This window comes from Pseudoalteromonas byunsanensis (genome assembly GCF_001854475.1).
GTDB lineage: Bacteria > Pseudomonadota > Gammaproteobacteria > Enterobacterales > Alteromonadaceae > Pseudoalteromonas > Pseudoalteromonas byunsanensis.
In genome coordinates, this window is the sequence record NZ_MNAN01000037.1 from 115,343 (window position 1) to 173,013 (window position 57,671).

The 57,671-nt window shown below is 42.9% G+C and carries 49 protein-coding genes (2 of these 49 running past the window's edge); 19 read left to right on the plus strand and 30 right to left on the minus strand.

Going from position 1 to position 57,671, the window contains the following annotated elements:
* From ltaE to BIW53_RS19055, 3 genes are all read right to left on the minus strand, one after another.
* Nucleotides 1-453, minus strand: partial view of a low-specificity L-threonine aldolase gene (gene ltaE, locus BIW53_RS19045; protein WP_070993866.1) — the beginning only. The gene continues 561 nt to the left of window position 1, outside the view; only the first 453 of its 1,014 coding nucleotides appear in the window; it begins with the start codon at nt 451-453; its stop codon lies off the left edge, out of view.
* Between the two features lie 13 nt (nt 454-466).
* Nucleotides 467-1,777, minus strand: coding sequence for a metal-dependent hydrolase family protein (locus BIW53_RS19050; RefSeq protein WP_070993612.1), 1,311 nt, complete (start codon nt 1,775-1,777; stop codon nt 467-469).
* A 106-nt stretch (nt 1,778-1,883) separates the two neighbouring features.
* The gene (locus BIW53_RS19055; RefSeq protein WP_070993613.1) at nt 1,884-2,774 is read right to left on the minus strand and encodes a LysR family transcriptional regulator; all 891 of its coding nucleotides are present in this window, start codon (nt 2,772-2,774) and stop codon (nt 1,884-1,886) included.
* Nucleotides 2,775-2,960: 186 nt separating this feature from the next.
* On the opposite strand from BIW53_RS19055, the gene BIW53_RS19060 reads away from it, so the two are divergent.
* The 3 genes from BIW53_RS19060 (at nt 2,961) to BIW53_RS19070 (ending at nt 5,200) form a co-directional block, all read left to right on the plus strand.
* A complete protein-coding gene (locus BIW53_RS19060) occupies nt 2,961-3,524 on the plus strand; it encodes a flavodoxin family protein (protein ID WP_070993614.1) in 564 nt (187 codons plus the stop codon).
* The gene (locus BIW53_RS19065) at nt 3,521-4,504 is read left to right on the plus strand and encodes a questin oxidase family protein (RefSeq protein WP_070993615.1); all 984 of its coding nucleotides are present in this window, start codon (nt 3,521-3,523) and stop codon (nt 4,502-4,504) included. Before BIW53_RS19060 ends, BIW53_RS19065 begins: the two co-directional genes overlap by 4 nt.
* A gap of 114 nt (nt 4,505-4,618) precedes the next feature.
* A complete protein-coding gene (locus BIW53_RS19070) occupies nt 4,619-5,200 on the plus strand; it encodes a DUF6151 family protein (RefSeq protein WP_070993616.1) in 582 nt (193 codons plus the stop codon).
* On the opposite strand, the gene BIW53_RS19075 is transcribed toward BIW53_RS19070, so the two are convergent.
* Entirely contained in the window at nt 5,197-5,640 is a 444-nt protein-coding gene (locus BIW53_RS19075) for a cupin domain-containing protein (RefSeq protein WP_070993617.1), read from the minus strand. The two genes, BIW53_RS19070 and BIW53_RS19075, sit on opposite strands and share 4 nt — an antisense overlap.
* A gap of 315 nt (nt 5,641-5,955) precedes the next feature.
* Here BIW53_RS19075 and BIW53_RS19080 point away from each other — a divergent pair, with 315 nt between their 5' ends.
* Nucleotides 5,956-6,372 (plus strand): VOC family protein, encoded by a 417-nt coding sequence (locus BIW53_RS19080; protein ID WP_070993618.1) that lies wholly within the window; start codon nt 5,956-5,958, stop codon nt 6,370-6,372.
* Nucleotides 6,373-6,468: 96 nt separating this feature from the next.
* Here the strand turns inward: BIW53_RS19080 and BIW53_RS19085 are convergent, their stop codons facing one another.
* The 3 genes from BIW53_RS19085 to BIW53_RS19095 are packed head-to-tail and all read right to left on the minus strand — an operon-like array spanning nt 6,469 to nt 9,889.
* Nucleotides 6,469-7,878, minus strand: coding sequence for an alanine/glycine:cation symporter family protein (locus BIW53_RS19085; RefSeq protein WP_070993619.1), 1,410 nt, complete (start codon nt 7,876-7,878; stop codon nt 6,469-6,471).
* A 41-nt stretch (nt 7,879-7,919) separates the two neighbouring features.
* Nucleotides 7,920-8,828, minus strand: coding sequence for a citrulline utilization hydrolase CtlX (gene ctlX, locus BIW53_RS19090; protein ID WP_070993620.1), 909 nt, complete (start codon nt 8,826-8,828; stop codon nt 7,920-7,922).
* Nucleotides 8,825-9,889, minus strand: a complete 1,065-nt coding sequence (locus BIW53_RS19095; RefSeq protein WP_070993621.1) for an ornithine cyclodeaminase — start codon at nt 9,887-9,889, stop codon at nt 8,825-8,827. Before BIW53_RS19095 ends, ctlX begins: the two co-directional genes overlap by 4 nt.
* Nucleotides 9,890-10,064: 175 nt before the next feature.
* On the opposite strand from BIW53_RS19095, the gene BIW53_RS19100 reads away from it, so the two are divergent.
* Entirely contained in the window at nt 10,065-10,496 is a 432-nt protein-coding gene (locus BIW53_RS19100; RefSeq protein WP_070993867.1) for an Lrp/AsnC family transcriptional regulator, read from the plus strand.
* Between the two features lie 26 nt (nt 10,497-10,522).
* On the opposite strand, the gene BIW53_RS19105 is transcribed toward BIW53_RS19100, so the two are convergent.
* From BIW53_RS19105 to BIW53_RS19115, 3 genes are all read right to left on the minus strand, one after another.
* A complete protein-coding gene (locus BIW53_RS19105; protein ID WP_070993622.1) occupies nt 10,523-11,368 on the minus strand; it encodes a DUF417 family protein in 846 nt (281 codons plus the stop codon).
* 194 nt (nt 11,369-11,562) lie between these two features.
* Complete coding sequence (gene feoB / locus BIW53_RS19110) at nt 11,563-13,665, minus strand: ferrous iron transport protein B (RefSeq protein ID WP_070993623.1); 2,103 nt, start codon at nt 13,663-13,665, stop codon at nt 11,563-11,565.
* An 8-nt stretch (nt 13,666-13,673) separates the two neighbouring features.
* Nucleotides 13,674-13,904 (minus strand): FeoA family protein, encoded by a 231-nt coding sequence (locus BIW53_RS19115; protein ID WP_070993624.1) that lies wholly within the window; start codon nt 13,902-13,904, stop codon nt 13,674-13,676.
* A gap of 296 nt (nt 13,905-14,200) precedes the next feature.
* Here BIW53_RS19115 and BIW53_RS19120 point away from each other — a divergent pair, with 296 nt between their 5' ends.
* On the plus strand, nt 14,201-22,486 hold the full coding sequence (locus BIW53_RS19120) for an Ig-like domain-containing protein (protein WP_070993625.1): 8,286 nt from the start codon (nt 14,201-14,203) through the stop codon (nt 22,484-22,486).
* A 146-nt stretch (nt 22,487-22,632) separates the two neighbouring features.
* On the opposite strand, the gene BIW53_RS19125 is transcribed toward BIW53_RS19120, so the two are convergent.
* The 3 genes from BIW53_RS19125 to BIW53_RS19135 all read right to left on the minus strand — a co-directional run bounded on the left by BIW53_RS19125 (nt 22,633) and on the right by BIW53_RS19135 (nt 24,827).
* Complete coding sequence (locus BIW53_RS19125; protein ID WP_070993626.1) at nt 22,633-22,884, minus strand: DUF2999 domain-containing protein; 252 nt, start codon at nt 22,882-22,884, stop codon at nt 22,633-22,635.
* A 173-nt stretch (nt 22,885-23,057) separates the two neighbouring features.
* Nucleotides 23,058-24,134, minus strand: a complete 1,077-nt coding sequence (locus BIW53_RS19130; RefSeq protein ID WP_084228263.1) for a DUF418 domain-containing protein — start codon at nt 24,132-24,134, stop codon at nt 23,058-23,060.
* Between the two features lie 105 nt (nt 24,135-24,239).
* Nucleotides 24,240-24,827: a GNAT family N-acetyltransferase gene (locus BIW53_RS19135; protein ID WP_070993627.1), complete on the minus strand. Its 588-nt coding sequence runs from the start codon at nt 24,825-24,827 to the stop codon at nt 24,240-24,242.
* A gap of 123 nt (nt 24,828-24,950) precedes the next feature.
* Between BIW53_RS19135 and BIW53_RS19140 the strand changes: the two genes are divergently transcribed.
* Nucleotides 24,951-25,952 (plus strand): tetratricopeptide repeat protein, encoded by a 1,002-nt coding sequence (locus tag BIW53_RS19140; protein WP_070993628.1) that lies wholly within the window; start codon nt 24,951-24,953, stop codon nt 25,950-25,952.
* 32 nt (nt 25,953-25,984) lie between these two features.
* Here the strand turns inward: BIW53_RS19140 and BIW53_RS19145 are convergent, their stop codons facing one another.
* Together BIW53_RS19145 and BIW53_RS19150 are read right to left on the minus strand one after the other, a co-directional pair.
* Entirely contained in the window at nt 25,985-27,991 is a 2,007-nt protein-coding gene (locus BIW53_RS19145) for an alpha-amylase (RefSeq protein WP_070993629.1), read from the minus strand.
* Between the two features lie 189 nt (nt 27,992-28,180).
* Nucleotides 28,181-29,173: an L-threonylcarbamoyladenylate synthase gene (locus tag BIW53_RS19150; protein ID WP_070993630.1), complete on the minus strand. Its 993-nt coding sequence runs from the start codon at nt 29,171-29,173 to the stop codon at nt 28,181-28,183.
* A gap of 137 nt (nt 29,174-29,310) precedes the next feature.
* Between BIW53_RS19150 and BIW53_RS19155 the strand changes: the two genes are divergently transcribed.
* On the plus strand, nt 29,311-30,219 hold the full coding sequence (locus tag BIW53_RS19155; protein WP_070993631.1) for a histone deacetylase family protein: 909 nt from the start codon (nt 29,311-29,313) through the stop codon (nt 30,217-30,219).
* 7 nt (nt 30,220-30,226) lie between these two features.
* Here the strand turns inward: BIW53_RS19155 and BIW53_RS19160 are convergent, their stop codons facing one another.
* Entirely contained in the window at nt 30,227-30,946 is a 720-nt protein-coding gene (locus tag BIW53_RS19160; RefSeq protein WP_070993632.1) for a substrate-binding periplasmic protein, read from the minus strand.
* Nucleotides 30,947-31,103: 157 nt separating this feature from the next.
* Between BIW53_RS19160 and BIW53_RS19165 the strand changes: the two genes are divergently transcribed.
* A complete protein-coding gene (locus tag BIW53_RS19165; protein WP_070993633.1) occupies nt 31,104-31,973 on the plus strand; it encodes a TPR end-of-group domain-containing protein in 870 nt (289 codons plus the stop codon).
* On the opposite strand, the gene BIW53_RS19170 is transcribed toward BIW53_RS19165, so the two are convergent.
* The 6 genes from BIW53_RS19170 to BIW53_RS19195 form a co-directional block, all read right to left on the minus strand.
* Nucleotides 31,966-32,838, minus strand: coding sequence for a type 2 periplasmic-binding domain-containing protein (locus tag BIW53_RS19170; RefSeq protein ID WP_070993634.1), 873 nt, complete (start codon nt 32,836-32,838; stop codon nt 31,966-31,968). The genes BIW53_RS19165 and BIW53_RS19170 overlap by 8 nt on opposite strands.
* 19 nt (nt 32,839-32,857) lie before the next feature.
* Entirely contained in the window at nt 32,858-33,184 is a 327-nt protein-coding gene (locus tag BIW53_RS19175; RefSeq protein WP_070993635.1) for a hypothetical protein, read from the minus strand.
* A 73-nt stretch (nt 33,185-33,257) separates the two neighbouring features.
* A complete protein-coding gene (locus tag BIW53_RS19180; RefSeq protein WP_070993636.1) occupies nt 33,258-33,998 on the minus strand; it encodes a ferredoxin--NADP reductase in 741 nt (246 codons plus the stop codon).
* A gap of 74 nt (nt 33,999-34,072) precedes the next feature.
* Complete coding sequence (locus BIW53_RS19185) at nt 34,073-35,056, minus strand: hypothetical protein (protein WP_070993637.1); 984 nt, start codon at nt 35,054-35,056, stop codon at nt 34,073-34,075.
* Between the two features lie 226 nt (nt 35,057-35,282).
* Nucleotides 35,283-35,984 carry a purine-nucleoside phosphorylase gene (gene deoD / locus BIW53_RS19190; protein WP_070993638.1) on the minus strand — a complete coding sequence of 234 codons (702 nt, stop codon included), beginning with the start codon at nt 35,982-35,984 and terminating at the stop codon, nt 35,283-35,285.
* 15 nt (nt 35,985-35,999) lie between these two features.
* The gene (locus tag BIW53_RS19195) at nt 36,000-37,214 is read right to left on the minus strand and encodes a phosphopentomutase (protein ID WP_070993639.1); all 1,215 of its coding nucleotides are present in this window, start codon (nt 37,212-37,214) and stop codon (nt 36,000-36,002) included.
* 315 nt (nt 37,215-37,529) lie between these two features.
* On the opposite strand from BIW53_RS19195, the gene udk reads away from it, so the two are divergent.
* The 5 genes from udk to BIW53_RS19220 all read left to right on the plus strand — a co-directional run bounded on the left by udk (nt 37,530) and on the right by BIW53_RS19220 (nt 42,175).
* Nucleotides 37,530-38,159, plus strand: a complete 630-nt coding sequence (gene udk, locus BIW53_RS19200; RefSeq protein ID WP_070993640.1) for a uridine kinase — start codon at nt 37,530-37,532, stop codon at nt 38,157-38,159.
* A gap of 17 nt (nt 38,160-38,176) precedes the next feature.
* Nucleotides 38,177-39,400 carry a NupC/NupG family nucleoside CNT transporter gene (locus BIW53_RS19205; RefSeq protein WP_070993641.1) on the plus strand — a complete coding sequence of 408 codons (1,224 nt, stop codon included), beginning with the start codon at nt 38,177-38,179 and terminating at the stop codon, nt 39,398-39,400.
* A gap of 276 nt (nt 39,401-39,676) precedes the next feature.
* The gene (locus tag BIW53_RS19210; protein WP_070993642.1) at nt 39,677-40,531 is read left to right on the plus strand and encodes a hypothetical protein; all 855 of its coding nucleotides are present in this window, start codon (nt 39,677-39,679) and stop codon (nt 40,529-40,531) included.
* 96 nt (nt 40,532-40,627) lie between these two features.
* Entirely contained in the window at nt 40,628-41,110 is a 483-nt protein-coding gene (locus tag BIW53_RS19215) for a GNAT family N-acetyltransferase (protein ID WP_070993643.1), read from the plus strand.
* Nucleotides 41,111-41,263: 153 nt separating this feature from the next.
* Nucleotides 41,264-42,175: a glycoside hydrolase family 16 protein gene (locus tag BIW53_RS19220; protein ID WP_245699487.1), complete on the plus strand. Its 912-nt coding sequence runs from the start codon at nt 41,264-41,266 to the stop codon at nt 42,173-42,175.
* 5 nt (nt 42,176-42,180) lie between these two features.
* Here BIW53_RS19220 and BIW53_RS19225 read toward each other — a convergent pair whose 3' ends face one another.
* Nucleotides 42,181-43,806, minus strand: coding sequence for a winged helix-turn-helix domain-containing protein (locus BIW53_RS19225; RefSeq protein WP_070993645.1), 1,626 nt, complete (start codon nt 43,804-43,806; stop codon nt 42,181-42,183).
* A 390-nt stretch (nt 43,807-44,196) separates the two neighbouring features.
* Between BIW53_RS19225 and BIW53_RS19230 the strand changes: the two genes are divergently transcribed.
* Nucleotides 44,197-44,787, plus strand: a complete 591-nt coding sequence (locus tag BIW53_RS19230; RefSeq protein ID WP_070993646.1) for a LysE family translocator — start codon at nt 44,197-44,199, stop codon at nt 44,785-44,787.
* Here the strand turns inward: BIW53_RS19230 and BIW53_RS19235 are convergent.
* Together BIW53_RS19235 and BIW53_RS19240 are read right to left on the minus strand one after the other, a co-directional pair.
* Nucleotides 44,777-45,979, minus strand: a complete 1,203-nt coding sequence (locus BIW53_RS19235; RefSeq protein WP_245699488.1) for an RsmB/NOP family class I SAM-dependent RNA methyltransferase — start codon at nt 45,977-45,979, stop codon at nt 44,777-44,779. The two genes, BIW53_RS19230 and BIW53_RS19235, sit on opposite strands and share 11 nt — an antisense overlap.
* 432 nt (nt 45,980-46,411) lie before the next feature.
* Nucleotides 46,412-47,854, minus strand: a complete 1,443-nt coding sequence (locus tag BIW53_RS19240; protein WP_084228264.1) for a chitinase — start codon at nt 47,852-47,854, stop codon at nt 46,412-46,414.
* Between the two features lie 284 nt (nt 47,855-48,138).
* Between BIW53_RS19240 and BIW53_RS19245 the strand changes: the two genes are divergently transcribed.
* The 4 genes from BIW53_RS19245 to BIW53_RS19260 all read left to right on the plus strand — a co-directional run bounded on the left by BIW53_RS19245 (nt 48,139) and on the right by BIW53_RS19260 (nt 51,981).
* Nucleotides 48,139-48,696 carry a GNAT family N-acetyltransferase gene (locus BIW53_RS19245; RefSeq protein WP_070993647.1) on the plus strand — a complete coding sequence of 186 codons (558 nt, stop codon included), beginning with the start codon at nt 48,139-48,141 and terminating at the stop codon, nt 48,694-48,696.
* 20 nt (nt 48,697-48,716) lie between these two features.
* Entirely contained in the window at nt 48,717-50,054 is a 1,338-nt protein-coding gene (locus BIW53_RS19250) for an NAD(P)/FAD-dependent oxidoreductase (RefSeq protein ID WP_070993648.1), read from the plus strand.
* A 134-nt stretch (nt 50,055-50,188) separates the two neighbouring features.
* Nucleotides 50,189-50,608, plus strand: coding sequence for a hypothetical protein (locus BIW53_RS19255; RefSeq protein WP_070993649.1), 420 nt, complete (start codon nt 50,189-50,191; stop codon nt 50,606-50,608).
* A gap of 179 nt (nt 50,609-50,787) precedes the next feature.
* Nucleotides 50,788-51,981, plus strand: a complete 1,194-nt coding sequence (locus tag BIW53_RS19260) for a right-handed parallel beta-helix repeat-containing protein (protein ID WP_070993650.1) — start codon at nt 50,788-50,790, stop codon at nt 51,979-51,981.
* A 52-nt stretch (nt 51,982-52,033) separates the two neighbouring features.
* Here the strand turns inward: BIW53_RS19260 and BIW53_RS19265 are convergent, their stop codons facing one another.
* The 5 genes from BIW53_RS19265 to BIW53_RS19285 all read right to left on the minus strand — a co-directional run.
* Nucleotides 52,034-53,425 carry a S41 family peptidase gene (locus tag BIW53_RS19265; RefSeq protein WP_070993651.1) on the minus strand — a complete coding sequence of 464 codons (1,392 nt, stop codon included), beginning with the start codon at nt 53,423-53,425 and terminating at the stop codon, nt 52,034-52,036.
* A 162-nt stretch (nt 53,426-53,587) separates the two neighbouring features.
* Nucleotides 53,588-54,280, minus strand: coding sequence for a DUF4386 domain-containing protein (locus BIW53_RS19270; RefSeq protein WP_070993652.1), 693 nt, complete (start codon nt 54,278-54,280; stop codon nt 53,588-53,590).
* Nucleotides 54,281-54,369: 89 nt separating this feature from the next.
* On the minus strand, nt 54,370-55,527 hold the full coding sequence (locus tag BIW53_RS19275) for a helix-turn-helix domain-containing protein (protein WP_070993653.1): 1,158 nt from the start codon (nt 55,525-55,527) through the stop codon (nt 54,370-54,372).
* Between the two features lie 91 nt (nt 55,528-55,618).
* Nucleotides 55,619-56,479 (minus strand): helix-turn-helix domain-containing protein, encoded by an 861-nt coding sequence (locus tag BIW53_RS19280; protein WP_139158892.1) that lies wholly within the window; start codon nt 56,477-56,479, stop codon nt 55,619-55,621.
* Nucleotides 56,480-56,485: 6 nt separating this feature from the next.
* Nucleotides 56,486-57,671, minus strand: the 3' portion of a protein-coding gene (locus BIW53_RS19285; protein WP_070993655.1) for a DUF3612 domain-containing protein. 311 nt of this gene lie beyond the right edge of the window; the window shows 1,186 of its 1,497 coding nt (coding positions 312-1,497); the start codon falls outside the window, past its right edge; the stop codon is at nt 56,486-56,488.

The following is a 57,671-nucleotide window of genomic DNA, read 5'->3' on the forward strand; positions in this document are numbered from 1 at the left end:
TTGTGCCATATACTCAAGGCTTAGCACTTTTCCACCTATGGTATTTTCTAGGCTTAGCAAGCGAGTTCTAGCAAAGTGGCTGTCGTCTGGTTTGATTGCACTGGCGAGTTTACTAAAACACAAACTACCATCAGGCTCGTTCTCTATGGGTTGAGGTTGTACTGAGCCGAGTACCGCAGCCCCCCCGGCTTCATAGCGATAGTTATGAGCATTTTGACCACATAAATATTCATCACCGCGTTCACAATGACTCAAAATACCCAATAAATTAGCCTGAGTGCCTGAGCTGACAAATAAACTGGCCGCAAAGCCATGTCGCTTAGCAGCCCATTGCTCTAGTTCATTAACCGTTGGATCATCACCATAAACGTCATCCCCTACTTGTGCATTACACATCAGTAAGCGCATCTGCTGGCAAGGCTGGGTCACCGTGTCAGAACGAAAGTCTATCATGTTCTGGTTATCCTCAATTTTTGTGTTTATAAACAACGCCATTTTTCATCACAAAAGCAACCTTGCTTAATGCTTTAATATCTTTTTCAGGGCTTTCTTCAAGTGCAATAATATCTGCAAATTTCCCCACTTCAAGGCTGCCCAAGTTTGCTTCTTGACCTAGTAATTTTGCCGCTGAACGCGTTGCACTGACTAATACTTGTTTTGGAGTCATGCCATATTTGACCATGAGCTCAGCTTCTAGCGCGTTGTCACCATGGCGTGATACACCAGAGTCCGTACCAAATGCAATATTTATCTTATTTTTCAAAGCACTTCGAAACGCTTTCTCCATTTTTGGCGCGACTTCACGTACCTTATCGGCAACCGCTTTAGGCATATTCGGGTTGCTTAATACTTCTTTAGAAACCGTATGGCCTGCAAGCAGCGTGGGCACCAAATAAGCATTGTGTTTTTTAAACAACTTAATTGACTCACCGTCTAGGTATGAGCCATGTTCTATTGAATCTACACCAGCACGCAACGCAGCATTGATCCCCCCAGTACCATGGGCGTGCGCTGCGACTTTACGCCCTAAATTATGTGCGGTGTTAACTATGGCATTGAGCTCATCATCGGTCAGTTGTTGGCTTACCCCTGCTGCAGTATTACTCAGTACCCCACCTGTAGCGGTAATTTTTATCACATCTGCACCATGTTTTATTACATCACGCACCGCACGCTGACAGTCATCCGCCCCATCACACACACCCAGACTGTAGCTCATTGCCTCGGTTACATCATGACGATAGCCATGCATGTCAGCGTGCCCGCCAGTTGCGGTAACCGCATTACCTGCTGCAAAAATTCTCGGTCCAGCGATGGTTTGTGCTTCTACGGCACGCTTTAAAGGGAATATCACTTTGTAGTTCGATCCCAAATCACGAACCGATGTAAAACCCGCATCTAAGGTACGTTTTAAATAAGGAATTGAATGTAGCGCATAATCTGCGTCTTCATAAGTTAACCAGTTGTGTGGGTTAGCTTTTTTGTCACGTTCAAAGGTAACATGGACATGCATATCTATCATGCCTGGCATCACATAATGATTTTTCAAATCATAAACGGGCACGTCAGCCAAACCGAGTGATGCAAGCGAGCGATAGCCCTCATGAATAGCCGACACTTTGCCATTTTCAAGTACTAATGTTTGCTCATTTAATGCATCTTGTTCGGGTTTGATCAGCACCTTTGCAGCGTGGATCACACCATCAACCTGAGCAAAAGTAGTAAAACTCAGTGCTAGAGTCGTTACAAGTAAACCCATATTTGTTGTTGTTTTCATTACTTTCTCCCTAATTACTTACGCTACCAATAGCATATTGCCCAGTACAAATGATGGTATTTGCGGTTAGTGACCAAAAGCGCTGGATAAGCAACAGCACCTCGTTTCAAGCGCTTGCAGCTGAGCATAAACGTTTAAGCTCCTCAATAAACGTACGTGCAGCCAACCCTAAACGGTCACCATCGTGGAAAACCAAGTATAGTGAACTGCTACGGGTTGCGTTGTGTGTCAGCGGTAAACGCTGCAAAATCCCCTGTTCTAGTTCTGTTTCTATAGAGCTGACTGGTAACCAGGCAAATCCGAGTCCATTACAAATCATGTCAATTGAAGTTCGTAAATGACTGACTGTCCAGCGCTGATTAGCGCCAAGCCAACCTGAATCAGAACGTTTTGTATGTGCTGAATCTCGTAGCACAATTTGCCGAAAAGACTTCAAGTCTTCCAGTGTCAATTCTCGTTGTAACAGGTGCAATTGATGTGTGGGACTTGCAACCGCGGTAAACTCGACTTGACACAAATGTTCATTAAAACCATTAAGCAGATTGAACGGAGAAATAGCAATATCAGCTTGATTACTTTCAATGAGTTCATGGGCACCGGTAAGAATGGATTCGATAAGCTCAATACGTAATAAGGGGTACTTCTGTGATGTGGCTTCCAACGCTTGGTACAAAATATGCTGCGCAAATACTTCATCAACAGCAATGCGTAAAGACGCTTCGACTCCTTCTGCTAAGGTATACCCGACTGCTTCAACCTTTTCGGCTTCATCTAGTAGATAATTCGCCCGACGCAGCAGCATTTCTCCAGCTTCGGTCAACTTAGTTTTTCTGCCATCAACACTAAAAACTTTCACCCCCAACGATTGCTCAATTTTTGCCACTGCACTGTGAATACTCGACTGACTTTTATGAATATGCGCTGCGGCTTGATTAAAACCACCATGCTCAGCCACCATACGAAACATCCGCCATTGTTCGAGAGTGATTCTTAACATACTCTGTTGCTTTCCCATCGTTTATAATCAGGTCCCTCATAAGTAAAGCATATCACCTTGAAGGTAAAAACATTTTTCGCGTTCTACTCGTAAATATTAGGGAACTAAAAAATTTTAAAATAACACTTTACCTCAAGTTAAGTTGAGCTTTTAGACTACTCCAAGTTTCAAAAAGGAGTACATACTATGCGTAAAACTGTTATTTTATTCTCTAGTGCCAACCAAACAGGCAACACCTACCAACTGGTCAAACTCGTGCTGGCAAAACTCTCCAAAGAACAGGTGAAGTTTATCGAAGTAGACCAACTCACATATAGCGACTACAACTACGACAATCACTACCCTCAAGATGACTTTTACACTATTGCACAAGCACTTGAGTGGGCAGATAACATTGTTTTCGCCTCTCCCATCTACTGGCATGGAGTCACATCAAACATGAAGCGACTCATTGACCGTATGACTGAACTCACTGAAAATCTCGCCGTTAAGCACATTGGTAAAGGACTTAAAAACAAACACGGCTTTGTACTGACTACTTCAGCCCACACTCACCCTTGTGAGATTTTTGCGGGCTTTTTTGTACGATTATTTCGTTATTTTGATATTACACACTCAGGGCTGGTTCATGCGCCATGCAATGAAGGATTCAAGGTGGAGCAAAATGAAGTGGCTCATTTAATCGCGCAGCTCCAAGCGCAACATACTGTAGACAGCCTATCGCTTAATAAAAGGATGACAACGCCATGAATAATAAGGATACACTTAAACAATTGATGGCTCAGCTTGAAGACTATCAGCCGCTTTATTCAGACCGCATGGCCTCCCACTTGCCGATGGTGTTGTCTGCTCTCAGTTATCTGGGGGCAACAGCTGAGCACCTCGCTCGCTTCTATCACAGTGATATTCATTCGCTACGCAAAAGAACACAGCCAAAAGCAACCGTACATCTTACATATTTCCACCAACACTTGGGCAGCAGCGCTCACTATGAGCACTACTTAGCTTATTTTCAAACCCAAGTATCACAATTTGGCGTATCGCATACTTTGCGCCAAACGTTAGATACGCTCATCAAAGGCGTGAGTGCTTCTGCATTTCATGCTTTGATCCGTCTTGCCTATGCGCTGGAGTTTAACCACCAGCAAGAGATCGTCATCGCGCTGTCCTATTGGTGCTGTGAATACCAACCGTTTAGCGTGTCTGATGAGATGACGGAAGAGACTATGGATGAGACACTAAAAAGGCTCTCCAAAATAGGCGAACAACATGTATTTTCACCAGGGATCATTGTGGATCGTATGGATGAAATATCGCACCAAATTGCAGAGCTAACACTCGCTATTCAGCCAAAAGAGATTGATATTAATTCCCTGAGAAGGTTCTGCTTAAGGCATTTTTACCAGCACAATGATTTTACGCTGTTACACACAGTAACTGGCTGTCACGCGCTAGAACGTATACTACCGTATATCAGCGATAAAGATGCAGCACTAAGATATATGTGGCAAGCCGTCGTCATGGCTTGCTTAAGTACGGGCCTCAATTTCTCACAAAATGAAAAATATCCACTTAACACCGAGCACGGTGACTTCTCTCCTTTGGTAGCCGCCGCGCTTAAGTCAAATGATGACCATATGATTAAGCTGATATACACGTGTTTACGTGATTTCAAAAAGTACGGTGAACCCATCTATTACACATTGGCTAAACGAGCTGCGTATGACTAGTCGCCATAGCATGACTAAAATCCGAATATCTGCATATGTACGCTTTACTAAATTGACGTAACACAGTAATTTTATGACGGTAATTTTTCAATCAGCCAATATAAGGATAGCAACATGGTACATGCCCCTCTTTCGCTTGCCTGCCAATGTAAAAAGGTCAAAGCGAGCGTTGCACCGATATCACCTAAGGTCGCCAATCATCTGGTGTGTTATTGCCGAGATTGCCAGCAATTTGCCCATGCACTCGAGCGTACAGATGACGTCTTAAATGCCTATGGTGGCACTGAAATCGTGCAAGTACCGATCGCTGACTTTAATGTACTTGACGGAGAGGAGCACATTGCTTGTTTAAAACTGAGCAACAAGGGTTTACATCGTTGGTATGCCAAGTGCTGTAATACCCCCATTGGCAATACATTGTCCGCTAACTGGCCATTTATTGGCGTGATCCGCAGTTTCATTAATGACCGAGCGCTGGACGAAAAAGCGGGTGTCATTAAAGGCTCAGTGCATTTAAAAGATGCCACAGGACTCGTACCCGGTGAGTTGTTGGGGCCGCAAGGCCACAAACGTTTGATGCTCGCCACTTTGGTTAAATTAGCCTGTTGGAAGCTACAACAAAAGCACACACCGAATTGCTTGTTTAATAAAGATGGTACACCCATAGTGACGCCACACATTCATCAAGCACATTAATGAGTGTGCTTGATGCTTAGTGGCTGATCCTTCACTCCGGCATAGAAAACGAGAAGCTCCACGGGTTCATCACCGTCATTTTTACCCTTATGCCACTTATCAACCAGTTCCACAATTGCATCACCCGGCTCAAGTTTGAGTACCTCACCTTGTTCAGAGGTCACCGTTAACTTACCTTTGAGCATGACTCCAGCATTAATCATCGGGTGCTTGTGCGCAGCCACACTTGCTCCTGAGGGAATAACCACCTTTAAAATTGTCACTTCTGGCTGGCCCTCTGAATAACGGGGTAGTAGATCACCATTCCAACTCGTCGTGCTTTTAGTCACGACACTAAATGTCACCGAGTTATCTGTATCTGGCTGCTCTGGTGCGGCGCTAGCAACACCACCTATCATTAACGCACTTATTGCTATGGCCTCGATAATCACCTTAATCATGCTTTTATGCCTACTCATTTGAAATGATTTGTTATTTTTCCTTAGCATATCGCAATATAGCTGATTAAAACATATCCTTTTGAGTACCTTGAGAAACTACACAATGCTTCCAGAAACTCGCATTTCACTCCTGTCATTATTTTATCCAAATCATAAAAAAGCCCTTTACCTAAAGTTAACTTGAGGTTTTAAAGTTAACTTAAATCATTGCAGGAGGTGCTTATGAACACACTCAATCTACCAATAGATCAAACTTTGCTAAGCAAAATCATCGAGCTTTTGACCAATACAATGAAAAATAAGTAGGAGTGAATTATGCGTTTGGAACATGTGAATTTAGTGATTACGGATATGGAAAAGTCTCTTCATTTTTATCAAGCTGCGTTCCCCCACTGGCGCGTTCGCAGTGAAGGCCATGGAGAGTGGTATGGAAAAGCACGACACTGGTTGCACTTTGGCGATGACTACAACTACATTGCTTTTAGCGATCATGGCGAAGGCAAAAACCGCAAACTGGAAGGCCATCAAACAGGTCTCGGTCACTTTGCTTTTGTAGTCAACAACCTCAGCGCACTTGTCCAAAGAATGAAGCACGCAGGCTACTTCGTAGATAAGGGCAGTAACGACAATCCATTTCGCCACAATGTGTACTTTATCGACCCAGACGGTTTTGAAGTGGAGTTTGTAGAATACTTTAGCGATTTACCACACGAGCGTAATAATGATGATTAGCAAAACACTCAACCGCTGGAGCATCATCAAGTTAACCATGACTCGTTAGGTTAGTCTAAACCTAACGAGTACAAACGCGGGGCTCTTCAAACTCGGTTATTTATCCCACACGCCGGGCTCACATTGACCCTGAACTTTAACTAAAGCAGCATTAAACTCAGGTTCTTTTTGTTGTTTTCGCTGCGCATGGTAATCCTTGTTAAGTGCAACAACGGTCGGTGTCAATTGTATAATGGCAAATATGTTAACCAACGTCATAAGGCCCAAAGCCATATCAGCTAAGCTCCACACTTCTTTAAGCGTGGCGGTAGCCCCCCATAACATCATGCCTAAATAAAGCGCGGTGTAGACGCTACGCCCCAGCTTATTATCGAGCTTAAACAGGTGTAGATTACTTTCTGCATAAGCGAAGTTAGCCACCACGGAGGTAAAAGCAAATAAGGTGATCGCTGCGGCAACAAAGTACACCCCACCTTGTGCTAAATGTGCGGTCATTGCGCTTTGGGTCAACCGGATCCCTTCCATTTCTCCACTGATATCCACGTCAGCCAATAAAATAATGACAGCGGTACAACTACACAACACTATAGTGTCAAAAAATACGCCTAACATTTGGATATAACCCTGAGTCACAGGGTGGTTAGGCACGGGGCTGGCAGCACCTGATGCGTGCGGCACACTACCGGCTCCCGCTTCATTGGAATATAAACCACGTTGAATACCGTTTTTTATCGCCGCACCCATTGCACCAGCGCCAGCTTCTTGCAGACCAAAAGCACTGAGTATAATGTCTTTGATCATCGCGGGTACTTCACTGAAATTGATAAGGGTGATCAATACCGCCGCCGAGACAAACACAATCCCCATCACGGGCACTACGCGCTCTGCAAAACGGGCGATTGCCTTAAAGCCTCCCATGATGATGGACCCTGCCAACACTGTGATCACAATGCCCGAGTACAAAGGCGGAATATCAAAGGCAAATGACAGCGCATCTGTGATGGTGTTCGTTTGCATAGCACTGAAACTAAAGCCGTAACCCAAGAATAAACAGATGGCAAACACAATTGCCAACCAGCGTTTGTTGAGTCCTAGCTGAATGTAATAGGCTGGACCACCACGAAACTCCCCTTGGCTGTCACGTACCTTATAAACCTGACCGAGTACGCTCTCAGCAAAGCCCGTCGCCATGCCTAAAAGCGCAATCACCCACATCCAAAAAATAGCGCCACTGCCACCCAGTGAGATGGCCACGGCCACCCCTGCCAAATTCCCCGTTCCAACCCGAGCAGATAAGCCGGTACACAACGCTTGAAAGGAACTGACTTCTTGATCACTTGCCTTCGTACTGCCTTTGAGCAGCGTAAACATGTGAGTGAACTGGCGCAATTGAATGAGCCCCAAACGAGTTGAAAACCACACACCCGCAAAGAGCAGAATATAAATCAGGAGTTGGCCTTCTCCCCATAATAAGGCATTAACGCTGCCAATCACTTCACTCACCATACTAGACTCCTGTTGTGCACCACTAAGTGCTTTTGTTGTTATTATCTTTTTTGCAAATGTACACCACCGAGCATACAGCGGATTGAGCCACCAGCCGCCTCAAGTGTGGGTATTGCCATGGGCATAAGTTTAGCTGAGCGCTCAATCACGTCCTTTTGCGCTTCACTAAGCGCATCATATGCCGTTTGTGAGAGCGCCAGTAAACGCCCATCGTGGCCTTGCAGCTCTAATGCATTACCGCAAAATTGAGCGATTTGCGCTTGAGTTAATGCAATCACTGGTTTGTTTTGCTGTGCAAAACGCTGCTCTAAAGCTGCGCGTTGCTCGTTTGGCACCATATCCAAACAAATCATCACAAATTCGCTAGCAACACACATCAAAACATTGGTGTGATATACCGCAACCCCTTGATCATCATACGCGTTAAATACCACAGGCTCATAACCAAGTTGCTTACAAACCTGTGCAACCAACTTAGCACATGTACGCTTTGACTCAACCGCATAAACGACTTTGTGGATATGATCCATCACCATTGAACCCGTGCCTTCTAAAAACAGCTCACTGTCAGCCAAGCGACTTAAGTCAGTAATGGATTCAACCTGATATTGATTTTTGAAAAGATCGATCACATCTGAGCGACGCTCCATACGCCGATTAGGCGCATACATAGGGTATATTAACAATTGTCCATCCCCATGGGTTGAAAACCAGTTATTGGGAAAGACAGAATCAGGTGTAAGTTGGCTTTGGTCTTCAAACAAATGTACCGTAACCCCCGCTTCCGACAAGGTTTGGGCTACACGGCTTACCTCTTGATAAGCAAGCTGACTGGCATGTTGACTGTCAGCTGCAACCTGATAAGCATTATCTTGCATCGTTTGCGGGTTAGACACAAAGTGATGAGGGCGAACCATCACCACTGCATTTGGAGTTTGAAGTGGTTTCATACGGCAACCTGTACTGCTGAACTTGCTTGTAACACGGAGAATAAATCACGTGGGTCGTCTTGTTGAGTGATTAAATCAAGGCGTGTCGAAGCTTGTTTACTGATTAATTCATTAACATAGTTTAAAGCGCTAAAATCCTCCAGCGCAAACCCTACCCCATCAAAAATCGTCAGTTGCTGCTCATTCACACGTCCAGGCATCATACCATTTACTAATTGATGAAACTCTGTCACAGCAAAGGATTCGTCTAGCTGCTGGATATCGCCCTCAATACGAGTCTGCGGTTCGTACTCCACAAAAACTTGAGCACGCTTTAAAAGCGCGGCATCTAACTCTGTTTTACCAGGGCAATCACCACCAATGGCATTAATGTGTACACCATCTGCTACCATATCCGATGATAAAATGGTGGCATTGCGTTTATCTGCGGTACAGGTTGTGATCACCTGGGCACCGTCTATAGCCTGCATCACAGTGGAGCAAATATCTACCTGTAGGCCACTGCCCGCCAGATTTTTCTTAACTTTTTGCGATGCCTTAATATCAATGTCAAATAAACGAACATGTGACACTCCTAACAACGCTTTAAACGCGAGAGCCTGAAATTCAGATTGTGCACCATTGCCAATTAATGCCAAGGTGGACGTGTTTTTGGGCGCCAAATATTTTGCCACCAGTGCCGATGTTGCCGCGGTGCGCAGGGCGGTCAGCAGACACATTTCAGACAATAATATGGGATAACCTGTTGCGACATCCGCTAATACTGCAAACGCTGCCACGGTTTGCAGTCCAACATGTGTATTTTTCGGATGTCCGTTCACATATTTACAGCTGAAGAACTGACCATCACTAATCGGCATCAGCTCAATCACGCCAGACTCAGAATGCGATGCATAGCGAGGCGATTTATCAAATTGTTGCCATCTGGCAAAATCTTGCTCTAACTTACTACTAAGCTCGACCAAAAATGTCTCAATGCCAACTTCGTTAACTAGTGCGCGCATCGAGCCTACATCAACCAAAGGTACGCCTTGTTTAAGGTGAGAAATAAACGGCTGCATAGCCCCTCCAAAATTGTTGTCATAATGTCAGGGTTACTATAGCCAGCCAATCAAACAGTTAAAATGCCAAAATAACATACAATGTGAGTTGTTTTTTATCATTTTGCATATTGATATTGTTCAAAATGAACAATTTTGCTATTTTTTCAACACCCTTGAATATTTTCTCAAAGCTATGCAACCTTACCTTTACGACTCATTAGATAAAGCACTCATTGCCGCACTTAGAAAAGACGGCCGAGCATCTATATCGACACTTGCTGATTTACTTAAGGTCTCACGCGGTACAGTTCAAAACCGCTTAGATCGATTAATAAGTTGTGGCGCGATTTTAGGTTTCACTGTAAGAGTACATGAAGAGATAGATAGTGATTCAGTCAGGGCAATAATGATGATAGAGGTGATAGGTCAATCAACTTCACAGGTAATTCAAAAGCTCAAGGGGATCCCCGAGCTCGTTCGAATACACACCACTAATGGCGCATGGGATCTCATTGCAGAAATCAAAGCGGCCAATCTGAGTGCTTTTGACGGTGTATTACGTGAAGTACGAACTATTCACGGTATTTTAAACAGTGAAACAAGCATCATGCTATCGACCACCTAAACCGAACTTCAAGTAAACGACTAAACTCAAGTCGAGCGCGTTGGTGCAAGCTGCTTGGTATAACAAGCAATCACTAGCAGATTAGCAATAAACCACAAATCTTTTATCACAAACTGCCCAAGCCCTCCGAGCAGAGTTTGCGCGCTAAAAGCACCTTGCGCCGATAACAAAAAAGTTTGTGTCATTACAAACACACTGCCACATCCCAATATCGCAACCCAGACTATATTGGCTCTTTTAAGCCATAGCCCAAGTCCCAACAAAGAGGCAAAAAACAGGTCAAACACACCAATCACATTAGACGTCTGCTGCACAGAAAAAACACCATATAACCACGACATAAAAGGAGAAGTACTTACCAGTGAAACAATTCCTTTCGCTTCGAATTCAAAGAACTTTAAACCACCGATCCAATATAAAACCATCGCAACGGTCACGTAGTTAAACCAAGCTAATTGCTTTATTGAAAAATGTTTGTATAAGTAAATACTCATACCCAGTGGAATAAGCGCGGCATACTTAATAATCCCCTGCCCTGAACCAAGAATAGGAAAGCCTCCTAACTCTTGAATGTAGCGACTTGGACTTAACAATGTAAACAATGCAACAACAGCGATGAGTAGTAATAGTCCCGCGATGACATGGTTAAGTTTATTGTCACTTACCAGCGCCACCATCAACGCGGTAAGCACCATCACACTTCCAGTGACTTTACCTGCGCCTTGAGGTGATAAAAGCGGATCTAGATGATAAAAGTCTACCACTACAGTCATTCCCTTAACGTTGCCATCTAACATAAATGACCCACCCAAAAGCAACAAGCTCAACACTAGACAAGCCTTAATCACCCAGTTTGCATACCTATCAAACATATATTTCTCTCATAAATCGTAACATATGGCACTAGACCGGTGGCCTTGGAGTTTTAATTCACAGCCGTCAGGTCTAACGAGTCTTCAAACGAATGTCGGTAGGCTGAGGTTACGAGCTGAACTTTGATAGTGCCAGGTTACTACAACCATAAAAAAACGGCGCATAACGCGCCGCTTTGATTTATAAAGGCTTGCTAACCTAAATTAATTTGATACGTTGGCGGTTGATTTAGTTGCTTACCCAAACCTCTCAAACCCACCCACCATGCAAAGGTAACCACAGCCATTGCAAGCAACCAAGCACTAGCAAACAGTGGCTGCTGGGCAAAATTTGCAAGCTGATAAATGCTGGTAGATAAAATATACGCTAAAGATGTTGTCCAGCCTATCACCAACCACATCCAACGCGCACCAGACTCTCGCTTAACCGCTCCTAAAACCGCGACACACGGGGTATATAACAAGATCAGTACAAGGTAACTAAACGCCCCCAACTGGCCGTTAAACTGGCTAGCCATTTGAGTAAGTAAAGCATTGCTGTTGGCATCCGTTTCATCTAACGCCCCCAAACCTAATGGGTCACCGAGATTATTAAGTAAATCTAGAAAATTGCTAGGAATAGTTAACAAAGCTTCAACCGTTGAGTCTATCAGTGAATACTCACTGGAGTGCGCTTGTTCACCAACATACAGTGCATCCAAGGTACCAACAATCGCTTCTTTGGCAAACAAGCCCGTTACCACCCCAACCGTAGCTGGCCAGTTATCTTCTTCAATTCCTAGAGGTTTTAATACTGGTGTCACTACCTGAGCTACCTTCGCTAACACAGAGCGCTCAGTATTTTCATTCCCAAAGCTACCATCTGTACCAATCGAATTGACTAGGCTCAGTAACACAACAACCAAGACGATCGTTTTTCCGGCTCGCATCACAAAGCTCTTCAAGCGATGCCAAGTTGTTAGCCAGATATTACGCCACACCGGTAAGTGATATGCAGGCATTTCTGTATATGATGGCGTTTGCTCACCTGTGAACACCAACTTTCTAAATATAAAGCCACTGCCTACAGCGACTATGATGCCCAATAGATAAAGCGCGAACACAACATTTGCGCCATTAACCGGGAAAAATGCGGCAGCAAATAATGCATATACCGTTAGACGTGCACCACATGACATAAAGGGTGCCATGATTATGGTTAGTAAACGGTCTGATTCTCGATTCATGGTCCGAGCTGACATAACCGCTGGTACATTACAGCCAAAACCAACTATCAACGGCACAAAGGCATTACCCGGCAAGCCAATTGACGACATAAGCCTATCAATAACAAACGCCGCGCGGGAAAGATAGCCGCTATCCTCAAGCAAAGATAAACACAGGTATAGCACACCTATCACGGGAATAAATGTTGCCACAAGTTGTACACCCGCCCCAAAACCATCGGCTAGAATTACCCCTAGCCACGCAGGAGCATTGAGCGCACTTAGTGTTTCTTTAACCCCATCAATTAATAGTGCGCCGACAAAGATATCAAAAAAATCAATAAATACTGCGCCGAAGTTTACAGCTATGGTAAACATGAGATACATCATAGCGAGGAAAATTGGCACACCTAAGAAGCGATTCAATACAATTTTATCTAGGGTGTCTGTAATATCTGAACGTTGAGGAGAGATGACATTCACCCCTTGTGTCAAACCACGTACTTTTTTATAACGCGCAGTGGTTAACGCAACAGGATCGGCCTCTTTACTTGGTTTTTCCAACGGCGTAGAGGGTGCAAACCCATTACTATCCATGATTTTAGATAACGCAACTTTAAGCGCATCAGCTCCTTTACCTGTTGAACCCACCATTTCAATAACAGCTAAGCCCAAGCGTTCACTCAGTAAATCAACATTCAACGTTTTGCCGCGCTGCGTGGCTACATCCACCATGTTTGCAACCACCACCATTGGCGTACCCAGCTCTTGTAACTGAGTGGTCAATACTAGGTTGCGCTCAAGGTTTGCTGCATCAAGGATATTGATGATCAGATCAGCGTTAGTGTTGCGCAAAAAATCAATCGCAATCTGTTCATCCTGTCCGGCATCAATTTGCTCAAGGCTATACAGCCCAGGTAAGTCGATTAACTCAACCTCTGTGACATCCGTACCTAGGGTAAGTGAAAACTGCCCCACTTTTTGCTCAACCGTAACGCCAGGCCAGTTACCAACCTTTTGCTTGGAGCCTGTTAGGCGATTAAATACCGTTGTTTTGCCACAGTTAGGGTTACCAACTAATGCAATTTTCATTTTTTCCCCTAACTCGCTGTTTGCAGTGCAATCAAACTTGCATCACTTTTACGCACACTAATTAACGTATCGCCTACTTTGACCTGTAATGGACATCCCATAGGAGCAATATTCATAAGTTCAATTGTCTCACCTGGGACGAGCCCCAAAGCCATAATGCGACTTGCTAGCGCAATATCTTGATGATTCAAAGCAGCAATTACCGCTTTTTGCTGAAGTTTTAATTCGTTTAAAGTCATAGGCTAAACCACTTATTGTAATTAGCAATAATTACCATTACGATTTTTATGCATAATAACTCAGTCCCCAAATGAATGAAAGTGGTTGCGGGGTTCCTCTACATAATTCGTACCTTCAACCGTATAGCAACGGAATCATTACATCTCAAATAAGAATGTAACTAGCTAATAACTATAAATATATTAATAAATCAGTGTGATATGATAAAATAGGTACAACTCGGGAAGTGGAAAATTTTCGTATCCTCGAACCATAAAAGGTAACACCTAAGCATTACCGCAATAAAAGGACTATCATGGACACTAATCAAAAGGAATGGTTAACCCGTTCTTTTTTCCTTAATAATCATATCAATAAATTAAGGTTAAGGCAGGCATTTACCGTTCCTATCGGTATTACGATGCTTGTTAGCTCACAAGTCAACGCCCTTGAGTGTGACTTCGTCTCAGCAGACCAAACACACATTAACGCATCGTCTTTTCTCAGTACACTGTATTGTGCCAATGGCTTCGCTCATGTAGGTCATATACTCTCTGCTACCTACACCAGTGAAGGGCGCTTACTAGAATACGCTAACATAGACGAAGAGATGCCATCCCAGCTTGCTATTGGCGAGCTTTATACATTCACTAATAGCAACTCGACAACTCAACCTAAACAATCCGTGACTGCCCGATGGACTGAAGAAGGATGGAAAGAACAGTTCTTACAGACAGAGCCTGCTGAACTAACTCAAATCTATTTGAGTAGTGAGTCAATACAGAGAAATATATACTCATCTCTAATCATCCAATCGGATGCTTATGCACATGACTATCAGCTGATAGAAGGTGAGCATGATAACGCGCTATTTGCGGTTGACTATAATTCACTTAGACTCAAAGACCCATACAGTACAGATATTGGCTCCTACACAATCAGTATAGAAGCTAGAGCGGGTTACTCTCCTGAAACCTCACTTACTCAGACCTTCACTATAGAAGTTACCGATTCACCGATACTACATGGCTTTCCCAAAACTGAAGTATATCAAGGCGAAAATTACTATTTCTCTCCACTTTCAACTGAGCTTTACCATGGCTATAGTTACTTCATAAAAAATAAACCTGATTGGATAAGATTTGACATCAGTACTGGCTCACTGAGTGGAGTTCCGACAACAGATGATATTGGAACAACCGAACCTATCACCATTGCCGTGACAGACGGAATACAAGCCTTTGAACTTAAGCCATTCAGCATAACCGTCAAGGATTATGACTACATACCAAAAATAGGCCATTACTCATGGGGCCATTATCTAAATTTCTACAGTGGCATTCCTTTACGCATTTACCCAGAGCTTATTGAAAACAAAGATTCGGATCCTCTTACATACAGTCTACTAAACGCCCCGCAATGGCTTTCAATTGATGAAAAAACCGGAATAGTTTCTGGTACACCACCTCAAACATTCTCAGGCAATGTTGAAAGTATGATGGTAGCGGTTACCGATGGACACTATACAAGTCATAGTTTAATCAATTCACTTTATGTTCAACCTTTAGAATTGGAGCAATTGGAGCTCACACAAAAAGCTGATATTGTCTATGATTTAACCCCTAGCCAATATATCAATGAAGAAGAAGGCTTGCGCAATTACTTTGATCTTGACCCAGAGCTACAGTATGGGCTGTTCAAACTCATAAATACAAGCCTTGCGCCTAATGAAGGTTCTATTCACCTTGGGTCAAGTGGTGCTTTTAATGTCACTCTACATAATACAGCTGCCATAAGCTCAGTCACTTTTGATTTTGTAATAGAGGTGAACGGTAAAAACTCAAAGATATTTACCGCGACTGCGAACATCAATGAAGGTTCTGACGAATGGATACAAACCGATGAAATCAACTCGTTTGAAGACAACGAAGTTATCATCGATGTACTTGACAATGATAAAATCAGTGACCTTACAAGGGCTCAAAATACATTACAAATAACAACGAAGCCTTACAACGGTCAAGCTATAGTTGACAATGGAGTCATAAGATATACCCCTGACCCTAACACCTTCGGCCGAGACACTTTTCAATACTCTTTTATGGATGCATATGGTGTCCTTCACCCTTCATCATATGTTTATATTAATGTTCAATTTGTCAATGATCTGCCTACCTTTGATAGTGATAGCATTGGTGTACTGGAAGATGGACAGTCACAGACCATTACGTTACGAAACCTAACCAGTGATGTTGAAGAAACAGTACCATCTGGCGCAATAACTCTCATTAACCCACCAAACAAAGGAACTTTTAGCTTTAATCTACAGGATGAATCTGTAACGTATCAGCCTTATCCCAACGCTACAGGTGAAGACTTCTTGCAGTTCACTGTCACTGACTCCATGGGTGGGGTCTCTGCTCCTGGTAAAATCACCTTTAATATCGAGCCTGTTAATGACATACCCGTTGCTGAAAATGACCATATCGTCATGCTTGAAGATTCAATCGCTCAACTCGATGTATTACAAAATGATACCGATATAGAAGACGAGCGATTCTTAGCAGCAAATATCACGCTCGAAGACAAGGGACAAGGTGTTGGTGAATATGAATTAGCACAGGTTGTTGTCAGTGAAGAAGGTCTACTGGAGATCACCCCTAAGGCTAATCTAAGTGGTCAATTTTCATTTAGTTATACCGTTGCAGATAGTGACGGAGCTGTATCAGAGCCTGCGCAAGTTAATATCACCATCACAGCCCTAAACGATGCCCCTGTTGCTAGTGCCCTTAACATATCCGGGCACGAAGATGGCAGTATCACCACATCTCTAAGCGCAACGGATGTTGATAGTCATTCCCTAACTTATCATTTGTTCGAGCAGCCCACACACGGCACCCTATCATTAGAAGGTAATGTTGCAACCTATGTACCTAATGCACATTATAACGGTCAGGATAGTTTCACATTCACAGTAAGCGATGGTGCGCTTACCTCTTTGCCTGCGACTGTGAGTATATCAATTGCAGCCATAGAAGATGCACCAACAATTGCAGGATCTCCACAAACAAGCGTGAATCAGGATCAAGATTACCTATTTATTCCGTCATCACACGATAATGATCTTGATGTTCTAACCTTTGTAATAGACAACAAACCATCATGGGCAGACTTTAATACCACAACTGGAGCTCTCTTTGGCACCCCAACAAATGATGATGTAGGCGGCTACGAAAATATTATCATTAAAGTATCTGATGGCACCCAGCAAGTACAACTCGCTCCATTTTCTATCATGGTAGAGAACATCAATGATTTACCTCAATTATCGGGAGTTCCTAGCAATTCGATCGAAGAAGACAGTGAATATGTATTCACACCTGTTTTGATAGACCCAGATCAAGGTGATACACATACCTTCACCATTACCAATAAACCCACATGGGCCAGTTTTGACACACAAACTGGTACTTTGAGCGGTACACCTCTTGATGAACATGTTGGTATCACCGAAAGTATTGTGATCAGCGTTAAAGATAGCGCAAAGAACAGCCAGAACGTAAGCCTAGAAGCTTTTGACTTAGAGGTAACCAATAGCAATGATGCCCCAATCGCTTACGGGTTTGCATTTTCACTTAATGAAGGTGATATGCTATCTGTTACTCCAGCCCAAGGTTTATTAAGTACAGCACACGATGACGACATTGATTCAGGTGACACGCTACACGTCGAATTGATCAACACTGCTCTTTCTGGGGAGTTAACGCTCAGTCAAGATGGTGCCTTTAATTACGCACATAATGGCTCTGAAACACATCAGGACGTATTTACTTATGTGGTTAAAGATAATAGCGGTGCCGTCTCAGCTATACAAACTGTTAACTTGACCATTACCGCGGTTGAAGATGCACCTGTAGCCAATAACGATTCAGCATCAACAGACGAAGATACGCCTACAACATTTTCACTAATAGAGAACGATGTAGATGCAGAACAAAACCTAGTTCCCGCATCGACACACATTATCACGCCACCTGAAAATGGCAGTGTAACAATTGAAAATGGCGTTGTGGTTTATACGCCAAACACGAACTTCCATGGTATGGACTCATTTACTTACAAAGTAAAAGACGCAACCCAACTATCTTCGGAACTAGCAACGGCCAGTGTAACAGTAAATTCAGTTAACGATGCACCTGTTGCCAGCAATATCAATGTTGAAGTAAATGAGGATACATCCTCTGAGATTATCAATATCAGGCAGCTCACAACAGATGATGATGATACTTACCCTAATGGTCAAATCGAACTAATCACACAACCTTCGTTGGGTAGTGTGAGCCTTGATCAAGAAAAAGGCACTTTTGTGTATACACCTGCTGCCAACCTAGTAGGTACCGACACATTCAGCTACACCATCTCTGACAGTGAAGGGTTGGCCTCCAATGAAGCAACCATCGCGGTAAATATTGGTGCAATCAATGACCGACCCATTGTTGAAAACGATACTGTCACGACTGATGAAGATACATCAGTGACACTGAATATTCTGGCCAATGACTCTGATGTTGAGGATACTGGTTTTAATGGCGCTAATATCACTTTAGAAGATCAGGGCCAAGGGCCCGGTATTTTTGAATTGGCTACAGTGTCGGTAAACCCAGAGGGTACCTTAACAATAGAACCACTACAGGATAAGTTTGGTGAATTGAACTTTACTTATACTCTAACTGACAGTGAAGGGTTAACTTCTGCAGCTGCGAATGTAACTGCTACTATCACCTCTGTGAATGATGCGCCTGTTGCAATCGACAATGAGGCTATAGTCGAAGAAGATGGCTTCTTTGAGATCAACGTGCTTGGTAATGATATTGATGTCGATATTGATGCAGAGCAAAGCAACGACTACCTTGATACATCAAGCACTACAGTTGTTACCGAGCCTCTTAATGGTACTGCACAAGTGACACAAAGTGGTCATATCGTGTACTCACCAAATGCAAATTTCAACGGCGAAGATAGCTTTACATACACTGTGCAAGACTCCTATGGCATGGTATCCAACCAAGCAACTGTTAGGGTTACGGTATCAGCCATTAATGATGCTCCACAGGCACACAGCAATGACATCACTCTTAATGAAGACTCGAATGTTGAAATAACTTTATCTGGTACCGATGAAGAGCAAAGCGCGCTGACATTTGACATCACGCGTCAACCTAGTAATGGAGTACTGACTCAGTTGTCAGAAGCCGTTTGGTCTTATGCTCCAAATCCGGATTACCATGGCGAAGACAGCTTTTCATTTACAGCAAATGATGGTCAACTTAGCTCTGCTCCAGCCTTAGTAAATATCAGTGTGCAACCGATAAATGACGCGCCACACGCAACTAACATGTCAGTACAAACCAGCGAAGAGAACACTCTAACCATATCATTAGAAGGAAGTGACGTAGACAATCAAACGTTGAGCTACAGCATTGTGGCAGAGCCAGCCAACGGCAGTGTTTCTTTGCAAGGCAACATCGTGAGTTATATACCAAACACTGATTTTGTGGGCAAAGATACATTCATGTACGTTTCCAACGATGGTCAGCTAAACTCATCTGCAGCAAATGTCGAAATAGACGTCACTAATGTCAATGATGCACCTCAAATCACGGGGGTTCCTGCAACCAATATTGGGCGAGGTAGCGTATATAGCTTCACCCCTACGGTAACAGATATAGACAGCGGCAGCTTTACATTTGGCATTACCAACAAACCTGATTGGGCAATGTTCGATACCTTAACGGGCACACTCGCTGGCACACCAACACGCAATGATGTGGGTATCACTCGAAATATAGAGATCAGTGTCAGTGACTCTGAACACACGTCTTCACTGGCTCCTTTTGATATTGAAGTCACTTTTGCGAACACCCCTCCGCGCAGCGAGTCTCAATCTATCTTTGTAGCCGAAGATGGAACCACCAGCTTTATTCCGCAAATCTTCGATGTAGATGGAGATGCTTTAAGCGTCGTCATCATACAGCAGCCTACATCTGGCTCAGTCTCGGTACAGGGTAACACCATCAGCTATACCCCAAATGCGGACTTTAACGGCAAAGACGCATTTAGTTATCAGGCTGATGATGGCGCAGACAAATCTAGTGAATCGAGTATTTTAGTCACAGTCGAACCTGTCAATGACATGCCACAAGCTAATGATGATGACTTTGAGTTTACAGCAATTGAAAGTAACCGTTACAGCTTGGATGTATTAGCGAACGATAATGATGTAGACCAACAACCTTTAACTTTAGTGGGTGCACAGGCTTCGATTGGCACAGTCACTATCAGTAATAGTCAACTTGTCTATCAAGCGGCTAATAGCTCTGCTACAACTGCCACGATTGACTATGTGATTGCAGATAGTGAGCAGGCCAGAAGCACGGCAACGGCCATCGTCAAGATCACATCAACACAAGCTGGTTTGCCGCAAATCACCGCACCAAGTGATATCAATATAGATGCTCAAGGGTTATTTACTAAGGCTGATTTAGGAGTAGCAGCAGCAACAGACCTCAATGGTAATGATCTTCCCGTGTCACTTGTGAACAGCAAACGAGTGTTTAAGCCAGGCAAGCACTTGGTATATTGGCAAACTGAAGATGCACAGGGCCGCCAAGCTACCGCAGTTCAACAAGTCTTGGTTCAGCCAATTGTTTCTATCGTTCCGGGCCAGACCATCAGCGAAGGTAATCACTATACGCTGGAAATATCACTCAACGGTGATGCACCTATTTATCCTGTAACTGTGCCTTATGTTATCTCCGGTACGGCAAACGAGCTTGACCACAGCCTGAACAGCGGTGAGGTAGAGATCACACAAGGTCGCTCAGCAACATTGAGTTTTGATGTATATCAAGACGCTCAACCTGAAGAAGACGAAACATTGATTGTGACACTTGGTGCTGATATTAATACCGAGTCATCTTCACAATCTGCTGTATTCACCATTGCACAGGGTAATATCGCACCTGAGCTGACTTTAAAGGTGAGTCAACAAGCACAAAACCGAACCTTAATTGCTAAAGATCAAGGCAACGTAAGTATCAAAGCGTTGTTTAGTGATATTAACCAAGGTGATGTATTAACTATTAATTGGCAAAGTAGTGCTTTGGAGATCGAAAACACAAGTACGTCAGCCGACTTATTCGAGTTTTCTCCAGCCTTGTTGAATGAGGGGGTCTATACCATCACGGCGACAGTCAGCGATAATGGTGAGCCCGCGCTCAATAGCAGTAAAACGGTCCATATTGAGGTCATCGAGCAATTTGCACCGCTGGGCAATCAAGACAGTGACGGGGATATGATCCCTGATAACGAAGAGGGCTATAGCGACTCGGATGGCGATGGTATTGCTGACTACTTAGATGCAATTGATCAACCAAACGTTCTACAAAGCCAAGCTGGCAGCATAGATGGATTCTTGATAGAAGCTCAGCACGGTATTTCGTTACGTAAAGGTGTCACTGTTTCACAAAATATCTCTGGTGGTGCGCGACTGTTAAGTTCCGAGCTACCCGAAGATGATAATGCTCAAAATGTGGGTGGCTTATATGACTTTATAGCATCTGGCCTCGCTAAAGCTGGAGATATCTTTACCGTCGTATTACCGCAGTATGAACCAATCCCAGCGAATGCTATCTACAGGAAATACAAACACGGTCAATGGCATAACTTTAACACTGAACAGGGTGACTCGGTGATGTCTGCACCTGGTGAGCAAGGTTACTGTCCAGCTCCTGGTAGTATACTGTGGCAGCCAGGTCTAACGGCTGGTCACTGGTGTATCAAGCTAAACATAGCTGATGGTGGTGCTAACGACGATGATGGTATAGCAAACAAACAAGTTGTTGACCCAAGTGGGATGGCCGTTGTACTAGATGGTAATCACCCTCCTGTAGCAACCCCTGATGAAATCAAAGTCAAAGCTGGTAAGCGAACACGCTTAAACCTGCTAGATAACGACTCTGATCCAGATAATGATGCAATCACACTTTACAGTGTACAAAGTGAGTTGGGAGAAATCGACTCACACGATGATGTGATCTATCTGACAACACCCGATAATTACATTGGTGATATCAGCGTGAATTATATGATTGTTGACACTAAGGGAGCATCGGCCAACGGCGTAGCTACAGTTACCACTTACATCAACAGTGCCCCTTTAGCCCATGCAGATGTAGCAACCACAACGCTTAACAGCACAATAGATATTGATGTATTGGCCAACGATACCGACCAAGATGGTGATGACCTAACTATCATTAAATCGTCTGCTGACAAAGGCAAGGTAAGTGTTACTGATACTGGCATGATCCGCTTTACCCCCGAAGTTGATTTTTCGGGAGTTGCTACAGTCAGCTATACCATCGCAGATGGCGAAGGTGCGGTTGCAAGTGCAGAGGTTAAGGTCACTGTAACAAACGACTCAAAAGAGACTTCAAAAACCGATAGCTCTGTAACACAGAGAAAGTCTTCTGGTTCATTTGGAGTATTATTAATGTTCATCCTTTGCAGTGTAACTGCAATGCGAAGAGTATCTAGATAAACAGCTCACAAACTAAAAAAGGCCAGCTAAGCTGGCCTTTTCTTTATCCATCACTCGCTTTTTAGCGTTTTCTGCTAAGCCAATGAAGTCTTGTTCTTAGTGTGATATTCAAAAAAGCAACATACAGTCTATCAATTTAAATAAAGTTACTGATTGAGTTTCGCTTTAGCTTCTTCGACCTTAGAAAAGTCTAAACCTAACTCTTCGACAGCCTCTTTGATCAGTGCTGGATTTTGCATCACCAATCCCATTAACTGTTGTAACTTTTCAGGGGGAATACCCAGTGATGAAATCACTCCCATTGCCATCATTGGATTCTCTGTCAGCGTCTGGAATAACTCTGCAACTTGCTCATCGCTGATATTATGTTCTTTTAAGATTGCTAAAATAGGGTTCATGATCATGCCTTAAGTGTATAATTTGATTATCTCAGCCTGTGTTGTACCAATCTCAATGCTGAGTGATACATATAAGTAGTGTCTATTCATAACATTTTCAAGGCACTGATTGATGTACCTATATCAATATGACCACAAAAAAGTAGTCACCTTGGAACATATACATCCTATGCTTACCTAGTTAACACTCGAAACACGGTTTCAAGTGGGCCTGCTTTATATTTTGCCAACCATATAGCACTTACTAGTATCGCCATTAAACAAAATATAGCAGCACAAAAAAGTGCTGTTTCTGTTGTTTGTCCCCCTAACATATTTAACTCCTCTAATATGCCCATACCAATAAGTACATGAGCCACATAAAAAGTTAATGACAGCTTGCCAACCTGAGCAAGACGCTTGAGGACTGAGTTTTGATACCACTTTTGTGCAATCCATATACATGCAATAAGCACAAGTGCCGCAGAACAGCTAGCGGAAACCATATATGTAGGAAGCGGCGGCATCATTTGTGACGATAAGAGGACTCCAAGTTCACCTACTTCATTATTTACGACATCAGGCACTAGCCAATTACGTAAGAGCCACAGAGTCGTTTCTGTGACCACGAATATCATTAGTGCCCACTTACACACTGCGTATTGAAAGGACTTCTCTAATAACGGCTGCCGAGCAAGCCAGATCCCAAACACTAAAAATGCGGCCCACGGAAACACAGGATGGAAACCATTGAAGAACAAATGTCTAAACATGCCCTGCGCTGACCACATATCTTTGTAGACTAACGAGTCCCAGTTCCAACCTTGATCATAATTAAACAAGCTTAACAACAGAACAAAGTTGATGACTAACCCCGCGCATATCCACAATAATGCACGATTTGAGAAAGTGATCACACATGCAGCAATAAGAAAGTAAAGCCCATAAAAGCGCAGAATATCTGCGGGCCAAATAGGAGAGTATGCTAAACCGATAAGAAACAACGCAATGGCACGTTTACAAATTTGCCAACGCACGAACGATATTCTTTGCCTTTGCTCGGAGCTATTCGCCATGAAGCCTAAACCAACGCCAGCCAAAATCACAAATAATGCTGAAGCTCGACCTTCCAATAAACTAGTGATGAAGTAAAGCGCTGAATCATCCTCTTTTACACCCATGACCAACTTGAAGTTCACTATAATCATGCCAAACAAAGCTAGCGCCCTTGCAACATCAATCCCTACTAATCGAGTCATCATTACAGTCATCCTGAGTCCTTACTTCAATCTGAATAGCATAGAAAAATGGCCACAAATTAACTGTAAGGATTGGTTGAAAATTGCTAAGCGTACTTCCTAATACCTTACATTTTCTTACACCCTTAACGTTAGTTTATGCTGAAGGTTATTGCGCACAGCGGGCCATTCGCTAGCAATAATTGAATAGACCGCAGTATCTCGTAACGATCCATCTTTCATTATCTGATGTGAGCGCAATATTCCGTCCAATTTGGCATCTAAGCGCTCAATTGCACCGCGTGAGGTATGATTTAACAGGTGTGTCCGAAACTCCACTGCTATCGCATTGCAATCAACGAACAGATTTTCCAACAACAACAATTTGGCCTCTGTATTAATAGCTGTGCGACAGGCTGAATTGGCATACCATGTGTAACCGATAGCCGCTCTGCGATTATCACTATCAACGTGATAATAACGAGTCGTTCCAACGATTTGCTGATTTTGATTATTGATCACAACGTAAGCAATATTGCCTTTTTCAGCACCCGAGATAGCGTCTGCTACATAGCCTTCCATTTGCTCTGGCTTTGGCACATTTGCATACCAAAGACGCCAATATTCACCATCTTGCACAGCTTCTCTTAACGCATCTACGTGCTCCATCGCCAATGGTGATAAGGTGACATACCGCCCCTTTATTGGTACGTTTTTTATCCACATTATTGTTATTTCCTTTACGATTAATTATTCGATGTTACACTGCGATTATCTGATAACTTTTTATATAAAGTTAAATCTGTAACACTAGCCTCATTGGCACCTTTTCTAATAGCTGGAGTATATGTGCTAATAAATTTTGCTTTTTTAATTGGCTTGATACAGAGCACGCCACCAGACTTAGCAGAGCTGAAATCCCAGTTTATGCAAGAACCGATTGAGCTTGCCCAGCGGTATCATCAACATGCAAATTTACCTGTGAATACCGGATCCGCACAATTTTATCAGCTAACTTTAAGAGCTGCGATAGTGAGTAACCAACCAGAATTGGCTAATGATATTTCAATGAAACTCGCACAGCCTGTATGGCAACCTATCATAGAAAATCATAAAGCGAAGTTAATCAGTAATATGGGCGTATTGATGCGTATAAATGGCCACTACAAAGATGCAATTGCAGCTTATCAATGTGCGTTAAAGCTCAATCAAAAAGACCCGCATTTTCGCTTTCACACCTTACTCAATTTACAATCTGTGATGGTTCGAACAAAACAGCATAGTAAAGCACAGCAGATCCTCGAAGAAGCAAAATTGCTAGCAACGGATGAACAACAACACTTACGTGTAAAAATCAACGTAGCTAATAGCTTGCTTGATAACAACCAGCTCTATCAAGCACGAAATTTATTTAAAGAGTTATACCGCGATTTAAGCCTAGCGAATGAGACAGAAACCGCGGCAAGAATTGGCCTGAACTTGCTCAATACAGAGGTTTTGCTAGGTGATTTTACGCAATTCTGGCGCTATCAAAACTCAGTTCGGCAAACAATCTTTGCCGTACCCAACAATAATCACCACTATTATTATCATTTTGTCATCATGCGTGCGTTAGTTAACGCCTTAGTAGCGCCAAATGAGGTGCATTTAAAACGTTTTGCGTACGCCATTGAGCATGGCGATTTTTTATTTGAACATGGTCAACAGCACTCAATGCAGCGGTATGTTGATATGATCAATGACCGCGAGTTAAGCAAGCAATTCTCTGAGCAAGTAGCACAATATGAACGTATAAGGCCACAAAAGCACGTACCAAGAAACTTGCTTGACGAACATTGTCAAACAAAGTGACCCAGATAGGATCACTTTGGTTTAGGTTTTAATTAGAAGTCTGTGTAGTACACACTATTTAAGCCAAACTCAAACACATTAATTTTGCCGCATTGGGCGAAATGATTGTTGCTAGGGTATGGCGCATCAGCTTGGGCAATATCACTTTCCCAACCTTGACCATTTTTGACATAAGCCTTGAGTTCAAACCAACCATTAACGGTGTTTGCACAATCCATCTGCACATCCAGCATCCAATAATGTGTGCCATATTGGTTAAGTAAAGTCTCACCATATCCATCTTGCTCAACGGTGCGTTTAACTCCCCAGTCACTGGGCCACAAATTTGTAGTCCAGTCGAGTGGGCTCCCCTGCGCAGATGCATCTTGACCTGCTTCATGCGCCCCCCAATCAAGATAGTTGTCGCCCGTTTTCCAAACGTTGGTGGTACTATTCTTCAAATTGTTATGAACGATTTGCAATGCACAGTCATTAGCATTAAGTGCACAGTTTCGACCCAGTGTTTGCGCATGATTATGGTCGATGCCACCGCGAATAAACATATCCTGACCCGCTTGGGTTAACGCTTTGATAAATACGATTGTGCGTTGCATATCAGGTGATGACGTACCACCGAGAGTTTTGGCATTATGATGTATTGCTATGGCATCCATTGCGCCCACTGAAATAGATGCCACCCCCTGTCCGTTGACCGTGATTTGTCCTCCGGTACAGGTCTTTTTATCTGTACTGAGTTGACCACTGAGTACGTCACAATAAACTCCTTGGGCCAGCCCTGTTTGCAAGTACTGCTGCATTGCTCCTGATTCACGGTTGATGGCAACAAAGCCTTCATCACCGCGTGAAAAGGCGATTTGATTATTGCCGTTATCCCACCAGTTACTTACTTGCCAATGCCCGGTTGTATTGTTACGAAAATCCACAGCTCCTGAGATCAAGCTATGGCGATGTTCACACTGCCATTGGTGTGCAAAACAATTGAGCTGTCCATTGTCATGCACGCTCACAGCAGGTGCACCTGCGTCACTATCATGATTAAAGTCGTAGCTAGACATTACTTTTGGGTAGCCGTACGGATAAGCTAACATAAAAACATTTGCTAAATCATACAGTTTTCTATCTTCAAAGGTGACTACATTACCCGCTCCGCCATGACCTCGCTGATTATCATGGTTATCAACAAATACGACAGCTTTGTAACTTGGCATCATACCCCAAGCCTCACCAAAGTTGCTCAGCCAAGCCAATTTTCCGCTTTTAAAGGTTTCCCCTAGTTTAGTCGTGTACTTAAACTCAGTAACCAGCCCATTTGCAAAGTACTCACTGGCGCTGACAGCTTCACTACCTTGGTCTATTACCTCTTGAAACACCAGCGGGCTACCATTGACTTGAGAAAGAATACTAGCAATATCGCTTGCGGGCATATGCTTCGACGCATCCAACCTAAACCCAGCAACGCCTGTGGCAACTAAAGCATTCAAATAGCCTGATAATTGTGACTGCACATAAGGCGCATCCGTATCTAAGTCAGCTAACCCAACTAACTCACAGTTTTGTACTCGCCATGGATTATTACCATAATCCTCGCCGTTGATAGCACAGGACTCATGAAAGTCTTGTGGACTATACATTGGAAAGTATTTATCTCCATAGACGCTACCTGCTACGCCCTGTCCACTTCCAGCTGCCATGTGATTGATCACAGCATCGACATAAATATCAACGCCTACTGACTTACAACGGCTAACCATCTCTTTAAACTGAGCTTCACTGCCACCACGACTTTGTAATTGATAGCTCACCGGTTGATAGCGTGTCCACCACGGGTCGCCAGTAATATGCTCATTCGGAGGAGACACTTGTACGGCTGCATAGCCCTTTGGTCCGAGGAAAGTTTCACATTCCTGCGCCACATCAGGCCAAGACCATTCAAATAAATGCACGAACGTTGTGGGCTGAGCTTGCACGGATTGCGCTAAACTTAGCAGTACTGCACCGCTTATGAGCGATGTTTTAGATATTCTATTTAATGTTGTCATAATGTGCTCTTTATTATCTGTTTTTATTTACAAACCGATAACAATGTAGAGCACCGCTTCAAATTTATCCCGTTGAATACGTATGCAATAAAAAATCTTACCGCCTTTAAGCCATTGTTAAACGGCGAAGGTTGTGGCTGAGGCGCCGTTCTGCTCAACTAAAGATTAAAAATAAAACAATAAAGACAACTACTTAGCTGATGAGCGACTTAATCTATCATGCACATCTAACCAGAGTTCATCGGTTGGTGGCAACTCCACCCAAATCTGACTAACATCCGCCTGATCTAATTGATGCAGCGCATAATACAAATTTTGTCCATAAAGCTGTTTATCTGATGACAGCTTCATCTTTACCGCAGCACTTCCTTCAAGGGCCATTTGCAATGGTTCAGAGTAATACAGAACTGCAATATCATTTTGCGCGGAGCGCGACAGGCCAGTTAAGGTAGTTGCTAAAAGCTCACTACTTAGGAGCTGTACTGGTTTACTAGGCTGGTAGTGCGCCTTTACGTTACCAGGAACCGCCACATTGTGGCTTTGTGGAATATGAACTTCGCAGCCTAATACAGTTTCAATCTGTGACTTAGTAATAGGTCCTGCACGCAAAATTCTCGGCACGTCAGTGCTAACATCTAAAATTGTTGACTCAAGGCCCACTTCACACGGACCTCCGTCCAAAACCGCTGCGATTTTGCCATCCATACCGTACATTACTTGCTCTGCATTGGTAGGGCTAATACGTTTGTAAGGATTTGCAGATGGTGCAGCCAATCCCGAATCAAGCATGCTCAACAACTTTAATACACCACTTTGATTTGGCACTCGTATTCCCACTGTGCTGTGGCCGCCGGTAACAACTGTAGAAACATGGTTGGCCTTGGGCAATATTAGAGTCAATGGCCCAGGCCAGAAAGCATCCGCCAGTTTTGCCACACATTCTGGCACTTGTGCAACCCAGCGTTCGACTTTATCGACACTATCAACGTGAACTATCAGCGGGTGGTCCGCGGGACGACCTTTTGCAGCAAAAATTTTACGTACCGCGTCCGGTTGATTTGCATCGGCAGCTAAGCCATAAACCGTTTCAGTTGGAATAGCCACCAATTCGCCTGAGCGCAAAACAGCAAGCGCCTTATCCAAGCTTTGTTCATCATCTATCGCTAAAACTTCAGTTATCATGTATGTTACTACTCACTGCCAGTGTAAATGGAGCCAAATGTCTGCAATGCGCTCGTAGTTGCGCCGAAAGCGCAATATTATACCTAATCTGCAAAGCACCACCATCGTTAATTTTTGCCGTTGCAACAGGTGAATAAATGACATTTAATCCCAAGCTTCCGTTGGTCTATCATGAAAACTATTCTTTTAGCTTCGACCCTCAACACCGCTTTGTTATGAGCAAGTTTGCTCGGCTACACGAGCAGTGCCTAAAGAAAGGACTAATACATGATAATCTTTATACTCCCGACTTAGGAACACCCGACCATCTAGAGTTAATCCATTGTGATAATTATGTATGGGACCTTTGGCACAATAGACTCAGCGCCAAAGCCATGCGTCGTATAGGTTTACCCTGGTCTGAACAACTCATGGCACGCACTTTCACGGCGCCATTGGGTACTTTAAAAGCGGCCCAATTGGCACTCAAACATGGTATCGCCTGTCATCTAGCGGGCGGAACACACCATGCACATTACGACTTTGGCTCTGGATATTGCATGGTTAACGATCTTGCGTTTACAGCCACAACATTGATAAACACAGACTTGGCTCGTAATATTCTAATTTTTGACCTTGATGTACATCAAGGTGATGGTACCGCAGCGCTGCTTAAACATAACCCTTACGTGTTCACCTGTTCAATTCACTGTGAAAAGAATTTTCCGTTTCCAAAGCATGAAAGCGACCTGGACATTGGATTGGACAACCACACAGCAGATAAAGATTACTTAGCAACAGTTGAAGAGGTGTTAACGGGGCTACTTCAAGATTTAACACCTTCGCTCGTACTCTATGATGCAGGGGTAGATGTATGGGAGCATGATGGTTTAGGTAAGCTCAACATTAGCTGGCAAGGGATAGAACAGCGCGATGCCTTAGTATTAAAAACCTGTCAGCAACATGGTGTCCCTGTAGCAACTGTAATAGGTGGTGGTTATGACAAAGACCATCAGCGTTTAGCGCAGCGCCATAGCATAGTCATTGAACAAGCGGCAAAGCTATAAGTAGCTATCAAGGGCCAACATATCGAGCATTATGTTCTGCCAGAGCTTTACGGACACGTGACAAAATCTCAGGATCTGTGTCTTTATTAAACGCCATACACGCACGGCGTTCATCCGCATTTTTTACCTCATGTACCGCTTCTAACAGTTCATAAGGATGGCCAAGTTCCTTCATTCTCTCATATGCTGTGTATTCAGTAGTAATAATAAAGTCGACTCTTCTGGCTAATAGTTTGCGGGGGCTGGCACTTGGGTCCGCAGTCAGATCTAAGTTAACGCCATTTTCGAAGCCTCTTTCAACTAAATATTCGTGAGAAATGCTGCCTCGTACTAAAGAGGTAATATATTTTTTTGCATCATCGAGGGTTTCAACGTGAATATCATCGCGGGTACGCAACTTAAACAAAAATTCTTTTACGGGGTTAAGTAATGGGCATGCCCAAAGGAATAGGCTTTCTCGCTCGCTGGTCCGGTATATTGAGTAGATCATGGTATTTTTCTTACTTTGTGCAAGCTTCATAGATCGAACCCAAGGGTAGCTGCGGATCTCATATTGCACCCCAGCCGCATCTAATACTTCTCTTACTTTTTGACTCGCACGACCAACTATTTCACCTTTTTCATTAGTGAAGTTATATGGCACCCATTCTTCGGTGACAACATTCAGCATAGGTTGTGCAATGCTAAAGCAAGGGAGTAATAACAATACCAGCCAACATACTCTCATTTCGCAGCCCACAATAATTTACGGTCCACTATTATGCGCATTGCATTTTTATATTGCAAAAATAGCGATAAAATGATTTTAAAAAACTTCCTGCTTTTGCATTTTTATATTACTTCATGCACCATGCAACCTGAATTAACTTAAAGTATAGTCAGTTATGAAATTACTCTTCTTTATATTGTCCGCTTTTATTTTTAGCATAAACGTCAATGCCCAACAAACAGCCCCTAATGAGGCACAGCAGCAACAAGTGCTCAATGAACTACAAGAGCCCATGTACAAGCCTCTACTCGAACGATACATCCTTGATGAACTCAAAGCTGTTCGCTATGACCAACAGAAACTTAGAGAAGACTTAACCAAGCAAGTGACCCACAGTCAGCTCGATGCCGCTGACCGAGCGTTAACCTACACCACCGATACTATTAATAACGTATTGTTCATTATCACAGCCACCGCATCTATTTTAGTGGTCGTAGGCTGGAACTCACTGCGAGATATCAAAAGCAAGGTAGAGGATTTAGTTAAAGAGCGTGTTGGCAATATCACAGAAGAATATGAGCAACGTCTACAAGTGCTGGAATCTAAACTTAAAGAACGCTCAGAAGAAATCCTTAATAATCATAAGAAGATAACCATAACCAATGAAGTTCACTCGCTGTGGATGCGCGCTAACTTAGAAAGCGACATGAACTCAAAAATTGAAATATATGATGAGATATTAAAGCGCAAGCCTGAAGACGTAGAAGCTATTGCATATAAAGCAGATGCATTATTAGAGCTGGGACAAACTGGCGTGGCCATCCAATTGTGTAATCAAGCATTGGAGATGGATAATGACTACGGTTATGCCTACTGGCAACGTGCCTGTGCCTACGCGATGTTACACCAGCATGCGGACGCAATGACCGACATTCGTATGGCTTTGGAATACGCACCGAATTTAAAAAATGAACTGCTTCATGAAGCGGCGTTTGCCAGCCTGCATGACAATGCAAGTTTCAATGAGATGATTGAAACTAGTTAAACGCATTGTCAATCAAGCGCTTTTGCATCTCGTAGATCTGAGTAAGGTCTGCGGATGCATGTAGTTGTCTATTCTCTAACTGGATGAATTCAGCTTTTGTAAAATCGAACGCAGAAAATGCTTTTCGGTGATGCTCAAATGAAAAGAAAAGCTGTTCTAAACTACCATCTTCAAGGGCCTTTTTCAGCCCTTGAGTTAGCTTTTGAGCAAGCTCTTGGTTGCCTTTTCGAACATAAAAATACATCACTGCGGGATACTGCATGACAAATCTAGGTGTGATCATTAACTGATTATTGTTCATCACTGAAAGCTCTGAATTAGCCTCTGTCACAGCTCTTGGGAAATAGTAGCCATTTTCATTTTGCAGTACACTATACAATAACTCCTCGTTGTAGGAGTCATCTATTTGATAACCATTATCAAGTAGGATAGATTTATCTGGCCAGTCTCTGCCAACCAGTGCAGTTAGTTTTTTTAATTGCTCAGCTCTTTTTAGTCTACTAAATACATGTTGGTCACCTTTGTTGATCACCAGCACCCGCAAGCCATAACTCCCAAATGCTAACGGCACCGGCACCGCCAGCGCTTGTCGGTCACGCTGTGCAGAAGACATGGTCCACATTACATCAATATTCTTCTTTTTTAGTTCGATCAACTGACGCTGCTGGGTGATTATTACATCCAACGGCTGTAACCACTGGGCCTCACCACCCTTGCTCGCCTTAGCAAGCGCTAACTCCAATACTTTTACAAAATACATGTTATTTGGGTTATTGCGCAGTATCGTTGCGTCAACGTACCTAATTGTTTTTGCGAAGCTATTGCATGAAATTATCACTAAAATACAAACTAATACTTGTATCATATAATTACCTGAGTAATGTTCACACTTTATGAGTGCGCCTCAAATAGGTATCAATAGCGTGAGAAAGCAGCTCATCTATTTGCTCCTCAAACTCACTTTTATCCTTTTCAAGACGACTTAAGTAGGCACTCACTTGTTGCTCCGATAGGTTTTTATTACCGACCTTATATTCTCTCTCAGGCAAAGATTTATCGTACCGAGGCACAAAACTAAACAAAGCATAAACAGGTGGCTTGATTTTCTCATTAGCAAAATTACAAAAACCTTCTATGAAGTCCTTACCTGTTGGACCCAAACACCCAGGTTCAACTCGGTAGAGTAGTTTTATCCTTTTATCATCACTCATTTTTAATACCAATTAATGAAGTTTATCGGTTCAAGACGCACCCAAATGCTAGCCTTACCTTAATGTCTCTTATCTACCAATATTGTTCAACAGTTATGTGACCAGGCTTAGCCCTTCTATGCCTATCAAACCCTTTGTTAATTAATATGTTGGTCGTATCTTTCACCATTTGTGGATTACCACACAACATAAAGTGGCTTGATTGAGGTAGAGCATCATAGCCACAATATTCGGCTAGTTTACCTGAATCCAACAAGTTTGTTATCCTACCGAATAGACCAAATTCCGGCTGCTCCCTTGATACCGCAGGTACGTATTGAAACTGAGAGAATAATTTTTGCACAGCCTTAATACGGTCTTGATAGGTTAAATCAGTATTTTGTCGTACGCCATGAACCAATATTACTCTTTTAAATCTATCCCACAATTCACCTTGGGCAAGAATAGATAAAAACGGACCAATAGCAGTGCCAGTACTTAGCATCCATAACGTGTCCGCATCGGGCAATTCATCCAAAGTTAAAAAGCCATTCGCTCGCTCTTCAATCATTATTTCATCCCCAGCTTTGAGCTCAGCAAGGCGTTCAGACAAACTACCATCGGGGACTTCTATGAGATAAAACTCTAAAACAGGATCTTGAGGAGAATTAACAAATGAGTAAGCGCGGGCAATTCGCTTATCGCCAATTTGTAGTGCGAGCTTTGTAAATTGGCCCGCTTTAAAAGGTTGGATGTTCGCCGAAACTCTCAAGCTGAATAAGCTGGGCGTCCACCAATTTATTTCCACCACACGCCCTGTTGTCCACTGTGCCATTGCCTCGTCTCCCGCTATATTACTCTGTGAGTACTCATATTGCTAAATAAACCATGGCAGATAAACGATTAAAGTCAAAGTAAGGCACACCAAGGTTTTCCGATATTTTCAGGCAGCGCTTGCTCGCCTTTTCTAGCTGCCACTTTCTTGGGGTAAAGATGTATCGCATTTATGCGCTTCAAGTGCTCTTTCAGCGCTTCTTTATAGCCGAGTTCAGTTAATGGGGTAACTTGCTGCTTTAAAAATTCCTCATCTTGTGCACTAAGCTCTCCTTTTTGCATACTATTATTAATGGTATCCATCCAAGTTAAATAGTCTCTGGATTCGGAACCATATTGGCTTATCTCATCTGCATAAGTGGTGCGATATTTGACGTAGCTTCCCGGTTGTTTTGAAGCAAGTGCAGCACCGAGTATATTTCGTGTGATGCTGACTCTAGATTGCTGATTGTTCAACTTGATGTAGAGTTGATGTGCCAGTTCGAACGACGCCAGTGCGTCATCAAAGCGATATAAGGACTGAAGAATATTACCTCTAATCACACTATACCCTGCTTTTACGGGTGTCGATAACAGCTCACTGTCGATGCTATCTATGATCTGAAATGCCATCGCAGGTTGCTCTAACAAACGAAAGACGATGGCCAGATTTACTTTCAATGTTGCCAATTCCAGATCACTGTCAGCTAAGTCTAAAGCGCACTGGTAATGTAACTTGGCCTGCTCCAATTGATTGTTATATCTATATGCTACGCCTATTCTGGTCAGCAGCTTGAATCTTTTACCCGCTAAAACTGACTGAATTTCGGGTGCTTTTAGTGATTCAGTGATTGCCACAAAAGTCGGCCAACTGCGACTATTCATTGCCGCGAGTAAAGCTTCTAAGTGTAATGCTGCTTGTATATCAATATTTTGCTCGTCAAACTTGGCTACATACTTTGGATATAGCTCCAACGCCTGCTGTGGATTATTAGCAGCCAATTGCACAAAGCTTTCTAACTGAGCAGCTGTAACTGGCATCATTAGCCAAGTAGAGATCAAAAATGCTATCGATGTCATAAACTTGATCACCATAAATCATCGTTTACTAAGCATAGTTGAATATTTTGAATAAGTTAGAGTGAAATTAAAGCTAATTATATGCAACCGCAGATAAAAAAAAGCCGCACTAAGTGCGGCTTTTTGGGTGTGATTCGCTTTGTTTTAGGCGTGTCTCCAAAACTCTGCGATTACGTTACCAAGGAACTTGAGTTTACAGGTTGCAACAACCTGCAAACGAAATTTGTTAAATCGACTCTAGCGCGATTTTCACCATCTCATTGAATGTACTTTGGCGCTCTTCTGCTGGTGTTGCTTCACCTGTGATCACGTGATCACTTACTGTGAATAAAGCCATAGCTTTAGCACCGTACTCTGCTGCAACGCCATACATGCCAGCCGTTTCCATATCAACAGCCATGATGCCAAGTTTGTCTAGTTGCTCGTAAAAGCTACCATCAGCCTGATAAAAGGTATCAGTGGTAAAGACGTTACCGACTTTCGCTTCAATACCCAATTTACGTGCAGCGTTAACGCCATTCTCGAGTAAGCCAAAATCTGCAATTGCTGCAAAATCATAGCCACGAACACGAGCACGGTTGACATTTGAATCTGTGCTTGCACCTTGCGCAAAAATCACGTCACGGATTTTTATGTCTTGACTTATACCGCCACAAGTACCAATTCGGATCAGATTTTTAACGCCATAACTCACAATTAGCTCTCTGGCATAAATAGACATTGAAGGAATACCCATACCTGAGCCCATGATACTCACAGGTTTACCATTATAAGTACCTGTAAAGCCGAACATATTACGAACACCAGTCACTTGGCGTGCATCTTCCAAAAAATGCTCCGCAATATATTGCGCACGAAGCGGATCGCCTGGCATTAATACTGTTTCGGCAAAATCACCACTGTTTGCACTAATATGAGGTGTGCTCATTGCTTGTTTCCTTTTTTATGCTTTGTTTAGTGAAGAAATAAACCCTTCACCATACTCAAGCGCAGATAAATTAAACCACTGGGCAAGGGTTTGACCTATGTCTGCAAAACTTTGTCTCTCTCCTAATGGAGCATTCGCCATACCAGGCGTATAAGCCAATACAGGCACGTATTCACGTGTATGGTCGGTACCGGCAGCTGTTGGATCACACCCATGGTCGGCCGTGATCATTAGCAGGTCATCGCTTTGCAACTTCTCTAGTATAGTCGGCAAAAAGGCATCAAACTGTGCCAGTGCCTCAGCATATCCAACTGCGTTACGGCGATGACCAAATTTTTCATCAAAATCCACTAAATTAGTGAAGATCAAACTGTGATCAGGCGCTGTATCAATCAATTCTGACGTTTTTTCTAACAAGTTCATCAACCCAGGCGCTTTGTGCTTTTGAGTTATGCCTTGATGCGCATAAATATCGGCAATTTTGCCTACACTGATCACTTCACCACCATCTTCTGCCAACTTGTCAAGAAGCGTTGGCGCTGGCGGTAATACCGAGTAATCACGACGATTACCGGTACGAATAAAGTCGGCACTCGAGGTGCCTATAAACGGCCGCGCAATTACTCGTCCTATATTCATTTCATCAAGCAGTGCCCGTGCGATTTCACATACCTGATAAAGCTTGTCAAGGCCGAACGATTGCTCATGAGCGGCTATTTGAAAAACGCTATCAACTGAGGTGTAGCAAATAGGCTTACCTGTTTTTACGTGCTCTTCACCCAGTTGTTCTAAAATTGTTGTTCCAGAGGCATAGCAGTTGCCCAAAATGCCTGGAATATCAGCTCGTTTACATAACTCATCTATAAACGACTGAGGAAAACAAGGCACCGTATTTGGGAAATATCCCCAATCAAATAGCACCGGTACACCCGCCATTTCCCAATGACCCGAAGGCGTGTCTTTACCACTAGATAACTCTTTAGCATAACCCCATGCAGCTTGCGCTGGCTGACGTTCACTGGTTTCACAGTGTTCGTTACCCGCAGCTTCACACGCATCAAGTAAGCCTAGTCGGCTCAAATTTGGTAAAGGCAGTGCTTTGCCTGTTTCCTTTTTATATGCTTGTAAGAGGTGTGCAAGGGTATTTGCACCAACATCACCAAACTTTTCAGCGTCTGGAGCGGCACCAATGCCTAGGCTATCTGCCATTAAAATGATTGCTCTTGCCATTGTTTACCTCTTAATTACAAGACATGGGTTTACATTTGTGGTTTACATTTGTGTAATTATTCACTTGCGCTCCCATTGATTGCTACTTTATTGTTGCTCCGAATAATCGTACAGGACATAAGTCCGCTGTCATAAAAGCATCATAAAATTCATTATCTGCGTTGAACTTGTTGATTTTGTCCCACAGGACATAAGTCCTGTTTTGTTGTCTGCAAAATCGCTAAATTTGCATCCTAAGCGAAGCAAAAGAGATTAATCGTGTCTTTTTTGCTATTGTGATCTTCCAACGTTAACAACTGCTGGGTGTGAACTTTAGTGACACGAACAATTATAGCCATTGCTGGAGCTTCTGCTTCTGGCAAATCTCTATTTACGCAAACAATATATAATGAATTAATCAATGAGCTCGAATCTGGCGCGATCGCCATTATTGAAGAAGATGCTTATTATAAAGATCAATCGCATTTACCGTTTGAGCATAGAACACAAACGAACTATGACCATCCAGATGCGTTTGAGCACGACTTGCTGCGCTCACATTTAGAGCAATTGCGATTAGGTAATCAGGTAGAAGTGCCGACTTATGATTATGCTCAACATACTCGCAGCAGCGAAACGCGCACAGTAACTCCCGCTAAGATATTAATTATAGAGGGAATTTTACTGTTAAGCGACCCCGCATTAAGTGAAGAATTTGATATCAAGGTGTTTATTGATACGCCTTTAGATATTTGTTTACTGCGTAGAATGCAAAGAGACATTGAGCAACGCGGTAGAAGCTTACCGTCTGTGGTTGAACAATATCAAGCAACGGTAAGACCAATGTTTTATCAGTTTATTGAGCCTTCAAAGCACAATGCCGACTTGGTCGTCACCCGTGGCGGTATGAATCGCGTTGCGATTGATATAATTAAAAGTAAAATAAAATATTTACTGCAAGAATAAAACGGGAACTTTAAGGCATGACAACAATAATGAGCTTGGTGGGCATGTTAATGCTACTAAGCGTCGCTTACGGTTTTTCAACAAATCGTAGCGCTATAAATAAACGTACGGTTGGCGTAGCGCTTGCGATGCAAGTTGCGATTGGAGGCTTTGTACTGTTTGTTGAAGCGGGTAAAAATGCTTTAGCAAGTATGTCCAGCGCTGTTTCAGCCGTCATCGGCTATGCCAATGATGGTATCGGGTTCTTATTCGGACCACTTGCGGACAAAAGCTCTTTGGGTTTTATCTTTGCGGTGCAAGTGTTACCCGTTATTGTATTCTTTTCAGCTTTGGTAGCGGTTTTATATTACCTAGGCATTATGGAATGGATCATTAAAATTTTAGGTGGTGGACTTCAAAAGCTACTTAAAACATCAAAGCCAGAATCATTGTCGGCGACTGCTAATATATTCGTCGGTCAAACTGAAGCGCCTTTGATAGTTAAACCATTTATACCTACGATGACCAAGTCAGAGTTATTTGCGGTTATGGTAGGCGGTTTGGCAACCGTTGCAGGCTCCGTTATGGCGGGTTATGTTGCTATTGGTGTAGAGCTTAAGTACTTGATTGCTGCCAGCTTTATGGCTGCACCAGGCGGATTTTTGATGGCAAAAATGATCGTGCCAGAAACAGAGCAGCCAAAACAAACTTTGGCGGACGTAAACGCCGAGGAAGATAAACCAGTTAACGTTATTGATGCGGCCGCTGCAGGTGCGTCAAGCGGTATGCACCTAGCTTTAAATGTCGGTGCAATGTTACTGGCCTTCGTCGCGTTAATTGCCTTATTAAACGGCATGTTAGGTGGTATTGGTGCATGGTTTGATCACCCTACACTTACATTGCAAGAGATTTTAGGTTACCTGTTTGCTCCGGTCGCTTGGATGATTGGCGTACCATGGCATGAAGCGGTAACAGCCGGTAGTTTTATCGGCCAAAAGCTAGTAGTTAACGAGTTTGTTGCCTACTTAGACTTTATGAATTATCGAGATGGGTTAAGTGAACATACGCAAGCGATTGTCACATTCGCGTTATGTGGCTTTGCTAACCTATCGTCGATTGCCATCTTACTAGGCGGACTAGGCGGTATGGCGCCAAGTCGTAGAAAGGATATCGCACGCTTAGGGCTCAGGGCGGTTTTAGCAGGGTCAATGGCTAACCTAATGAGCGCAGCAATTGCAGGGTTTTTCCTCTCGCTAGCTTAGAAACTTAACGAGATTACCTGCCGCATTTGCAAAACAATTGGTTGAATGTCTTAAGGGGTTAAGGCATTCATACTAACTTGAACGATACTTCACCAAAGGGCCGCAAGGCCCTTTTATCGTTTTATAGCCCCAACAAAATTCTTGTTGATAGCACTTTACTTAGAACCACCAACCAGACTTGTCTAAAAATACAATTTAGATACAATACGCCCCACGTACCCAATATAAAAACTTGAAAGTTGAGCTCTCAAGTTAATCGCTATTTACGAGCTAGTAATGACAGTCAAATCGTTTGCCATAGCAATCGCTATCTTCTTTTCTCACCTATCTATAGCCAGTATCGAAGACAACTTTACTATTGGAGAAGATAAATACTCAATTAAAATCTCTAGCACCGAAGTCACAACAGCAACTGGACAGGCACAATTAATAAGATACAGCGTATATGAAAATGGCCAATTTGTTCACAGCTCTAGCACTGGCGGACGTTTCTTTAGTTGCCGTAAAGACAAGCCAGCTGTCAAAGCAATACAATCAGCACAAGGGAATATTGGCTGGATGATTGTCGGATATGGAATTTGTGGCAACACACTTTCGAATAACATCGAACTCGTTATTCCAGCAAAGAACCTTTGGGGTGGAAAAACACTCTATTTAAACAAAACTTTCATCGCCAAAGAAACGCCTCATCTAATACCTACAATAGAGGGTGCTGAAGTGTGGTTCCATCAACAAAACTGGGGCAATGGTGGAACCGCAACGAGTATTTTCGTACCAAGAAAATTGCTCATTTCAAAGCAAACTGGTAATTTCTCAATCAGCAAGGGAGATGTTTTTGAGAATATCAGCACGCTAGAATCGATGGCCAAAGACAGTTGGCTAAAGCCCAATTTTATTTCTCTATTTGTGGCGGGTATTGAAGATGCAAATCCCCCATTAATGCAGTATGCAATAGACAAATACTATCAAAAAGAGATGCAGACTTGGTATGAAGTCTATGTACAAGATGGTAGCTTTACAGGGGTTAATTCTCTAGTCAAACAAGTAGAAGTCATACGTTCACTCTACCATGACATGAAATATACCGTATCGTGGGACTTCGACTTAACATCCGCAAAGCAGGATAAGTAACCATTTCAAATGGATTACATAAATGAGATAAGCGTGAACTAGCTGAGAACAGTGTAATGTGTTCAGCATTTAACAAATAAAATCAGGACGTGAATAATGCAAACCTACTACCTTGAAATGTTGAGTAAGCAAGCACTCATTCCTTCATCAATTCCAGAACAATTGCAGATCACCGAAATTGAACTTGCGCAACCAGAGTTTAACCAGTTCTTATACTCCTTTGTTGGAAAGCAATGGCAATGGACAGATAAACTGTCTTGGTCTATCCCACAGTGGCAAAATCACATTGAGTGTAACCATATCCGCACTTGGGTAGCCTACGTTCAAGGAGCCATCGCTGGATATTATGAGTTGAGTATGCAAGACAATGGCAACGTAGAAATCGCTTACTTTGGTCTCACCTCAAGTTTTATTGGCAAAGGGTATGGTGGTGCATTATTAAGTCATGCTATTAGCTCAGCGTGGTCACTCGCCTCGACTAAGCGACTGTGGGTTCACACCTGTGATTTGGACCACCCCAGTGCTCTAAAAAACTACCAAAGCCGAGGGTTTTCAATTTACAAAACAGAAGTGGATTGACTCTATCACACCATGGAATTAATAAACTAAGTATATTTATCATTACTTTAACTGTTTTTCAGGGTGATTTAACTATTTTTAATTAGTGTTTTTACATGTTTTTCCTTACAAAGTTTTAAGGTCAACCCTCCCAACATGAGTAAGGATAAAACAATGACTATAGATAGAATACTTAAGTTAAGTGTCATCACAGTAGCAATAAGTACAGCGCATGGCGCAAAGGCACAAAATGCGATTATGTTTGATGACTTTAGCTATCAGACTTTTGCTCAAGCCAAAGCAAATGGCTGGCAAGCGCGAACAGAAACAGGACACCCGGGCGTTAAAGGCGCTAAATGGTGGCAAGAAGGGATCAGCTTCCACCCTGATGCGCTTAATCACAACAACACTGTGATGCGTTTGACTTCTAAAACGGATGGCTCAGCTCAAAACACTCGCCAAACCCAAGTATGTCACAAGCGAAAATACCGTGAGGGAACTTATGCTGCTCGTGTGTATTTTAACGACCAACCTCAATATGGGCCAGATGGCGATGGCATAGTAGAAACCTTTTATGCTATTAGTCCACTAGCAGCCCCTATGGACCCAGATTATAGTGAGATGGACTTTGAATATCTTGCCAATGGCGGTTGGGGAGAGGGCAGCAAAACCCTGTTTGCTACCTCATGGGAAACTTTTAAACTTAATCCTTTCACACCCGTGAATGAGTACAGTACCATCCAAAACAGCTTACAAGGCTGGAATACATTGTTACTGCAAGTCGCGGATAAAAAACTGCGTTATTACATCAATGGGGAGTTATTCGCCGAGCACGGCTCAAAAGTTTACCCAGAAGTGGCAATGTCGATTAACTTCAACTTATGGTTCATTGCAGAGCAAATTTTGCAAAGTAAAGAAATGCGCCAATATTATCAAGATGTAGATTGGGTTTATTTTATACAAGATACCAAGCTCGATACACAAACGGTTATGAACAATGTCGCCGCACTGCGCGAAAAACACGTTCAGCAACTCGATACAGTGCCTGATTGGCGCCCCAAGCTTGATGACTATTGTAGCTTGTAACTTTGTTAATTCAGAGAATATGGTGAGCGGTCGTTGAACCAAGCCTCGACTCGTGAAATAAGATGCGGCTGATCACTATAACGAGCAATCGACTGTGCTAGCAACGCGTATTGCTCGGCTTCAATTAACTTATTTTGCAACCGAGCGATGTCAGCTTTAGCAAGTAATACCCAAATCTGATTGGCCGGTGCCCCATTGTCGTCTGCTATCTCTTGGGCTTGTTCAAGATATTGGTTTGCATCGGGAAATTGCCTTTGCTGTGCCTTCACTCTAGCCAGCTCAATTAATGCGGCAGTTTGCCCGTACTGACCATAAAATGATTGATGGTATTCAAGCGCTTGCGTCAATAGCTCAATGGCTTGCTCAAACTCTCCTTGCAAGCGCTTAATCTTTCCAAGTTCCTCATAAGTGTATGCAATAAAAAGCCTATCTTGCTGGTCTTGAGCAAGCTCTTGCGCCTGCTCAATATGATATTGTGCTTCTTGTAACTCTTTTTCCCGCAACTCTCCTTGCGGCCAATTTATGAGTAGATAACCTATCATCAAATGTGCTCGGATCAACTCTCTGGTATTTTCATTGCTAGGTAGCTCTACTGTTTGTTGCAAAATAGCAATAGCTTCGCCTTGGCGATGGAGGTTTGCATAACTTGCAGCTAAATAACGCCTCGCAGCAAGTAAGCTTGGTTCCACTTGTAAAGCAGATGAAAACAAAGGAATTGCCTGCTGATAAGCCTGCTTCAAGTAAAGCTCAACACCGCGTGCAAATGCTTCGTTGCTAAAATCACTGTGCCACTTTTGTTTTGCAAATTGATACTGGCCCGCGTAACGTTGTGCCAACATAGCGATAAGCTTATCAAAACTTTGTTCTATGGTTTGAGCAAACTCGACCCCTTTTTCAATGCCATGCTCAAACATCAAAGTATAATGCAGTTGGTAGTCTTGCGGATAACCCGTTATACGAGTCAGTACAATCAAATTGGCTGCCAACTTTCGCTGTAATCCAACCAATACTTGCTCTGTTGGCTGCAGTGATGCACTTGCTTTTGTATACTCAAAAGCATACAAAACCCGATCGTGGTCGATTACCTGTAGATCTGAGTGACTTTGCAGTTGCTGCGATAAATACTCCATCCCTCTTAGAGCAACCCACTGATGGATCTCGTCCGGTATGTCATTTTCAACGGGCAAAAAAGCGATGTTCAGGTGCGATTTTTGTGTCTCTACCATCAAATTGCTAGCAACCGTTATCGCTATAGCACAACAGGATACAACCATCAGTAAAGACGCTTTAACCTTTGCGCTTATCACAGGTCTGACGGGGGCAACCCATTGATAACCAGCTTTAGGAAATGTCTTAATAGTATCTGCACCAAGGACATCTCTAAGCTCTTTAATCGATTGGGTTAGCACTTGTTCTTGTACAACAACCCCCTGCCAAATAGTCTCTAACAGGCGTTGTTTCGACACGACCTGTTGATGATTCAACAGCAGCATCTGTAATACTTGCAACGTTTTAGCTCGCACTCTGTGGTGCCTGTGCTCTTTAGAGATCACGCCTTGCTTTAGGTCAATTATAAACCCTAAGCTTCGAAATTGAGTGGCACGCGTAAACAGTCCCTTGCTAAAACCCATTGTTACTCCAAAAATAGGCTGACGAACCGTTACTTTAATAGACTCTCTTTGTCACAACAAGCACTGGTTGCTCCTTTGAATATGAAGAAAATAGAAGTACCCACCAAGTTCAGTGCATAGAGGTTCTACTCTGGTTAGCTCATTACATATTTAGCCCTTCACATTGACAGTTTTAGGTTTGTAAACAAAGCTTAAGGTATTGTTGAAATCAAAATAATAGATCATTAAGTACGTAGAGCCGCGCCAAAGAGTCATGTGTTCGGTTTATCATTCTAACAACAATATGCCCGTTCTACGGCTTGCTTTTAAAACATCAAATCACCGTATGCAGACTCCAATGCGCCTGAGCTAATTCAATTAGTCCAGCGGCATAAACTATGAGGAGTTGTTATGCACGACGCCCTGTTCTCTTTGCTTTTTATGACACTACTATTGTTCGGCAGCCCCGGTCCTGCACCTATCTCTTTACTCGCCTCAGGAGCAAACTTTGGATACAAACGAAACTTACCATTTTTGGCTGGTATTCTGACCGGCTTATCACTGGCGATGGTATTGGTTAACATTGGATTGTCACAATTGCTGGCAAGTTCGCCACAGCTTTCATCGCTGTTATCCTTGTTATGCGTAGGCTATCTGGTGTATCTAGCCTACAAACTATACTTCCAAGATGCACAACAGCCAAAAGGTTCTCTACTTCCGAGTTTTTCGCAAGGTGTGTTATTAAATATCATCAACCCAAAAGCATATGCCTCTTTGATCACGCTGTTTTCTCAATTTGAAATACATGCTGAGCAAAAAACACAGGGCGTAGTTATCACGGCACTAATCTGCATTGCATTGGTCAGTGTTATTGATGGGTTATGGTTGTTAGCTGGTGCAAAACTTGGCAAGATATTCAAAAGCCGTCAACATATTAAACGGCTTAATGGGATGTGTTCAGTCGCGATTTTAGTAGTAGCTTCGGTGCTTATCAGTCACTGATCCGCTCTAAAACAGCACCATAAAACCCATCGAATTCACTGTTTATGCCTGGTAACAAGTGTAATTCTTCAACCAGCTTAAACTGAGGGTTATTGGCTAAAAAAGCCTGCACCTGCTGCTGGTTTTCACTAGGAAGTATGGAGCATGTCGCATACACCACGCGACCGCTGAGTTTACACATTTGGCTATAGCGCTGTAAAATTTCACTTTGAAGTGCTATCAACGAATCAATATTATTGTTTTGTATGTGCCATTTAGCGTCAGGGTTACGACGAAGCACGCCAGTACCAGAGCAGGGAACATCCAGTAAAACACGATCAAACTTATCTTTTAATCGTTTGATTGTTTTGCTGTTCTTAATTACACGAGTTTCTAGCATGTGTACACCAGAGCGTTTTGCTCGTTTTTTTAATACATCCAACTTGTGCTGATGAATATCCATCGACAAAACGTAACCTTTATTTTGCATCAAGGCTGCAATGTGAAGGCTTTTGCCACCAGCACCAGCGCACGCATCAACTACACGTAAACCAGGTTTAAGGTCAAGCAGTGGCGCAATCTGCTGCGAACCTGCATCTTGCATCTCAAACCAACCTTGTGAAAAAGCCTTTGATTTAAACAGAGGTCCGTATTGTGTCACTTCTAGTGCATTATCGAGCGCCAATGTCTGTGTAATGATGTTATCTTCATTCAGTGCGTGTTGAACCTTCTGTGACTCTGCTTTTAGCGTGTTAACTCGAAGATAAGTTTTTGCGGGCACATTCAGTCCTTTAGCCACTAGCGGCCATTGCTCTCCCAGCTCTTGTTGAGCACGGCGCCAGAACCAATCAGGGTAACTATTCACCTGAGCATCACTCGCTTTGGCGAGGTTCTCTTCAATGGATTGCAAGTTGAGTCCATCCAACTCGGGCCATTGCGGTAGAGTGTGACCCTCAAGTAATTTATATGTGCCCCAAATATGCCAAATTGATGACGGTCCTACCTCATCACTCCCACTCAAAGCAAATACTAATTTTCGCCACCAACGAATAATATCGTATGTCTGCGTTACAAAAACGTGCCGTGTTGAAAGATCCCAATATGGCTGCTCAGCAAGCGATCGCTCTATCACTTTGTCAGCATATTGTTCAGTAAACATAATTTGCTCAAGAGCAATAATTTGCGTTTCTACACATTGACGTTCTGCAAACACAGATGGCCTCATATTCAGGGGAATTATAGGGGCGAATTGTAACTGTTTTTGCTTGTAACAGCGAGAAAATATGACGCACTACTGGCGCACTAAAAGGAGGGAGGTAATACCTTGTTAAATTGCTCATATGTTAGTGATTCTAAATCATAGAAAATCCATTACTTTGAAAAAACATCTTTTCTTACAATTAATTACATCTATTTCATTGTAACAGATAACCATCAGATTAGAATGGTACTTGATCCGGTTTGTATTATGTCATAGCGATTTTATTTGTATCTACGCCACGTAGATTCATTTAGTAAATCAACTAAGTTGATATTCTCTAAACCCAAGCCAACCAATAATTAAGTTAAACTAGCCTACTCTACGTTTAACACAAAGCCGATAGTCACGCACTATCGGCTTTTTACTTTTATGCAATGCTAATGATTACTCAGCGTTTTTTACAAATTTCCATGGCTGTGACGAATCCGGTACATCTCCTTTAGTCCACCACTTAGCTTCATAAATCGCGCCTTTATAGCTGGCCTGATCGCCACCAACATAGACTTTACTAGCGTCCCAAGCAGGAACGCCGCCTACCGGTGGTTCATCAACAGGTGGCTCAAGATTATCCACTACACGTACTTGTGGCCAACTGGCGTGAGATTTATAAAAATTAGTCACACACTTTTCATAATCTCCAGGTACAAGCGCCGAATAAGCTGTCTGGTATCCTACTAATTTACATTCAAATGAATAGCCGCCGGGTCTGTCTGAATGGTAAGCCCAGTCCCCTTCCCAATTAGTGTAAAGTACATCTGTTGCGCCATTGAGGTTAAGACTACCGTACGGTGTTTGTTGCCAGCAGGTGTTCTCTTCATCGCTCTCAATCGGCACATTGTAATGATGAGATAAACCTTCCCAGTAACGAATACGGTTTACAGGTTGTCCTTTGTTCTTATTTTGTTCGCCACACTCAATACCGCCATTGATAACATTGATGGTTGTACCAAAACCATACCCAATCCCAGCATCTAGTTCCTGTTGTGATGGCTTCCAAGTGCGGTCAATTACATGCAACATGGCAGGTTTTGGTGCTTGTGGAGTTAAGAAAAACCATATCGCTGATGCCAGATTGAGCCAAGAGTCAGCCACAAGTCCCGGGTTGTTTAGCAATACTGTCGCATCGCCGTTAAACATAACCTCAGAGAAGGCCCCATAGTTAAAATGATAAGATAATTGTTTTGCACCTCGACCAAAATATCCCTGCCCATTTGCGCATGGCCAGCGTCGATTTTGCCAGTCATTTTGTCCACAACCAGTAGTATATCCCGGCTGCCCTTCTGACCACCCCATCTCACGAACATGTACTAGTGCCTGCTGCCATTCCTCTAAACCTTGCGGGTTATCCGACACATTATCCTTGGCTATATGACCACCCGTTTCTTGTGAAAAATGTGCAAATGCAGTCACGATGGACTTTTTACAGATAGCATCGGCATCACGGCCATCGGTATAATCGCCACAAAAGGCTGGAAATTTTCCGATAGCACGTAGAAAACGCGTGTAGGTGTATTCAGGCGCAGCCATTTGCGTGAGGAAATCCCATTGTGCCTGAGGAAAAACTCTTTCAACGCGTTTTACATTGTCAGGGTTCGAACCAAGTCCCGGCGCAATCGCCTCTACAATACTATTGTCGCGTGTTTCTAAGGCTTTAGCCCAAGTTGCATACATAGGATTGCTCGTTTTACTTCGCGCTGCTTCGTTGAGCTCAGCTTTTGACACTAAATAGCCACCTGGATTTTGCGGATCAGGTTCAATCGTCATAGCACCAGCTGTAGATATTGCCGCTAAGTTCAGTGCAACCACCAAGGGAGTGAGTTTATACATGTTATTCTTCCTTCCTTTACGTTGTATCAAGTGTGAAACATAAAATTCACACAATTAACTCACAGTATTAATCAGATGACATCGCTGTCAATTACTTTATGTAAAGGATTGTAACAATCTTCTGTGTATATTTTTCACCCTAACCAATGTCTTTCATTGCTAATTATTTAATAACAAAGTAAAAAACCGTACTGAAAAAAGTTTCTATGTACCTGCCATTTCATAAAGATTTATTATTAAATTCACAGTAAGGTAATAAGGTTTAAAATAAGCAGGTATCTAAAATGGTCATTACTGAATTACGCCCAGAGCATCATCAAGCAGTCATCAAACTGGCCAATCAAGTACATGGAGACAACTATCTTGATGCGTCAGGTCTTGAAAAAATGGTGGCAATGGGGACTAAGTTCGATATTAACGCTTGCTTTGTGGCATTAGACGAGCAAGGTCAGTTGCTAGGTTTTCGAACTAGTTATGCTGCTGAGCAGTGGCCGATTGACAAGTGGTGCACACCCAAAAGCTGGCCTGTACTCCCTGCTCAAATGGCATACTTCAAATGTATAGCTGTGGCACCAGAGGCACAGGGTCAAGGTATTGGACCAAAGTTACTACATAAGTCCATCGTTGCACTTAGACAACAAGGCGCACTAGCAGGTATTGCTCATCTATGGATGCAAAGCCCAGGTAATGGCGCGGTGAAATACTTTACTAAAGCAGGCGGAGAGCTACTAAAAGTCCATGACGACCGCTGGCTTGAAAACTGTATCAATGACGGTTATGTGTGTACTTTATGTGGTAATGAGTGTCACTGCCAAGCCGCTGAAATGGTTTTGATGTTTTAATAACAATGAATAAGAAATTTATGAGCAACTCTCTTTACGACCCACTTACACATAAACACTGCCAATCTTCAGGTTATGCTCCCAGTTACTGGGCCAGTACGATTGATTTACCTAGTGCGAACAGTGCACCAACACGTAGTGAACACTTTGATGTAGCTATCATAGGTGGCGGCTTTAGTGGTCTTTTGACAGCCTACTATCTGGCACACGAGCACAGCATTAGTTGTTGTGTTTTAGAGGCTAATCAAGTGGGCTTTGGCGCGAGTGGCCGTAACGCAGGCTTTGTACTCAAGGGTTCAGGTCGCCTCAGTTACCCACAGATGGCAAAAAAATGGGGGATGGAAACCTGCAAAGGCATTTATGATGAATTTAGTGCTGCGGTTAATCGCGTTGAGTCACTTATCGATGAACATGACATACAGTGTCAGAAGCAAGAAAAAGGCTATTTAAAAATCGCCCATAACCAAAAAGCCATGCAAGGGTTGCGTGCTCAAGCTGAATTTTTACAGCAACTGGGGGGAGATGCCCAGTTTTTGACAAGTACAGAGCTTGAACAAGGATACATGTTTAATCAGCAAGCATATGGGGCAATGCGATTACCTGATGGGTTTGGTATAAACCCTTTAAAACTGTTGCTAGGCTATCGTGAGATGGCAATAAAAGCCGGAGTGAAGCTATTTGAGAATGCATTAGTTGAGCAGGTTGAAGAAAAAAATAGTCGACACTTTCTGCGTATCGCTGATGTGAATATCACTGCCAATACAGTGGTTTATACCGGTAACGCGTACAACAGCAAACAGTCTCATCCATTTATCAATAATCGATATTTACCCATTCTAAGTAGCATTTTGGTGACTCGGCCATTAAGTGAACAAGAGCTTGAACAGACTGGATTGAGAACCCATCAGGTAACAATGGACACCCGTACTCTCAAATATTACTACCGTTTGTTACCAGACAACCGCATCTTATTTGGTGGCCGCGGTGCTGTTTTCGCTAAAGATCAACACTCTGAGGTGTATCTTAATAATCTCAAACAAGGTTTAGCCGCCTGTTTCCCCTCCCTAGCCAACATTCAGCATGACTACTACTGGAATGGCTTTATAGCCGCTGCACTTGATGACATGCCCCATGTATGTCTCAAAGATAATATTGGCTATATTTTAGGATATTGTGGAGCTGGCGTGTCCTTTAGTGCGCAAGCTGCTTATCGCCTGGCACAGCTGATTGCCAAACAACCCGTCCCAGAATTACCGCTTTACCAAACGCCTTTACCGTATCTGCCTTTCCCTCAATTTCGGCGATTTGGACAACTGGCCTACTATCAGTACGCTCATCTGAAAGACCGATTCGGGTAAGTAAGGTTTAGTCAATGTCACGGGAATAGATAAATAAGTTAATAGACCGTACACATTTTTAAAACAAAAGCGTCATCAAGTAGCGCTTAAATATACCTGAATCTAAAAACACTAAAACAGCAGGTATATAAATTATGAAAACAAAAATCGCTTTAAGCCTTTTGGCAATCGCATCAACTATCACTTTTGCTCAAGTTGAATCAACTGAACAATTGGTGCAAAACATTGAGCAAGACGGTGTTGTCACGTTCGACAAAGCCGTTGTAGAAGTCAGTAAAGTAGACGGCGTTTTTGCAACAAGCGCAACGACTTACTATAGCCCTCGCGTGTGGGTTCGTGGCTATTTAGAATCGTTCTTTGTCAACCCAACAAATGGTAACCAGTTCTGTGAAGAGCGCGGCCATAATCAAGAAGTGACCGGCAGTACTATCAAGTGTGGTGAAGATGAGTCTTCATACGCTAACTATGATTGGTATGGCAAAGCTTGGACAAAGAAAAGCACAGGTAGCAAGAACCAATGTTATCAGTTGTACTCAACTATTAAGTGTCAATAATTGCCAAAGCTAGCAAAGATACCAAAGTAACGAGAGCGGCCCGCGCTTTCGTTGCTTCAACAAAGATAATACTATTCTCTTAATTTACACATTCCCACCCCATTCATATGCATTAGTACTTGCAACAATTCAATATACCTGTTTAATTATTGTGGACAAAAATAAATTAGGGATATTTTATGAAACACTCTTCTTTCGCTCTGTACAGCTTATTAAGCGCTCCGGCATTACTCACAACGTCAGCTTTTGCTGCGCCAAATGCTAGTAATGAGTGCGACTTTATCGTGCCTTCATCACAGTATTTAATTGACGGAATTGCAATGAACGTCTCTGCTGGAGATACGATTTGTTTAGCACAGGGAGAGCGTGGCCCAATCAAAATTACCAACGTGATTGGCAGCGAATCACAGCCAGTGCAGATTAGAAATCAAGATGGTGTTGTGACGACTAATCCATATGAATACAGCATCGCTATTGAGCGCTCCAAGTGGGTCCGCTTAACGTCTGTCTCTGACAGTCAGTCCGTGCCATTTGGCATTCGCTTAGGAGGCACACTGAGTGTGGGTAACCTTACGGAACAAATTGAGGTTGATCACATTGAAATATACCGCGCAAGATTTGCAGGGATGCTAATTAAAACAGACCCCAACTGTGACTCAGCTACGTGGGCCGAAAACTTCACCATGAATGGCATTAGCATTCATGATAACTACGTGCATCACACACAAGAAGGTGAAGGTATGTATGTGGGCTACACAGGAAAAAGTAGAACCTTAAGCTGCAATGGTGAAACAACCACTGTCTACCCTCATAAGCTAGAAAATGTTCGCATATATAACAACAAATTAGAGCACACCGCAGCGGATGGCATTCAGTTAAATTCGGTGCTGGGCAACGCTCAAATTACTGGTAATAAAATCTACCGTACCGGTGTTAGTCCGTTTGCCCCAGTATGGCAAAACACGGGGATTCAAGTTGGCGGAGATGATGTGGAGATCAGTAACAACCTAATCTATCGAAGTGGTGGTAACGGTATGGTGTTAGACGGGGATAACTTAAGAGTACTTAACAACAACGTTATTTATGCAGGTGAGAATGGCATCTTCGCTCGCAATGCGGCACAACAAAACGCTCAGATAAGTGGAGGGTTGCCTCATGTTTATAAAAACAATCTCTTGGTACAACCTGTTACTTATGGCATCAAGCTATATGCAACCAATACCTCAGCGCCACACATTATCACTGACAATACCATTGAGGATGATGGCGCATTAGACGCAGCCAGCCGTCCAATGACGTTCTCTTTCTTAAATGACCAAGTGGTTAGGGAAGTACACAACAATCACCACTATATTGTTGAACAAGTCGACTAGTTATTTGTGTAACACCGTGGCACTAAATCGCCACGGTGTTTTATATCGACCTCTAGAGCGAAGCGTTCTCAGCCAGCTTTGCCAGTTCATCTTTTAGGTGCTTTTTATGATACTCATCTTTGACTTGCGTTAGAGCCATTGATAGCAATTTTCGCGCAGCCACTTTATCACCTCCCTGTGCTAACGCTTGCGCCCAATAACCGTAAATAAACCCTGAATTTGGAAACTGTTGAGCATTCGCTTCAAGTAATAGTGCAGCTAAGCTAGGCTGTATTTCGATCACCTCCAGCGCAAGCTCAGTCAGGGCAAACCGATCAAGTTTTAACTCTTTAAAAAGTAATGCTAAATTTGTTAAATAGAGCTGCTTTTGTGCATCATCATAAGTAAGGTTAGCGCTGACTTTTTCAAGTAAAGTAAACAGCTTTTGGATGTCTTTTTGCCTTTGTAGCTTTGTGGCTTGCCAACGCACTGCGACTTGCTTTTTAGCGAGTGAAACAGCCTTGTCGAGAGCCTGTTCGGCATCAACTTTAACGTGAGGCTCGACACCTGTCGTTTCCCAGTTGGTTTTGGTGACAGGATTAATCGCTGTGCCAGTGGCTATAAATGCGCTAAACACATCATTGATTGCAAACATATCACCTGGATTTGCAGCGCCACCAGTATACTCTCCTACTAAGGTTGCTCGATTACGCGTTCTCATGTTGTAACTAAACTCTTCAGCAGCTGAAAAAGTACGCTCACTGGTTAGTATATAAAGCGGAATGTCTGTAAGCTTTTTACCACCCACGTCACTGAGCACATAAAAATCTTGTGTTTCATCTCCTTCGCGATAATAAAGGCTATTGAGCAACAACTTGTCGGCGAAAAAATAACTACAAAGATACTGCACAGTATGGGGCGAACCGCCACCGTTTTTACGCACATCTATAATAAGTGCCTCAGAAGATGACAACAGCGTCAGCGCCGCATCCAAATAGGGCTTGGCGTCATCTAAGACATGAAAGCCATTAAGTTTTAAATATCCAATATTGCCTTCGAGCATACTTGCCTCAATCACTCCTTGAGAACCTATCCCCACGGGTGCTGGCATCAATAATTCTTGCTGTAGTCTGGCTTTTGCGCCTACTTTAGAGTCCGTATTTGGGTTCATACGCACTCTTAAATGGCGGTCTTTTGCTTGTATTTGAAGCCACTTGGTTAGCGCTTTCGCAAAGCTTTCTGGGTTTTGATATTGAGAAAATTTACCCGCATTAAAGTCACTTTGCAGTTTTGCTGACACATTTTTAGCAATATCTTCAAACACATATTCTTCTACTAATATAGAAGATAGTTTGGCGATGGTTTGCTGCTTGGTTTGCTGAGAAAAGTCGCTGGCGAATGACACGCTACTAAGCAGGCCGCTTAGTACAACACCACCTAAAATATGAGTTAAGCCTCGTTTCATGATCACTTATCCTAAAGTTACTGTCCAAGCATAACGTATCGGAAAAACACCATGAGAAATTGTATAAAAGTAAAGTTGAGCAATTTTATTGTTCATGTGCCATGCCCACTTACCTCGCTCTTAGATTAAGAGTAAGGTAAGTGAACGGTGAAATAAATAAACTTAACCCTTTGTTTTTATTCCTTTGAAAAATAACCACAGTCCAAATAACAACTCAAACAGTGCTCCAGGGTACATGGCATATTGCAGCTCTTTAGGTGCATCGACCATTGCGACATTGACCACACCATAGCCAATCATAGTGATGTAGGTAACCATACCCCAAATGGCTAACGCTTTTGGCACATAATTAGACTTGTAAAATAAATAGCAGTAGATGACAGCACCCACACCCATCACTGGCAGAAGTATGTAATAAGCAACACCGCTGGATTTAATAAACAAAATGGCGAGTGCTCGTAATTGCTCAATGTTGAAGGCTCCTAAGTAATCAGCATTACTCAGAATGACCAAAGGCATAATATAAAAAATAAGAGTTACAAAACCGAGAATGGCTTCAGCTGATCTAAAAGCGAATCCCATTAAGGCCATACCTTTATGAACTGGCTTGAGAACCTTATAAAGCCCCCAAGACAACATCAGCACCAATGTGTACATTATAAAGTCAGCAGCAATAGCAAATCTAAAAGCTTGCTCGAACTGGCTCATTGCTTGTATTGGATCCTCTGCACGAAAAATTACACGTTTATCGAACATGACTCTTGGTAAAAAGCCGAATAAAATAACCAGCGAGTAAAAAATCCCCGTTATTTTTACATAGTTTAGGTTACTACCCTGTGCATTCTGCGCGTTCATTATTATACCTCTTGAATTTCAGTAATTTGATGCGTGCAGTATGCGAAGTTTGTGCTATCGAGTCGTCGTAATGGGCCTATTCGAACGAATTAATTCAGTATTTTTTCGTTGCTTGTGCTCTTTTGTTGCTTTTTAAATGCTGAGGGCGTTAAACCCGTTTGCTTTTTAAACGCGGTATTGAACGTAGATTTAGAGTTAAAGCCAACCTCATAGGCGATAGTGGACACTAACTTACCCGTCGTCAGCAGCAAAGTTTTAGCCAGCTCTATACGGTAACTATTCACGAAGTGGAAAAAGTTCATTTGTAAGTGTTGCGACAAGGTTTCTGATATATGATTCTCACTGATGCCAATTGCATTTGAAAGTTTGTTAAGCGACAACTCTTCTTCCATAAACATATGATCTTCAAGCATAACTTTTTCTAACTTAGCAGCTATTTGTGCCATCCTTTGTTCGCTCAACATGGTGGCTCTGGTGTCATTCGCCTGTGGTTTACCTTTTTCTGATTCGTCCAACACAGACTGTTTTAGCGCTAAGTGCGCAAAGGCCACCAACACCACAGCTTCAAATAATGGCAATACAACACCGGTTCCAAACCAGCGCCAGCCCATGAATACCATGACGTATTCCACTGAATACATAAACCACGCAATGCCCCAAAGGATCAACACGACTCTAAACCAACCCATAGATTGACGTTCAATGGATGAGAACCTGTCCATCAGTTGCTTGCAATGGCGATGATGTAGTTTTAAAGTCGCAACTAGGTATATGCCAGTAAAAACAATAAAGACGAGCATGGTGCCAACACACATAAATAAAGCTAATTTATAATGATCTGGGTCACGCGTGAGAGGGTCAGCAAGCGCAAGCTTTTGCTCTGAACTTAGACCAAGAACAAATGGCAGCATAGGTAAAATAGCCAGCAATGGCCCAGTTAAAGCTATCAAGTAAGTGCGCTGCGAAGGCGCCTTATTTGGTGACATACAAGCATAAGCATAAAGATACAGCGCCGGACCCAATAACATTCTAATAGGTAACTGCGCACCAACGAGCCCTGGAGCATATTGATAAGCGCCTGAATATAAAAACAGCTCACCCAGAACATTCACCATCAAAAGCAATAAAAGCCCTGCTAAGAAAGTGGTGGTTTTTTGTTTTTCTCTGGTAGCTACATCTACTAGGGAAAGCGCAATCGCGCCCAACATGCCCGAATAGATCACTGTTTGTACAACATCAATGTTCATTTAACTAACAACCCTTTGTTTTATATGCTTATATATTTTAAACCACTATTTTAGTGCTTAAAGCTAGCACTAAGTTCAGACACAATACGTCTTAGTCAGCTTGGATAACTGGACTGTATGAACCACCAAAGCGCTTGGCTATCTGTGTAATTGTTGCTGCATCAAAACTGCGATCTTTAAAGAATACTTTGGGCGTGCAATCCAGTATACCTTTGAATTCTCTAATTAAGTGTGCTTGATCGTAAAACCCAGCAGCAATTGCACTGTGTGTCATTGACGGCAGTTTACCTGAGTGCTCCAGCATCAAAAAGTGATTAAGACGCCAAATTTGGCTCATCTCCTTTGACAGCAAACCACAGTGCGCCAAAAAGTGCTTGCGAATGGTTACTTTACTCAATGAAAAGTTGTCACAAAGCGCTTGTACTTGTATATCTCCTTTATTTCTCAGAATGAAATTAGACTCAGCCCTGAATATTGTTGGCACGGTAAAGTTTGCCTTGCTTAGCACTTTTTCTATTAACCAAGTTTGCGCAAGATGGGTGCATACAGCCAACCGTATATCAGCTGTTTGTTGTTTGTTTTCACTGAGTGACTCTACAATTTGACTGGCAAGTCCGCTACCGCCAAAATTGCGCGTTATACTTTGTATCGTGTTTTTGATTTCTAGTGCGTTAAATTGAGGAAAAGGTAACAGTGCAAATGGCTTCAGACGAATGGTGAACACCCAACAGGGTTCTTCCGCTATGAGTTGATATTGGCGAGTATGTTGGCCGACCAGCCACATTGACGGCAATAGCAGCTGTTTGTCTGCACCGTAAAGAAGCGCCTGTGTATTGATAAAAATATCAAACACACCTTGTGGCACACTCCTTTTAATGCCATGTACTTGCTCTAAGCAAAAGCACTCCACATAGTCGATTAACCTTGGGGTAGGCAAACATTCTATTTTCACTTTTTATTAAGCCTCATAACAGCCCGGTTGGCGTGGACACGCATTACCACGTGTACAAATCACCCGAACTTCGCTGCTCAAACCACGCTCTATCCACCCAATATTGAGAATACGCGCTACACTCAAAAGTTGCTGTTTAAGGCTGTGAGGGATCACACTCGCACCTCCATGTTTAATACACAGAGCCTGTAGCTCAGCCACAACGGCCTCTGCGTCCATGCCTTGCGCGGTAATTGCTGGATTAAGATCAAGACCTGCACACAAAACATGTGAGTTTCCGGCTAAGTCTTTCACCTGTACAGACTCACAACAATAGAGCCTAGGTTTGCCATCTACCAGTAAGATTGATAACTGAGTACTGCTTTGTTGCGACAATTCAGCAAACTTTCTAAATACCGCCCAATGCTGGCAAGGGTCCTGAACGGTTCTCATATTCCCCCATGGCAGCGGAATGCCATTGCCTCGATAGACAGCCTTTAACTTGCCAGGCTGGTAGGCATCAAAATAGTGCCAATGAGGATAAGGTGAAACCACCGTCATGCGTCGCATTGCAACCGATGCGGAGATATTTAATTGCTCATGTATGTTTACTTCATAACCATGGCTGTCCAACAATTGCCGAAACGGCGCTTTTGGACATAATAATGCCCCCGCAAAAAAACTGGCTTCGAAGTCACGCCAAGCGTTCAAAATATCCTGTGCGTTAGGAGTATCGTTTGTAGGGGGTGCATTATCGCGAGTGCCGCCCACGGTTAATCGACACTGTAGTCCTTCTTGATTGTGTAGGACTGCGTGACCAATGTGTACCGCCAAGTCATATTTCAATCGACTTTCGCGACTTTTCAATACACGATTTAAATACACCTTGTTGGGTGCACAAAAATAGGAAGTGGTTAAATGTTTCGTCACTTCGCCTTCTTCACTCAGTTGCGTGCTGCTAGATTCATCGAACCAGTGCAATTCAAGCGCGTGCGAGCGAGCAATTGTCATCAAGTCTTCACTGTTAAGGTAGAGGTTTTTATTGCCTACTTCTTCGGCTGCCCGCTCTAAGTCGGGAAAGTGGTTTTGATGATGCTCTTGGTGTGCGCGTATCAGCAAGTGAGCAAACTGACGGCCACTGATCCCCGTCTGGGATAGCATCTCTGGTATGGCAATTTGCAAAATATCGTTTGAGAACAAAAAATTTGGCTCA

Bases quoted from the DNA above. Each gene is read 5' to 3' on its own strand.
- BIW53_RS19170 (WP_070993634.1), bottom strand. From the start codon at position 32,838: ATGATACAAGTATTAGTTTGTATTTTAGTGATAATTTCATGCAATAGC.
- BIW53_RS19095 (WP_070993621.1), bottom strand. From the start codon at position 9,889: ATGCAGCCGTTTATTTCTCACCTTAAACAAGGCGTACCTTTGGTTGAT.
- BIW53_RS19255 (WP_070993649.1), top strand. From the start codon at position 50,189: ATGAAAACAAAAATCGCTTTAAGCCTTTTGGCAATCGCATCAACTATC.
- BIW53_RS19205 (WP_070993641.1), top strand. From the start codon at position 38,177: ATGACAACAATAATGAGCTTGGTGGGCATGTTAATGCTACTAAGCGTC.
- BIW53_RS19135 (WP_070993627.1), bottom strand. From the start codon at position 24,827: ATGTGGATAAAAAACGTACCAATAAAGGGGCGGTATGTCACCTTATCA.
- ctlX (WP_070993620.1), bottom strand. From the start codon at position 8,828: ATGAAACCACTTCAAACTCCAAATGCAGTGGTGATGGTTCGCCCTCAT.
- BIW53_RS19210 (WP_070993642.1), top strand. From the start codon at position 39,677: ATGACAGTCAAATCGTTTGCCATAGCAATCGCTATCTTCTTTTCTCAC.
- BIW53_RS19260 (WP_070993650.1), top strand. From the start codon at position 50,788: ATGAAACACTCTTCTTTCGCTCTGTACAGCTTATTAAGCGCTCCGGCA.
- BIW53_RS19055 (WP_070993613.1), bottom strand. From the start codon at position 2,774: ATGTTAAGAATCACTCTCGAACAATGGCGGATGTTTCGTATGGTGGCT.
- BIW53_RS19100 (WP_070993867.1), top strand. From the start codon at position 10,065: ATGCAACCTTACCTTTACGACTCATTAGATAAAGCACTCATTGCCGCA.
- feoB (WP_070993623.1), bottom strand. From the start codon at position 13,665: ATGAAAATTGCATTAGTTGGTAACCCTAACTGTGGCAAAACAACGGTA.
- BIW53_RS19130 (WP_084228263.1), bottom strand. From the start codon at position 24,134: ATGACTGTAATGATGACTCGATTAGTAGGGATTGATGTTGCAAGGGCG.
- BIW53_RS19050 (WP_070993612.1), bottom strand. From the start codon at position 1,777: ATGAAAACAACAACAAATATGGGTTTACTTGTAACGACTCTAGCACTG.
- BIW53_RS19155 (WP_070993631.1), top strand. From the start codon at position 29,311: ATGACATTTAATCCCAAGCTTCCGTTGGTCTATCATGAAAACTATTCT.
- BIW53_RS19080 (WP_070993618.1), top strand. From the start codon at position 5,956: ATGCGTTTGGAACATGTGAATTTAGTGATTACGGATATGGAAAAGTCT.
- BIW53_RS19105 (WP_070993622.1), bottom strand. From the start codon at position 11,368: ATGTTTGATAGGTATGCAAACTGGGTGATTAAGGCTTGTCTAGTGTTG.
- BIW53_RS19220 (WP_245699487.1), top strand. From the start codon at position 41,264: ATGACTATAGATAGAATACTTAAGTTAAGTGTCATCACAGTAGCAATA.
- BIW53_RS19240 (WP_084228264.1), bottom strand. From the start codon at position 47,854: ATGTATAAACTCACTCCCTTGGTGGTTGCACTGAACTTAGCGGCAATA.
- BIW53_RS19270 (WP_070993652.1), bottom strand. From the start codon at position 54,280: ATGAACGCGCAGAATGCACAGGGTAGTAACCTAAACTATGTAAAAATA.
- BIW53_RS19060 (WP_070993614.1), top strand. From the start codon at position 2,961: ATGCGTAAAACTGTTATTTTATTCTCTAGTGCCAACCAAACAGGCAAC.
- BIW53_RS19250 (WP_070993648.1), top strand. From the start codon at position 48,717: ATGAGCAACTCTCTTTACGACCCACTTACACATAAACACTGCCAATCT.
- BIW53_RS19185 (WP_070993637.1), bottom strand. From the start codon at position 35,056: ATGACATCGATAGCATTTTTGATCTCTACTTGGCTAATGATGCCAGTT.
- BIW53_RS19230 (WP_070993646.1), top strand. From the start codon at position 44,197: ATGCACGACGCCCTGTTCTCTTTGCTTTTTATGACACTACTATTGTTC.
- BIW53_RS19265 (WP_070993651.1), bottom strand. From the start codon at position 53,425: ATGAAACGAGGCTTAACTCATATTTTAGGTGGTGTTGTACTAAGCGGC.
- BIW53_RS19070 (WP_070993616.1), top strand. From the start codon at position 4,619: ATGGTACATGCCCCTCTTTCGCTTGCCTGCCAATGTAAAAAGGTCAAA.
- BIW53_RS19065 (WP_070993615.1), top strand. From the start codon at position 3,521: ATGAATAATAAGGATACACTTAAACAATTGATGGCTCAGCTTGAAGAC.
- BIW53_RS19165 (WP_070993633.1), top strand. From the start codon at position 31,104: ATGAAATTACTCTTCTTTATATTGTCCGCTTTTATTTTTAGCATAAAC.
- BIW53_RS19150 (WP_070993630.1), bottom strand. From the start codon at position 29,173: ATGATAACTGAAGTTTTAGCGATAGATGATGAACAAAGCTTGGATAAG.
- BIW53_RS19120 (WP_070993625.1), top strand. From the start codon at position 14,201: ATGGACACTAATCAAAAGGAATGGTTAACCCGTTCTTTTTTCCTTAAT.
- BIW53_RS19145 (WP_070993629.1), bottom strand. From the start codon at position 27,991: ATGACAACATTAAATAGAATATCTAAAACATCGCTCATAAGCGGTGCA.
- BIW53_RS19215 (WP_070993643.1), top strand. From the start codon at position 40,628: ATGCAAACCTACTACCTTGAAATGTTGAGTAAGCAAGCACTCATTCCT.
- BIW53_RS19160 (WP_070993632.1), bottom strand. From the start codon at position 30,946: ATGAGAGTATGTTGGCTGGTATTGTTATTACTCCCTTGCTTTAGCATT.
- BIW53_RS19225 (WP_070993645.1), bottom strand. From the start codon at position 43,806: ATGGGTTTTAGCAAGGGACTGTTTACGCGTGCCACTCAATTTCGAAGC.
- BIW53_RS19275 (WP_070993653.1), bottom strand. From the start codon at position 55,527: ATGAACATTGATGTTGTACAAACAGTGATCTATTCGGGCATGTTGGGC.
- BIW53_RS19195 (WP_070993639.1), bottom strand. From the start codon at position 37,214: ATGGCAAGAGCAATCATTTTAATGGCAGATAGCCTAGGCATTGGTGCC.
- BIW53_RS19125 (WP_070993626.1), bottom strand. From the start codon at position 22,884: ATGAACCCTATTTTAGCAATCTTAAAAGAACATAATATCAGCGATGAG.
- BIW53_RS19115 (WP_070993624.1), bottom strand. From the start codon at position 13,904: ATGACTTTAAACGAATTAAAACTTCAGCAAAAAGCGGTAATTGCTGCT.
- BIW53_RS19175 (WP_070993635.1), bottom strand. From the start codon at position 33,184: ATGAGTGATGATAAAAGGATAAAACTACTCTACCGAGTTGAACCTGGG.
- deoD (WP_070993638.1), bottom strand. From the start codon at position 35,984: ATGAGCACACCTCATATTAGTGCAAACAGTGGTGATTTTGCCGAAACA.
- BIW53_RS19075 (WP_070993617.1), bottom strand. From the start codon at position 5,640: ATGATTAAGGTGATTATCGAGGCCATAGCAATAAGTGCGTTAATGATA.
- BIW53_RS19085 (WP_070993619.1), bottom strand. From the start codon at position 7,878: ATGGTGAGTGAAGTGATTGGCAGCGTTAATGCCTTATTATGGGGAGAA.
- BIW53_RS19180 (WP_070993636.1), bottom strand. From the start codon at position 33,998: ATGGCACAGTGGACAACAGGGCGTGTGGTGGAAATAAATTGGTGGACG.
- BIW53_RS19245 (WP_070993647.1), top strand. From the start codon at position 48,139: ATGGTCATTACTGAATTACGCCCAGAGCATCATCAAGCAGTCATCAAA.